The sequence below is a fragment of the Streptomyces sp. NPDC058274 genome (assembly GCF_042881375.1).
Classification (GTDB): domain Bacteria; phylum Actinomycetota; class Actinomycetes; order Streptomycetales; family Streptomycetaceae; genus Streptomyces.
The window spans coordinates 12,844-69,479 of sequence record NZ_JBHVXW010000023.1 but is presented as its reverse complement, the minus strand read 5'-3'; the positions used below and the strand labels follow the sequence as shown (position 1 = coordinate 69,479).

Here is a 56,636-nt window from a genome sequence, read left to right as displayed (position 1 = left end):
AGCGGAGCGCCACGGAGCCGTCGCGATCCTGCTCGGCCACACCCGCGACGACCAGGCGGAGACCGTCCTGCTCGGCCTCGCCCGCGGCTCCGGCATCCGCTCCCTGTCCGGGATGGCGGCTGTTTCCGGTGGCCCGGGGGCCGCCCGCCGCTACCGGCGCCCGTTCCTGCACCTGGACCGGCAGACCGCCCGCAAGGCGTGCATGGCCCAGTCGCTGCCCGTCTGGGACGACCCGCACAACGCCGACCCGGCCTACACCCGCTCCCGGCTGCGCCACGAGGGCCTGCCCGCGCTGGAGAAGGCGCTCGGCAAGGGCGTCGTCGAGGCCCTCGCCCGTACGGCCCAGCTCTCCCGCGACGACGCCGACGCCCTCGACGCCTGGGCCCGGCAGGCCGAGGCCTCCGTACGAGACGCGTCGGGCCTCCTGGAGTGCGCCAAGCTCTACGCCCTGCCGCCCGCCGTGCGCCGCCGCATCCTGCGCCGCGCCGCCATCGAGGCAGGCGCCCCGGCCGGTTCGCTGTTCGCCCGTCACATCGAGGAGATCGACCGGCTGATCACCGGCTGGCGCGGCCAGGGAGCCATCAATCTCCCGGGCAAGGTCGTCGCTCAGCGGCAGGGTGGCAGACTGGTGATTCGGCAAGGCTGAATCCCACCCCCCTCCGGGGAGGGGTCGGGCAGCCGGTGGGACGACCGAAAGTGATGCGGGTGGACGCGAAAGACATGGGCACCGACCTTCAGTCGGTGCTCATCACCAAGGAAGAGATCGACGCGAAGCTGGGCGAGCTGGCCGCGAAGATCGACGCGGAGTACGCGGGCAAGGATCTGCTGATCGTCGGAGTCCTCAAGGGCGCGGTGATGGTCATGGCGGACCTGGCGCGGGCCCTGTCCACCCCCGTCACCATGGACTGGATGGCCGTGTCCTCGTACGGCGCGGGTACGCAGTCCTCCGGTGTGGTGCGGATCCTCAAGGACCTCGACACCGACATCAAGGGCAAGCACGTTCTCATCGTCGAGGACATCATCGACTCGGGACTGACCCTGTCCTGGCTGATCTCCAACCTCGGCTCCCGCGAGCCGGCCTCCCTCAAGGTGTGCACGCTGCTGCGCAAGCCTGAGGCGGCCAAGGTCGCGATCGACGTGGAGTGGGTCGGCTTCGACATCCCGAACGAGTTCGTGATCGGCTACGGCCTCGACTACGCCGAGAAGTACCGCAATCTCCCGTTCGTGGGTACGCTCGCGCCCCACGTCTACGGCGGCTGAACCGCAGGGCCCCGGTCCTCGTAAGAAGATCGGGAACCCCAGCGGCGTTCGCGCCGTTGGAGCATGCGTAGACGGGTTGTCGGCCGTCCCCTGCGGCTTCGGGTGACAATGCTGGGGTACCGTCCGAAGAACAGCCTTTATAAGTCTTTATCAAACTCACTATGGCAGGAGGGACGGGGCGGCTCCGCTCCGTATGGATGGACGTGAAGCGATACTTCCGTGGGCCGGTCATGTGGATCGTGCTGGCCGTCCTTGCCGTGGTCGTGTTGATGCAGGTCGTCGGCTCGTCCGGCGGCTACAAGACAGTGGACACCGGCCAGGTCGTCCAGGCGATCAATGAGAACAAGGTCGAGTCGGCCAAGATCACCACTGGCGACGAGCAGATCATCAAGGCCTCTCTCAAGGATGGCGAGAAGGTCCAAGGCAGCTCGAAGATCCAGGCGAGCTACATCGGTGACCAGGGTGTGAATCTCGCCAGCACCCTGCAGAACAAGTTCGAGAGCAAGCAGATCCCCGACGGCTACACCGTCTCGCCGTCCAAGCAGAACCCGTTCGTCGGGATCCTGCTGTCTCTGCTGCCCTTCGTCCTCATCGTCGTCGTTTTCCTGTTCCTGATGAACCAGATGCAGGGCGGCGGCTCCCGGGTCATGAACTTCGGGAAGTCCAAGGCGAAGCTCATCACCAAGGACACCCCGAAGACGACGTTCGCGGACGTCGCGGGTTCGGACGAGGCGGTCGAGGAGCTCCACGAGATCAAGGAGTTCCTCCAGGAGCCCGCGAAGTTCCAGGCCGTCGGGGCGAAGATCCCCAAGGGCGTGCTTCTGTACGGGCCTCCTGGAACCGGTAAGACGCTGCTCGCGCGAGCTGTCGCGGGCGAGGCGGGCGTCCCCTTCTACTCGATCTCCGGTTCCGACTTCGTCGAGATGTTCGTCGGTGTCGGTGCCTCCCGAGTGCGTGACCTCTTCGAGCAGGCCAAGGCGAACGCCCCGGCGATCGTCTTCGTCGACGAGATCGACGCGGTCGGCCGCCATCGCGGCGCCGGCCTCGGCGGCGGTCACGACGAGCGCGAGCAGACGCTGAACCAGCTGCTCGTCGAGATGGACGGCTTCGACGTGAAGGGCGGCGTCATCCTGATCGCCGCCACGAACCGGCCCGACATCCTCGACCCGGCCCTCCTGCGCCCCGGCCGCTTCGACCGCCAGATCGCGGTCGACCGCCCGGACATGCAGGGCCGTCTGGAGATCCTCAAGGTCCACCAGAAGGGCAAGCCGGTCGCCCCCGGCGTCGACCTCGGTGCGGTCGCCCGGCGTACCCCGGGCTTCACCGGCGCGGACCTGTCGAACGTGCTGAACGAAGCTGCGCTGCTCACCGCGCGCAACAACGGGAAGCTCATCGACAACGACATGCTCGACGAGGCGATCGACCGTGTGGTCGCGGGCCCGCAGAAGCGGACCCGGATCATGTCGGACAAGGAGAAGAAGATCACCGCGTATCACGAGGGCGGCCACGCCCTGGTCGCGGCGGCATCTCCGAACTCCGACCCGGTCCACAAGATCACGATCCTGTCGCGTGGCCGTGCCCTCGGCTACACGATGGTCCTGCCGGACGAGGACAGGTACTCCACGACCCGCAACGAGATGCTCGACCAGCTGGCATACATGCTGGGCGGGCGCGCGGCCGAGGAGCTCGTCTTCCACGACCCGACCACCGGTGCTGCGAACGACATCGAGAAGGCCACCGCAACGGCCCGCGCGATGGTCACGCAGTACGGCATGACCGAGCGTCTCGGCGCGATCAAGTTCGGCGGCGACAACACCGAGCCCTTCCTGGGCCGGGAGATGTCGCACCCGCGCGACTACTCGGAAGAGGTCGCCGCGCTCGTCGACGAAGAGGTCAAGAAGCTCATCGAGAACGCGCACAACGAGGCCTGGGAAATCCTGGTCGAGAACCGCGACGTCCTCGACGCACTGGTGCTCCAGCTGCTGGAGAAGGAGACGCTGAGCAAGGAGCAGATCGCCGAGGTCTTCGCTCCCATCGTCAAGCGCCCGGCCCGCCCCGCGTGGACCGGTTCCTCCCGTCGCGCCCCATCCACCCGTCCGCCGGTGCTCTCCCCCAAGGAGCTCTCACTGACGAACGGGGCGAACGGCGCGGCGCCGGCCATCGCCACCGCGACGGAGTCCGTCCCGGCGACGGAGCCGGCCCCGGAGGACCGCACCGAGAGCTGATCGGCTCCCGGTGCCTTCACCAGGCCCGGAATGGATGCCGCGCCCCTCAGGTTCTAGCCTGGGGGGCGCGGCGTTTTTGTATGTCCGCATGTTCGACGCGCTGACCCCTAGGCGCGAGAGGCACAGGAACGAGGATCAGATGACCGACCGCGTGACGCTGGACAGCGAGGGCACGATCGGCGAGTTCGACGAGAAGCGAGCCGAGGACGCCATTCGCGAGCTGCTCATCGCAGTCGGCGAGGACCCGGAGCGCGAGGGCCTGCGGGAGACGCCGGGGCGGGTGGCGCGGGCGTACAAGGAGCTGTTCGCGGGCCTGCGGCAACAGCCTGAGGACGTCCTGACGACGACGTTCGACCTGGGGCACGACGAGATGGTCCTGGTGAAGGACATCGAAATTGTGTCTTTGTGCGAACATCATCTTCTGCCGTTCCATGGCGTGGCGCATGTCGGGTACATCCCGGCCGAGAGCGGCAAGATCACGGGGCTTTCGAAGCTGGCTCGTCTTGTCGAGGTCTTCGCCCGGCGGCCCCAGGTGCAGGAACGGCTGACCACGCAGGTCGCCGACTCGCTGATGCGGATTCTTGAGGCGCGTGGCGCCATTGTCGTCATTGAGGCCGAGCACATGTGCATGTCGGTGCGAGGCATCCGCAAGCCTGGTGCGAAGACCACGACATCGGCGGTGCGCGGGCAGCTTCGGGACGCCACGACCCGCGCTGAGGCAATGAGCCTGATAATGGCGCGCTGACCGGATTACCGGTGGCCCAGCACGTGCGGCAGCGCACCGTCAAGGGCAAGCCGCTCACCCTCGGCAGCTACCGCCTCGACCCCCACCCCGGGCTTCCTGGTGAACGGTCACCTCGCCCGGCAGGCCTGGTAACCCCTGTCCCTATACGGCCGAGGCCGTGCCGCTGTTCTCGTCGTCGTCCTCCGGGAGCTTGCAGACGCGCTCCAGGAAGAAGGCGGCCGCTATGACAGCGATGCCGGCCACGACCGAGAAACCGGCGTAGATCGCCTGGTCGCGGCGGGACGGGATCTCCAGCGATTCGAGCAGGAAGGCGCCCGTGCCGCCGTACATACCGGCGACCAGGGCGGCGACCAGGGCGCTCGCCTGGCCGAAGACGACGGCGCGGGCCGCCATCAGCGGGTCGACGCCCTTGGCGCCTGGGCGGCGCTCGCGCTGGGCCTTGAGGCGAGCACGCAGCGAGAGCGCCGTGGCCAGCAGGACTACGGCGATCAGGGCCAGGACGATGGGGGCGGCCAGGGGGACCCGGGGGAGTGTGCCCACCGCGTTCCACAGGCGGGCGCCCGCCCAGGACAGGACGCCGGCCACGACGAACACGGCGGCCAGCATCCTGATGCGCAGCTCTTTCACATTGCCCCTTCGGTAAGCCGGCCTCTGGTCGTCTTGACCTTAACGACTACTCGGGCAGCCGGAGTTCCAGATCGGCGCGGGGCGCGACACCGTCCTGGGTGACGGAGCCGAGAAGCTGGGCCACCGGGCCGCGGCCGGGCAGCTGCGCCTCGGGGTCCACGTCGTGCCAGGGGGCGAGGACGAAGGCCCGCTCGTGGGCGCGCGGGTGAGGGAGCGTCAGCACCGGGTCGTCCGAGACGACATCGGCGTACGTCACGATGTCCACATCGATCGTGCGCGGGCCCCAGCGCTCGTCGCGTACGCGGTTGAAGGCCTCCTCGACCGCGTGCGCGCGCTCCAGGAGCGAGGAGGGAGGCAGGGTGGTCTTGAGGACGACGACCGCGTTGTAGTAGGTCGGCTGGCTGTTCGGTTCCACTCCCCAGGGCTCGGTCTCGTAGACGGGGGAGACCGCTTTGACGCGGACGCCCGGGGTGTCCTCCAGGGCGTCGATGGCGCCCTGGAGGGTCTCCAGGCGATTGCCCAGGTTCGAGCCGAGGGAGATCACCGCTCGCTTGGGGTTGTGCAGGGTCGTGTCGGCGGCGTCCACCCGCTCGACCACGGACGAGGGCACCGGCTGTACGGTCGGGTCGCTCTGACCCCCGGTGAAGAAGGCGGTCATACTCGGCTCCGGGTGATGGTGACGGTCACGTCGTCGAAGGGGACCGTGATCGGCGCGTCCGGTTTGTGGACGCAGACCTCGACCTCCTGGACGCCTTCGTGCTTCAGGCATGCCTGGGCGATGCGCTCGGCGAGCGTCTCGATGAGATCGACGGGCTCGCCCTGGACCACGGCCACGACCTCCTCGGCCACGATGCCGTAGTGCACGGTCTTCGTCAGGTCGTCGTCGGCCGCGGCCGGTCGGGTGTCCAGGCCCAGCGTCAGGTCCACGATGAAGGTCTGGCCCTCTTCGCGCTCCCTGGGGAAGACGCCGTGGTTCCCACGGGCCTTGAGGCCGCGCAGCGCGACACGATCCACGCGAATCACTCCTGCAATCGTCGGTAGCGGCGGGTGGTCACCGAGTGCGGTCGGCGCACCAGCCTCGAACGAATCTACCTGCGAGCACTGACAGTGCCGGGCCGCGGGGGCAGCCGCCCGCACGAGGGCGGCAGGCTTCATCGGGCGTTTCCCTTGGGGAACACGAGGGCTCACGGGTTGGTAGCCGCCCCTACCCAGGGGTCCGTGATTCCAACCACTCCCCGGCGCCGGCCCACTCAACCGGGTGTGTCGTCCCCGTCGTCGTCACCGGACTCGGCGAGGACGGGTGAGGCGTGGTGCGACCAGAGCTTCCAGCCGTCGGGTGTGCGATGGAACACATTCGTGGCGACGACCAGCTGGCCGACGAGCGGACCGAGTTCGTCGCTGTCGTCCGGCGGGGGGCCGCCGCTGAGGATGTTCTCGGTACAGGTCACCAGGGCCGTGTCGCCGGTGACGGAGACGTGCACGTCGGTGAGGAAGAACTGGATGTACTCGGTGTTCGCCATGATCAGCGCGTACGACCTGAGGACCTCGCCGCGGCCGAAGAGTACGGGCCAGCCGGGGTGGACGCAGGAGATCACGGCGGCGTCCGCCGGGTCGTGGACGTCCTCGTCGTGGCCGAGGTCGGCCGGCGTGAGCCAGAGCGACGACAGGGCGTCGAAGTCGCCCCGCTCCAGCGCTTCGTAGAAAGCGGTGTTGGCGAGTTCCACCTGCTCGACGTCGGTATGGGGAGCGCTCACCGGTCTCCTTCTCCGCCCCGCTCGTGCGGGCCGGCGGGCTGGGCGCTGAGGCCGGTGCCCGCGTCGGCGGCTCCGGTCGCCGCCGCGCGCGCCCGTGCGTCCGTTGCCGGGGCTCCGGTGCCCTCGGCCCGGGCTCCTTCGACCGCGCGGGCCACCCGGACCGCGTCGGCCGTGGCCCGCACTTCGTGGACGCGGACGGCCCACGCGCCCTGCTGGGCGGCGAGCGCGGAGACGGCGGCGGTGGCGGCGTCGCGCTCACGGGCGGGCGGCGGGGCGCCCTCGGGGCCCGCCAGCACCCGGCCGAGAAAACGCTTGCGGGAGGCTGCGACGAGCAGCGGGTGGCCCAGCGCGCGCAGGCGGTCGAGGTGGGCCAGCAGGGTCAGGTCGTGGCCGGCCTCCTTGGAGAAGCCGAGACCGGGGTCGACGACGATCCGGTCGGGGGCGATGCCGCCCGCCAGAACGGCCTCCACGCGTGCGTGCAGTTCGTCGACGACTTCGGAGACGACGTCCTCGTACGTCCCCCGGACGTTGCCGCCCGACAGGAAGCCGCGCCAGTGCATGACCACGAAGGGGGCGCCGGCGGCCGCCACGACCGGGATCATCGCGGGGTCGGCGAGGCCGCCGCTGACGTCGTTCACCAGGGCGGCTCCGGCGGCGAGTGCCCGCTCGGCGACGGAGGCCCGCATGGTGTCCACGGAGACGGTGACGCCTTCGGAGGCGAGTCCGCGGACCACGGGGATGACGCGCCGCAGCTCCTCCGCCTCGTCGACGCGGGTCGCGCCGGGGCGGGTCGACTCACCGCCGACGTCGACGAGGTCCGCGCCTTCGGTGACCAGGTCGAGGCCGTGCTTGACGGCGGCCGTCGTGTCGAACCAGTGGCCGCCGTCCGAGAAGGAATCGGGCGTCACATTGACGACTCCCATGACCGCGCAGCGGTCCCATGTCGGCAGCCCCGCCACTTGGCCGCGCCCGCTCTTCGTGCTCATACGCCCAGCCTAGGCCTCTGGTGGGTGCGGCCGGTCGCCCAGACCGTACGGGTGTGCGCCCCGGGGCGCCGGCAGCCCTTTCCGCGCGCGGTTCGAGCGGCGCCCGGCGGGCTCCTTCCGTGTGCGGCCTGAGCGATGCCCGGCGGGCTCCTTCCCCGCGCGGCCTGAGTGACGCCCACGGGGTCCTTCCCCGTGCGGCCTGAGCGAGACCCCCGGGGCTGGGGCGGGGAGTTCTCGCTCAGGCCTGTTCACGGGGGCTAGGCCGCTCTGACGCCCCGTTCCGCCGTCGCGTGCGTGCACGGGCGGGGTGCCGGGGGCCGGCGGCGCAGCAGCCGGGGCAGGGCGAGGTTCACGAACCCCTCGGCCTGCATGGCGGCCAGACCGATGCGCGGCAGGTCGCGGGAGGAGCGGTAGACGACGAAACGGGGCTCCCACCGGGGGCGGAACTTCGCGTTGAACTTGTACAGGGACTCGATCTGGAACCAGCGGGAGAGGAAGACCAGCAGCCCGCGCCAGGCACGCAGCACCGGGCCCGCACCGATCTTCTCGCCGCGGGCCAGGGCCGAGCGGAACATCGCGAAGTTGAGGGACACCTGGGCCACGCCCAGCCGGGGCGCCGCCTGGAGGGCGGCCACGATGAGGAGTTCGTTCATCCCGGGATCCGCCGCACGGTCGCGCCGCATGAGGTCGAGGGAGACCCCGTCGGTACCCCACGGGACGAAGTGGAGGACGGCCTTCAAATCGCCGTACGGGCCGGGCTCGGCGTCCGCCTTGTGGGCGGTGGCGATCAGGCAGTCGCCGTCCGAGGGGTCGCCGATGCGGCCGAGCGCCATGGAGAAGCCGCGTTCGGTGTCCGTGCCCCGCCAGTCCTCCGCTGCCCGCCGTATCCGGTCGAGCTCGCCCTCGCCCAGGTCACGGATGCGCCGTACCCGGGTCTCGTAACCAGCCCTCTCGATGCGTTTCACCATCTGGCGCACGTTCCGCATCGCGCGCCCGGCCAGGGAGAAATCCGCGACGTCCACCACCGCCTCGTCGCCCAGTTCGAGGGCGTCGAGGCCGGTCTCACGGGTCCACACCTCGCCGCCCGTCTCGGAGCAGCCCATGACGGCGGGCGTCCAGGAGTGCGCCTTGGCCTCGTCCATGAAGCGCTCGATGGCTCCGGGCCAGGCCTCGACATCGCCGATGGGGTCGCCGCTGGCGAGCATCACACCGGAGACGACGCGGTAGGTGACGGCCGCCTTGCCGCTGGGGGAGAAGACGACGGCCTTGTCGCGGCGGAGCGCGAAGTGGCCGAGCGAGTCGCGGCCGCCGTGCTTGTCCAGCAGGGCGCGCAGCCGGGCCTCGTCGTCCTGGGTGAGGCGCGCGGCCGGATGTTCGGGCCGGAACGCCAGGTAGATCGTGGTGACGGCGGTCAGCAGGCCGAGCGCGCCGAGCGAGCAGGCGACCGTCCAGGAGGTGGGTCCGGCGTAGTCGACGGGGCCCTCGAAGCCGCACAGGCCGTACAGGACGTGCTCGATGCGGTCGGACAGGCTCGGGTCGCCGAGCATCCGGTCCGAGTGGACGCTGACGATGACCAGCCCGAGGATCAGGGAACCCGCCCCCATGAGGACGAAGTTGGTCAGCGCGCGCCAGCGGCTGCGCGGGTCGGGCAGCGCCTCGAACTCGTGCCGGTGCCGCAGCAGGGGCGCGAGCAGAGCCAGCGAGATGACCACGCCGATGAGCGAATGGCGGTACGCGAACTGGGCCACGGCGCCGGCCGGCAGGAGGACGACGGCCGCGCGCCACGCCCGGCGCTTGTGACGGCGCAATCCGTGCGCGAGGAGGAGCAGCAGCACACCGGTGCTGAGTGACAGCGCGGCGGCGAACGGGCCGAGCGCGCCGGGCAGTACCTCGGCGAGGGTGTGCATACGGCTGTGCCGGAAACGCGGGAAGACGCCCGCGGCGATGTCCAGGAGACCTACGAGCGTGCAGGCCCTGGCGACCAGGGCGGGGACGGCCTCGGGGCGCGGGCCACGGAGTATGCGCCGTGGCCGGGTTGATCGACTCGGAACCTCGCCCGACATTTCCCCATCTATCCTGACAGACATCGCATCCCGTAGTTCTGCGAGAGACCTTGAATCCGGTGCCAATCCGGCATCCGGCGACATTGCGCCCTCTAGGACGGTGTCTCGGGGAGACAGGTTCACTCCCTTCGGGAAAGCCGTTTCAAAAGGCAAGGAAAGTCCGGGGCAAGCATTCGCGAAGGAGCGGCGCAAGCCCAGGTCGGAAAGCGCAGGCAGGAAGAGCCCATGGGTCTCACGAGCAACAAGGTGCTGGTGCTGGCGGTGTTGTCCGCCGTGCTGCTGTTCGTCGGCACGGTGTGGTGGTGGCCCCGGCTGGCAGGGCGCACCTGGCGGGCGGTCGGCGGCCGGGTCGGAGTGCTGCTGGCCACCCAGGTGGCGGTCTTCGCCTCGATCGGGCTCTCCGCCAACCAGGCCTTCGGGTTCTACGCCAGCTGGGCGGATCTGTTCGGCCAGGAGAGCGGTCAGGGCGTGGTCGTCGACCACAACACCGGTGGCGCGGGCGGCGGTCCGCTCCAGGTGGTCGACACCCAGCAGGTGAACGTGTCGGGGGGCGCCCGCCCGCAGATCGGCGGCCAGGTCCAGAAGGTCGACATCGTCGGCCGTACGACACACATCGCCACGCCCGCGTACGTGTATCTGCCCCCGGAGTACTTCCAGCCGCAGTACCGCACCCGTACGTTCCCGGCCGCCGCGGTTCTCACCGGCTATCCGGGCACCGCGGAGGCGCTCATCAAGGGCCTGCACTATCCGCAGACGGCGCACGAGATGGCCAAGAACGGCAAGATGCAGCCGATGATCCTGGTCATGCTGCGGCCGACCGTGGCGCCGCCGCGGGACACCGAGTGCGTGAACGTCCCGGGCGGCCCGCAGGCCGAGTCGTTCTTCGCCAAGGACCTCCCCGACGCCGTATCGGCCCACTACAGGGTGGGCAGAAAACCGGGGAGCTGGGGGATCATCGGGGACTCGACGGGCGGTTACTGCGCGCTGAAGCTCGCCGTCCACCACCCGGAGACGTACGCCGCGGGAGCGGGTCTCTCGCCGTACTACAAGGCGCCGATCGACCCCACGACGGGCGATCTCTTCCGCGGGGACAAGGCACTGCAGAACAGCGCCGACCTGTGGTGGTACCTCAAGAACCGGCCCGCGCCCGACACCTCACTGCTCGTCACCAGCAGCAAGGCGGGCGAGGCCAACTACCACGACACCCTGAAGTTCATAGAGCTGGTGAAGTCGAAGAAGCCGACCCGGATCTCGTCGATCATCCTGGACAGCGGCGGGCACAACTTCAACACCTGGCGGCGCGAGATCCCGGCGACGCTGCAGTGGATCAGCGGACGGCTGAGCGACCGCTGAACGCGGGTGGCCCGGGGGCCCGGAGGGCTCGTCAGCGGCCGCCGGCCACCTTGTCCACGGTCTCCAGTTCGACGTCCGCGCGGGCGATGTCCTGGGCGTCCGCGGCCGTCGAGCGGCGCAGCGCCTCGTGCAGCCGGGCCGGCGTGAGGACGCCCAGGAAGCGGCCTTCGCTGTTCTCGTCGATGACGGCGATCCAGCCCGCGTCGTGCTGGAGCATCGTCGCGAACGCCTGCTTCAGGGACGCGCCCACCGGCAGCCACGCCTCCATGCGGCGGACGTGCTCGCGGACCGTACCGGTGCGCACGCGCGCGTGGTCCGCGGAGATCCAGCCGTGCAGATCGTCGTTGGCGTCCAGGACGACCGCCCAGGGCGCGTCGAGCTTCGTGGGCAGCGGGTCCTCGAGGCGCACCACGGGAGGCTGTTCGAGGTCGCTCTCCTCGATCGGTGTCACGGACAGCCGTTTCAGGCCACGGTCCGCGCCGACGAAGTCGGCCACGTAGCCGGTCGCGGGAGTGCCGAGGACGGCCGACGGGGTGTCGAACTGCTCGATGCGGCCGGCGCCGTAGACGGCGATGCGGTCCCCGAGGCGGACGGCCTCCTCGATGTCGTGCGTGACGAACAGCACGGTCTTGCGCATCGACTGCTGAAGCCTGAGGAACTCGTTCTGCAGGTGCTCGCGCACCACCGGGTCGACCGCGCCGAACGGCTCGTCCATGAGGAGCACGGGCGGGTCGGCGGCCAGGGCGCGGGCCACGCCGACGCGCTGGCGCTGACCGCCGGAGAGCTGCTCGGGGTAGCGGTCGCCGTAGACCGAGGGGTCGAGGCCGACCAGGTCGAGGAGTTCGGCGGCGCGCTCGCGGGCCTTCGCGCGCTTGACGCCGAGGAGGTGCGGGACGGTCGCGGTGTTGTCGAGGACCGTCTTGTGCGGGAAGAGGCCGACCTGCTGGATGACGTAGCCGATACGACGGCGCAACTCCACCGGGTCGATGGCCGATATGTCGTCTCCGTCCACGAATATCCGGCCGCTCGACGGTTCGATGAGCCGGTTCACCATCTTCATCGTGGTCGTCTTGCCACAGCCCGAGGGGCCGACCAGCGTGACCAGCTCACCGTCGGCGACCTCGAAGGACAGGTCGTCCACGGCGGTGGTGCCGTCCGCGTAGCGCTTGGTGACGTTCTCGAACCGGATCATGGCTCCCCATTGTGGCCGTAAGCAGCGGTGTGTTGTGTGAAGGCAATGTTTCGGTCGTACGGCGACTATCGGCCATTGTCAGTGGCGGGCGTTAGGGTCGCCAGCAAGTCAAAACCATGTGCGTCTGTGCGGTCCACTGACATACGTTCGGGGATCTCGGGGGAGGTGGGGCGGGGTGAGCGAGCAGAACTGCCTGGTGGCCAACGACTGGATCTGCGGGGAGTACGTCCGTTCCCGCAGCCAGGAGCTGATCGACGCGACGGTGCAGCACGTGTGGCTCACGGCGGCCTCGGTGCTGATCGGCGTGCTCGTGGCCTTCCCGCTCGCACTGCTCGCGCGGCGATACGGCGCCTTCGCGGGCCCGATCCTCGGCCTGACCACCATCCTCTACTCGATCCCGTCCCTCGCGATGTTCTCGCTGCTGCTGCCCGTGTTCGGCCTCTCGGCCTCCCTGGTGGTCACAGGCCTCGTCCTGTACTCCCTGACGATCCTCGTGCGGAACATCCTGGCCGGCCTGCAAGCCGTCCCGGAGGAGGCCCGCGAGGCCGCCCGCGGGCTGGGATACGGCTCCGCGCGGCTGCTGTGGGAGATCGAACTGCCCCTGGCGCTCCCCTCGGTGCTCGCCGGGGTGCGCATCGCCACGGTCTCGACCGTCGCCCTGACGACCGTCGGATACATCGTCGACTACGGCGGCCTCGGCACGCTGATCATCAGCGGGCTGCGCAGCGACTTCAAGGCGCAGGTGCTCACCGCGTCCATCATCTGCGTGCTGCTCGCCCTCGTCGCCGACCTGCTGCTGCTCGGGCTCCAGCGCCTGCTCACGCCGTGGACCCGAGCGACCAGGGTTTCCCGGATACGGCGGCGGCGCCCGGCTTCCCCGAAGGTGGCTGAAGCGGCATGAACGCGATATCGGGTGCGTACGACTGGCTAGCCAGCGGCGGCAACTGGCAGGGGGAGAAGGGGATCTGGCACCGCCTCTCCGAGCATCTGTACTTCAGCGGGGTGGCCCTTGCCGTCTCCTGTCTGATCGCCCTGCCGCTCGCCCTGTGGCTCGGGCACATCGGCAAGGGGGGCGCGCTCGCCGTCAACCTCTCGAACGTGGGGCGGGCGGTGCCCACGCTGGCCGTGCTGGTGCTGCTCACGCTGACTCCGCTCGGCCGGCACGGGGACCTGCCGACGCTCATCGCGCTGGTGCTCTTCGCGGTCCCGCCGCTGCTGACGAACGCCTACATCGGGATGAGCGAGGTGGACCGGTCCGTCGTGGAGGCGGCGCGGGGGATGGGCATGAGCGGCGGGCAGGTGTTCCGCCAGGTCGAACTGCCGCTCGCGTACCCGCTGATCATGACCGGCGTCCGCTCCGCCACGGTGCAGATCATCGCCACGGCGACGCTCGCCGCGGCGGCGGGCGAAGGAGGGCTCGGCCGGATCATCACGGCCGGGTTCAGCCTGCAGAACACCCCTCAGGTGGTCGCGGGCGCCCTGTTGGTTGCAGTACTCGCACTGCTGGTGGAGGGCTTGCTGGTGGTGGCGGGACGGGTCTTCGACCCGATGCGTGGGCGCTCAGGCGCGGCGCGATGACGTACGAATTCTTGATAGGGGTAGCGATGAACAGCAGAACGCGTCGGATTGCGCTCGCGACGGTGGCCGTCAGCGCGCTGACCGTGGGCCTGGCCGCCTGCGGCGGGGACAGCCTGGAGGGCGGCGGCTCGGACAAGGCGTCGGGCGGGGGCAAGGGCAAGATCGTCGTGGGCGCCGCCGGGTTCACCGAGGCGAAGGTCCTGGGCGAGCTCTACAAGCAGGTGTTGAGCAATGCCGGATACAGCACGTCGATCCAGACCGTCGAGAACCGCGAGATCTATGAACCCCAGCTGGAGAAGGGGGCCATCGACGTCGTCCCGGAATACGCGGCGACCCTCGCGGAATTCCTCAATGTGAAGGAGAACGGCGCCAAGGCGAAGGCGGTCGCCTCCAGCGATGTCGACGCCACGGTCGCCGCGCTGGAGAAGCTCGCCGAGCCGAAGGGTCTCAAGGTGCTGCCGGCCGGCGACGCGGTCGACCAGAACGCGTTCGCGGTGAGCTCCGAATTCGCGAAGAAGCACAACCTCAAGACCCTTTCGGACTTGGGGAAGTCGGGCCTGAAGGTCAAGATCGCGGCCGGTGACGAATGCGAGACGCGGCCCTTCTGCGCGCCGGGTCTGAAGAAGACGTACGGCATCGACGTCGCGGGCATCGACCCCAAGGGTGTCGGCACGACCCAGGCCAAGCAGGCGGTCAAGAACGGCACGGACCAGCTGGTGCTGACGACCACCACGGACGCGACGCTCAAGAACTTCGACCTGGTCCTCCTGGACGACGACAAGAAGCTCCAGAACGCGGACAACGTGCTTCCGGTGGTGAACGCGAAGGACGCCGGCGATCAGCAGATAGCCGATGCCCTCGGCAAGCTGACCGACACCCTCACCACCGACGACCTTGTGGAACTCAACCGCAAGGTCGACGAGGAGCGCCAGAAGGAGGCCGATGTGGCCAAGGCGTATCTGGAATCGAAGGGTTTGATCAAGAAGTAGGCGCCCGGCTTCGTGCCTGGGGCGTGTGAAGGCTGCGGGGTGGCTGTGTTTTTACCGCGCGGGGCACCAAGATTCGCCTACGCGCGGTAAGTTTCTGGCCATGCCACGTGGACGTCATCGCCATTCCCCGCCTCTGCACAGGCTGCTGCCTCCTTCGGCGATCGCGGGCGTCTCGCTCGTCTGCGCCGCGGGGCCCTGGCTGTTCACGGAGCAGCTGGTGCTCCGTGTGCTGGCCGCGGCCGCGGCACTGACGACGATCGTGGGCTCCGTCGTCATGCGCCGCTGGGACCTGGCGGCGGGCAAGCGCGTCGCGGACCTCACGCGCGCGCGGGCGAGCGACGAGTGGCGCTACGAGGAGCGGGTCGCCGAGCTGGAGACCGACCTCGAGGAGTCGCGCGAGCTGCGCACCAAGCTTGAGCAGCGGCTGCGTGCCAAGCGGGCGGAACTGGCCGGCCTGCGCAACGAACACGCGGCGCTGCTGCGGCGGTACGCGACCGCGGAGACCGAGCGGGCCAGCGCCCTGGAGGGCCGTCGGCTGCTCGCGATAGAGGCGGCTCCGGCCAGGGAGCTGCCGCCGACCCCGACGGATCCGGACACGTCGTCCGATGTGGCCGGGGCCGGGGCCGGGGCCGGTTCCGGGGCCGAGAGCGTGGCCGAATCTCCGGTGTCGTCGGCTTCCGAGGTCGCCGAGGTCGCCGAGACGGCCGAGGAGTCGGAGGCCGGTCCGGAGTCGGAGGCCGGTCCGGAGTCGGAGGCTGGTGCGGTGGCCGAATCCGCCGTGGGGGACGGTGAGTCCGGCCCGGCGGGTGCCGAATCGGCGCCGGAGTCTCCCGATGTCTTCTCCCCTGCGGGGTCTTCGCTCTTCCTGCGTGCCAACTCGGCGCTGGACCACATCGTGAGGGGCCGGTCCGTGGCGGCCGAGTCCGCGACGACGGAGTCGGCGACGGGTGAGCACGGGGCGGTTGAGCACGGGGCGGTTGAGCACGGGGCGGCTGAGTCCGGGGCGGCTGAGTCCGGGGTCACCGGGGCGGTGCCGGATGGGGCCGTTGAGGTTGGCGCCGATGCCGATGCCGATGCCGATGCCGACGCGGGTGGCGTTGCGGATGCCGAGGCCGACGTCGAGGTCGACTCCGATGCCGAGGTCGCCGTGGACGAGTCCGTGGTCGGCGGTTCCGTCGGCGGTTCGGCCGACGGCTCGGCGAAGCGGCCGGCCAGGGGCTCGAAGGGCTCGGCCAAGGGACGGTCCGCGAAATCCGTACCGGCGCAGGGTGGTTCCGGCGCCGAGGTCACCGTCGCGGAAGGTTCTGCGACGCCGGGACCCGTGCCCGCAGGCTCAGGCTCCGCGGAGGCCGGTTCCGGCCAAGAACGTGCGCGGGAGGACGAGGCGCAGGGGAAGTCCGGGGCGGTCGACGAGCACGAGCACGAGCGCGTGGCCGCCGCGCCCGCGCTCGAAGCGGCGACCGCCACGCGAACCGCGCCCGCGCGACCGGCGCCCGAGTCTTCCGCGCCGGCGCAACCGGCGCCCGCGCGCTCCGCGTCCACGCCCCTTACTCCGGCGCGTGCCGGAGCTCCGCGCCCCCCACGCGCTTGTCACGCCGCCGGTGACACCGGGCGCGGACCGTCCACCACGGCGGCTGTTCCCACGCATGCTGTCCCCACGTCGGCCGTTCCCACGCCGGCCAAGCCGGCATCGAACGCGCCGGTACCGGACGCGCCGCTCCCGGACCCCTCCGGTGCCGCACTCGACGTACCCACACCCACACTCACGCCGGACGCCCTCGCGCCCGAGGTTTCCGCGCCCGAGGGTTCCAGCGCCACCGCCGCTCCCGCGCAGGCGGAGCACCCCGCGAAGCCCATCAAGCCGGTGAAGTCGGTGCGGCCCTCCGGACACTTCACCGTGCCGACCGCGGTGGCCGTCGTACCGGCGACGCCCCGGCGGCGGCCGATGGTCGAGGGCGGGTTCGACTTCTTCGGGACGCAGAAAGGGACCTCCCCGGCCGCGTTGGAGGCCATGCAGAACGAGGACCTCGCGGACGTGGTCGGCCAGGAGGCGCTCGCGCTGCACAAGGCCGAGGCCGAGTCGGAATTCAAGCCGGCGGACGAGGTCTCGCGCGGAGTCGGCCAGGTCATCGACCTGACCGCGCACGACGAGACGGAGCACATCGACGTGGCGGAACTGCGCAGCGCGGTTTCCTGAGTCGGCGGCCTTGAAGGAGGGCAGGCGTTCACCGCCACTGCCCTCCTTCGTGTTGTACGGAACTCTGTGCCGGAACTCTGTGCCGGAGCTTCGGGCCGCAGCTTCGGGCCGGAGCTGTGTGCCGTACGGGGTTCTTGCGCACGTAACTTCACGTCGTACGGAGCCGCACGGGGTACCAACCCCTCCCGCGGCGCCCGCCCGCCTGCGCCCGCGCCCGCACCCGCACCGTCACCTTCACGCCATCCACCGGTCCGGCCGCGCCTCCCGGCGACCGGTGCGGGAGCGGTCCGCCTGGGACTGGAGAAGTTCCGCCGCGTCCCCGGCATCCCGCAGCCGCGCCGTCACCGTCTTGTTGGCGCCGGTGTCGACATGGACGTCCGCGAGGCCCTTGAAGCGGGCCCAGGGCCCCTGTTCCAGCCGTACGCTCTGCACCTTCGCGTGCGGGACCAGTGAGAGGCTGCGGCGGAGCAGCCCATGGCGCGCCGCGAAGACCGTGTCGGTGACGGCGATGCCGTAGCCCCGCCACCAGAAGGGCACGCACCAGCCGGCCCGCCGCGGTGGCCGTGACAGCGCGCGCGGCACCGCAACCCCCGGCAGTACGCCCGCGATCACCGCTTCGGCGACCTCGCGCGGAGCGACGGGTACGAGCACGGAGTTGGACGAGCCCGCCACGTCCAGCTCCACGCGCACCCACCCGCGCCGCCGCCACAGCAGCGGTTCGACGATCCGTACCGTCTGCACCCGCCCGGGCGGCACCGTCTCGTGCGTCCGGTCGAGCAGGCCGTGGTCGATCCGCAGGCCATCCGGGGACTCGCCCACCGTCCAGTCGTACTCGCCCACGAAGCGCCCCACGCTGCTCGCGCCCGCCGCGCCGAGCAGGGGCACGGCCGTCGCGAGCACCGTCCACACGCTGTGGGTGGCCAGCCAGAGCAGCGGCGGTACGACGAGTGCGGCGGCCAGCGATCCCCAGGTCGCGCCGGTGAGCACCAGGGAGACGGCCAGGACACCGGCCGGCACGTGCAGCAGCCTGCGCACCGGCGCCTCGCCGACCTCACGTGCCGTCTCGGGAGCGAAACCGGCGGCGCGGGCGAGGAGTTCGGCGCGCAGGTGGCGGGCTTCCTCCTCGCCGAGGTAGGCGAGTTCGTCCTTCTTGTCGGTGCCGATGACGTCGAGTTTCAGCTTGGCGACGCCCGCGACCCGGGCCACCAGCGGCTGGGTGACGTCGACGGCCTGCAGCCGGTCGAGCCGGATGTGCGCGGTGCGGCGGAACAACAGGCCGGTACGGATGCGCAGTTCGGTGTCGGTCACCGCGAAGTGGGTGAACCACCAGGTCAGGAAGCCGTAAAGGGCGCCGCCCGTGACGAACACGGCCAGCCCGAGGAGAAGGGTGGTCGTGGTGAGCCTGGCCAGCTGTTCCTGGGCCTGGTTGGGGTCGTGCACCGCCCATCCGGTGAGCACGGCGACGGGGGCCCAGGCGCGCCGCAGCGGCGTCACCGGATGCAGCCGCGACTCGACCAGCGGCTCGGCCTCCAGCACCTCCTGACCGGCGCCCGCGACCAACACCTTCTCGCCCTCCGGCGAAGACGCCGTGTCCCTGGGGGATGAGGGCGTACGTTCCGGCGACAAGGCCGCGCCCCTGGGCGAAGAGGCCGTATCTTCCGGCGACGGCGACGGCGACGGCGACGGCGACGGCGGCGACGACGACGACGGCCACGGCGACGGGTCCCCGGGGGATGTGCCCGTACGTTCCGGCGACGGCGGCGTGTCCCCGGGCGAAGCGGCCGTACCTTCCGGCGACGGCGGCGTACCCCCCGACGGCCGAGGCGTCGTCACAGCCCCGCCGATCGGGCCTCGCCGAGTTCCGTGAGCCGGTCGCGCAGCCGTTCCGCCTCGGCCGGATCGAGGCCGGGGATGCACGCGTCCGTCGCGGCCGCCGCCGTGTGCAGCTGCACGCTCGCCAGTCCGAAGTGCCGTTCCACGGGCCCGGAGGTCACCTCGACCAGCTGCATGCGCCCGTACGGCACGACGGTCTCCTCGCGCCACAGAACACCCCGGCTGATCAGCAGGTCGTCCGCCCGCTCGGCGTACCGCCAGGACCGCCAGTTGCGGCCGAGCATCCGCCAGCCCCACGGCATCAGGGCGAGCGGCAGCAGTGCGAAGAGGGCCCAGACCGGCTCGGCGAGCAGGCCGAGAAGCAGCCCCACGCCGAGGGCCAGCAGCCCCAGCCACACCACCAGCAACAGCCGTCGCATCCGCAGCAGGCCCGGCGGCAGGCCGGTCCAGACCGGCTCGTCCCGCGTCTCATGTGAGGTCCCCGTCTCCATGCCGCAAGCGTACGTACGAGAGACTGTCCCCATGACTCCTACGACGGAGACCATGGTCGGCATCGGCGGCGCCGCGGAGAGCACCGACATGGTGCTCAACATCGGGCCCCAGCACCCGTCCACCCATGGCGTGCTGCGGCTGCGGCTCGTGCTCGACGGCGAGCGGATCCAGCACGCGGAGCCGGTGATCGGCTATATGCACCGCGGCGCGGAGAAACTCTTCGAGGCGCGCGACTACCGCCAGATCGTCATGCTCGCCAACCGCCACGACTGGCTCTCCGCGTTCTCGAACGAGCTGGGCGTGGTCCTCGCCGTGGAGCGGATGCTCGGCATGGAGGTCCCGGAGCGCGCGGTGTGGATGCGCACCCTGCTCGCCGAGCTGAACCGGGTCCTCAACCACCTGATGTTCCTGGGGTCGTACCCCCTCGAACTGGGCGGTATCACCCCGGTTTTCTATGCCTTCCGGGAGCGCGAAGAGCTCCAGAACGTCATGGAGGAGATCTCCGGCGGCCGGATGCACTACATGTTCAACCGCGTCGGCGGCCTCAAGGAGGACCTCCCGGCCGGCTGGGCGGTACGCGCGCGTGCGGCCGTCGCCTCGGTGCGCTCCCGGATGAGCGTGTACGACGACCTGGTGCTCGGCAACGAGATCTTCCGGGGCCGTACGCGACAGGTGGGCGTGCTCTCCCCCGAGGCGGTGCACGCCTACGGAGTGAGCGGTCCGATCGCGCGCGCCTCCGGGGTGGACTTCGATCTGCGCCGGGACGAGCCGTATCTCGCGTACCCGGAGCTCCAGGACACGCTGAAGGTGGTCACGCGCCAGGAAGGGGACTGCCTCGCCCGTTTCGAGTGCCTCCTTGAGCAGACGCACGTCGCCCTGGCGCTGGCGGACGCCTGCCTCGACCGGCTCGCGGAGCTGGCCCCGGGGCCCATCAACCAGCGCCTCCCCAAGGTCCTCAAGGCGCCCGAGGGACACACGTACGCCTGGACCGAGAACCCCCTCGGGATCAACGGCTACTACCTCGTCAGCAAGGGCGAGAAGACCCCGTACCGGCTGAAGCTGCGCTCGGCCTCCTACAACAACATCCAGGCGCTCGCCGTGCTGCTGCCCGGCACGCTGGTCGCGGACATGGTGGCGATCCTGGGGTCACTGTTCTTCGTGGTCGGGGACATCGACAAGTAGTCGGCCGAGGGGTGCGTTCGGATTCCCGACGGGCTGGAGCAGTCGGCCGAGGGGTGCGTTCGGAATCCCAACTGGCTGGAGCAGCCAGCCGAAGTCGCCCAGTCCGCCGGGCGCGGTGAGCTCGGCCGCCGCGCCGGCGCCCGCGAGGGCGCGCACATACGCGGCGGGGTCGCTCGTGGCCAGCGACAGGGGCGGGCGCGCGCCGTGCACGCCCAGCGCGCGCAGCGCTTCCCGCTGGGTCAGCACGCGCCCCCCGGGCAGCGCGCACGCGTCGAGCGCCACGTGCGCCGTGATGTCGCACGACCCGTCGGGCACGGGCACCGTCTCCCTGCCCTCCCGGAAGCCGGTGAGCGTCCCGAAGGGCGGGCGGGCGCCGGTGACGTGCGCGTAGTCCGCCGCGACGGCGAGACCGCGGTCGAGGCACGCGACGGCACCGGCCCAGGCGGTGTCCCTGGGGAGGCCGATTTCGGCCCGTGAGCCCTCGGCGCCGGGCGGCCACCACCGCGCGAGCCACTCCGCGTCCGCCCCCTCGGCGGGCGGTCCGAGCCGCTCGGTCCCGTCCGGCCGCACGAGGATCAGCCGCGGCACGCCTTCCGCGTCCGTCTCGGCCACCTCCAGGGGGACGTTGTCGAGCCACTCGTTGGCGAACAGCAGCCCGGTGATCCCCTTCGGGGGCGCGGGCAGCCACTCGATCCGGTGATCAAGATCCGCGGGGCGGCCGGCCCGCTCGACGGCGTACCCACGGGTGCGGGAGGCGATTTCCCCGGGCAGGGCCGCGAGGACGCCCCCGACGAGCTCGCCCCGGCCCGCCGCCATGTCGACGAAGTCCAGCTCCGCCGGGTGCCCCAGCGCCTCGTCGACGCGGCACAGAAGCCGGGCCACGGCCTGCGCGAAGAGCGGGGAGGCATGCACCGACGTGCGGAAATGCCCCGCGGGTCCCTCGGGACGCCGATAGAACCCGGCAGGTCCGTACAGCGCCTCCTCGGCCGCCTCCCGCCACCCGCGCCAGCCGTCCGCAGCCTCATCTGTCACCGGGCCAGGCTAGGCCTCCGCGGCCCCCGCTCCGAGTCGGGCGGCAGTGGCCGATGAGCGGCCGAGGAGTGGGCGCCCTCCACCTTGCGGAGTACGAGCGCGGGTTCCGGATCGAACCTCCGGTTGACCCCTGCACACACCACGCTTCCCTACGCTGGGTTACGTGCAGCGCCTCTATGACTTTCTCCGCAGATACCCGACGTGGGTCGACAGCTTCTGGGCCGTCGTCCTGCTCGGGCTGACCAGCGTGAGTCTCAGCAGTTTCAACGGGGCGCCGGACCACCGGGGGCCGCTCGCCCTCGCGTTCCCGCTCGCCCTTCTCCTGTGCCTGGTCGTCGCCCTGCGCCGCCGTATGCCCGAGAAGATGCTGGTGCTCGCGGCCGTCGTCGGCGTCCTGCAGCTGGCCCTCGACGTCGGGGTGTCGCCCGCGAACTTCTCGATGCTGGTGATCATCTACACCGTCGCGGCGGACGGCGCCCGCTGGGCGTCGCGCTTCGCCCTGATCGGCGGCCTGTGCGCGGCGATGCTCTCCCAGCTGCGCTGGCCCCAGCAGGAGACCAGCACCGCGGGTGTCGTTCTGATAACGGTCTTCCAGACGGTGCCCTTCGCCCTCGCCTGGGTGCTCGGGGACTCGATCCGCACCCGCCGCGCCTATCTGGCCCAGCTGGAGGAGCGCGCGGCCCGTCTGGAGAAGGAGCGCGAGGCCCAGTCCAAGGTCGCGGTCGCCGCCGAGCGCGCCCGGATCGCCCGTGAACTGCACGACGTCGTCGCGCACAACGTGTCGGTGATGGTCGTCCAGGCCGACGGCGCCGCCTACGTCCTCGACACCGCCCCCGAACAGGCCAAGAAGGCCCTGGAGACCATCTCGGGCACCGGCCGCCAGGCCCTCGCCGAGATGCGCCGCCTGCTCGGCGTGCTGCGCACCGGCGAGCACCAGGAAGGCGGTGAGTACGTGCCGCAGCCCGATGTCGAGCAGCTCGACGATCTCATCGAGCAGGTGCGCACCGCGGGCCTCCCCGTCGATTTCAAGGTCGAGGGCACTCCGCGCCCGCTGCCCAGCGGCGTCGAGCTCACCGCGTACCGCATCGTGCAGGAGGCCCTCACCAACACCCGCAAGCACGGGGGCGCGAACGCCGGGGCGAGCGTGCGCCTGGTGTACTTCGACGACGGCCTCGGACTGCTGGTCGAGGACGACGGCAAGGGCGCCCCGCACGAGCTGTACGAGGAGGGCGGCGCCGACGGCCGGGGGCACGGGCTGATCGGTATGCGCGAGCGCGTCGGTATGGTCGGCGGCACCCTGGACGCGGGACCGCGCCCGGGCGGCGGCTTCCGCATCAGCGCACTGCTCCCGCTGAAGCCCGCGCACTGACACCTGTACGCACACTTGTACGTATGCAGGTGTGCGTCCGTGACCCGTGTACGTGTACGTCCGTGACCCGTGTACGTGTACGTCCGTGACCCCTGTACGTGTACGTCCGTGACCTGCTGATACCCGCTGTACGTCTGTGAAAGGGACCCCGATGGCGATCCGCGTGATGCTCGTCGACGACCAGGTGCTGCTGCGCACCGGCTTCCGGATGGTGCTCGACGCCCAGCCGGACATGGAGGTCGTGGCGGAGGCGGGCGACGGTGTCGAGGCCCTCCAGGTGCTGCGCGCGACGGCGGTCGACGTGGTGCTGATGGACGTCCGCATGCCGAAGCTGGACGGCGTCGAGACGACCCGCCGCATCTGCTCGGAGCCCGAACCGCCGAAGGTGCTGATCCTGACCACCTTCGACCTGGACGAGTACGCGTTCTCCGGGCTGAAGGCGGGCGCCTCCGGCTTCATGCTCAAGGACGTGCCGCCCGGCGAACTGCTGACCGCCATCCGCTCCGTGCACAGCGGTGACGCCGTGGTCGCGCCGTCCACCACCCGGCGCCTGCTCGACCGCTTCGCGCCGATGCTGCCCAACGCCGGCAAGGAGCCCCAGCACAAGGGGCTGGAGCGGCTCACCGACCGCGAGCGGGAGGTCATGGTGCTGGTCGCGCAGGGATTGTCGAACGGCGAGATCGCTGCCCGGCTGGTCCTGTCGGAGGCGACCGTCAAGACACATGTGGGGCGCATCCTCACCAAGCTGGGGCTGCGCGACCGGGTCCAGGTCGTCGTCCTCGCGTACGAGACGGGGCTGGTGCGGGCGGGCGGGCACGGCTGACCCGGGGCCGTGGCCGGCGGCTGACGGCCGGCCACTAGGGTCTGCGCATGCTCCTGTGGATCAACGGCCCCTTCGGGGGCGGCAAGACACAGACCGCACACGAGATCCGGCGCCGCCTGGCCGGCTCCGTCGTCTGCGACCCGGAACACGCAGGCTTCGGTCTGCGCCGGATGCTGCCGCCCGAACTGCGCGGCGACTTCCAGGACTTGGCGTCCTGGAGGGCGGGAGTGGTCGAGGTGCTCGACCTCGCCCTCACCCGGCACGACGGCGTGGTCATCGCCCCCATGACGGTCACGGACCCCGGCTACTTCGCGGAGACCGTCGGGCGGCTGCGTGAACTCGGCCACGACGTACGCCACTTCGCGCTGCTGGCCGAGCGCGAGACCGTACTGCGGCGGCTGCGCGAGCGCGGCCTCGGGCACGCGCTGCGGTTCGCGGCGGGCAAGGACGCCCCGCTGCGCAGGGAGAGCTGGGCCGTCCAGCAGCTCGACCACTGTCTGGAGCGGCTGCGCGAGCCGGAGTTCGCCGAACATCTGTGGACCGACCACACGACCGTCGCCAGGACGGCCGACCGGATCGCCGTACTGGCCGGACTGACGCTCGCCCCGAACCGGGACGGGGCGATGCGGGGGCGGCTGCGGCGGGCGTGGACGGGGGCGCGGCACATCCGGTTCGACTGAGACGGACGGGCTCGGGGGTCACTCGCCGGCTCCGGTACGCCCGCGGGGCTTCCCCCTGTCGGCCCGTGCCGGTGTCAGCGCAACGCGTTGGTGGGCCCGTGCCGGTATCAGCGCAGCGCCTTGGCGGGCGCGGGCAGGCCTCAGCGCAGCGCCTTGGTGACCTCGGCGAGCCCCGGCCCGCCTCAGCGCAGGATGCCCTCCAGGAAGTCGCTGCCCAGCCGGGCCACCACCGTGACGTCCAGCTGGTGGAGCACGTACCGTCCGCGGCGGCGGGTGGTGATCAGGCCCGCCTTCTTCAGGACGCCCAGGTGCCGGGATATCTCCGGGGCCGTCATGCCGTGCACCTGCGCGAGCTCGCCCGTCGTGTAGGCGCTGCGGGCGAGATGGCGGCAGATCCGCATCCGGACGGGGTGGGACAGCGCGGTCATGCGCAGGGTCAGCTGCTCGACGGAGGGCGGGGCCGCGAGCTCGGGGGAGCCCACGGGGTAGTGCAGCACCGGCTGCCAGCGGAATCGGTGCAGCACCATCAGATGGGGCCAGCCGAGGCTGGTGGGCACGAGCAGGAGGCCGCCGTCCGCCGTGGCCGTGCGTCCGTCGGCCAGCTTGTCGACGGTGATCCGGCCGGCCGGCTCGTCCAGGGACAGCGCGGGGGAGACCGAGGCCAGCGCCTCGGCCAGGCCCTTGCGGCGCAGCAGATCGGTCTTGTGCCGGACGTCCGCCGCGAGCTGGTGGCGCAGCCGGTTCCAGACCTCCGCGAAGAAGGCCTCGTCGCAGTCCTCAAGGAACTGCCTCAGCCAGGCCCGCACACACGGCGGGTCGTCCAGCAGCCGCCGGGTGAACCGCACCTGCTGCGGCCCGCGCGAGGCGGCCAGATCCAGGGCACGCGCGCGCACCTGCGGATGGGCGAGCGCGCCGGGACCCTCCGTGTCGTACGTGATCGCGCCGGTGAACTCCAGCGCAGCGTCCACGAACTGCTCGTCCGTCAGCTTGTCCAGCAGGTCCAGCTCCTCGGCGAGTGTCGCCGCCGGGAGCGTGGATCCGCCCGGGATGCCCGCGGAGGGCAGGAACAGGTCCGAGAACGTCGTACGCCACAGGAAGTCGGCCTCGCACATCCGGTCGGCGAGATGCGGGTCGAGGCCGGCGGTCACCGTGGTCGCCCAGCCCTGGAGCCCCGGGTGGTGTCCCGGCTCGGACAGCGCGTGCAACGCCATCCCGAGCTCGGCCAGCGGTGACGGCACGACGGCGACCCGCTCCCGCCGCAGCCTGGTGATGTCGATCTGCACGCTCATGACCTCATGGTGCACCCCGCCACTGACAACGCCTCCGTCGATTGACGAGGGCCGTCAATCGAGGCGACATGCGCCGTGACCAGGCGCAGTCTGAGATGACCGGGGCACCGCGGGCCCACCGGATCCCACCGTTCACCCGTCCCGAAGAGGCGATCCGTCATGAGCGTCACCCAGCAGTACCTGTTCGACACCTACCGGGCCCAGCGCCACGGCGAGCCGGCCCCGCCCGCGCCCGGCACCCACGACTGGCAGGTCGTCCGCGAGCTGCGGGACTACCGGAGGTTCCGCGCCGTCGTGGCCGGCCGCCCGGCCCGTGGGCGGCTGCGGGAGGCCCTGGGCCGGTGGCTGACCGGACGGCCCCGCGCGAGCTGCTGACCCGGCCGGCGGGGCACCTCCTCACGGCCCGTCGGGCAGCCGCTCCACGAAGCCCCGGACGGCTGCCCTGACGTCGTCGGCCGTCCACGCCAGGCCCGCGGATCCCACGGAGACCTCGGTGAACGACAGGGCGGGCCCGCCGCGGTCCCAGGCGTTGGTGAACAGGTACGTCCCCGTCTCCTCGGCCTGCCGGGTCGCCGCGTCCTCCAGCACCTCGGAGTCGTACGGCAGCCAGACCTGGAACTCGTGGGTGTGCGGCTGCTCCGGGTGGACGCGCGACCAGGGCAGCCCGGCCGCCGTGAGACCCTCGCGCAGCGCCTCGGCGACCACGCGCGCGTGGGCCACGTATGCGGGCAGCCGCGGCAGTTCCCGGTCCAGGCCGATGAGGGCGGAGAGCACCGTCGGGAACTGGTGGGCGACCTGGCCGCCGTAGCGGTGGCGCCAGGTCCTCGCCTCGTCGATCAGGGTCCGCGGGCCGGCGAGCACCGCGCCGCTGTAGCCGTCGAGGGACTTGTAGAACGACACGTAGACGCTGTCCGCGAGGTCCGCGATCTCGTCCAGGGGGCGGCCGAAGTGCGGGGTGCACTCCCACAGCCGGGCCCCGTCGAAGTGGACCACCGCGTCGCGTTCCCGGGCGGCCTCGACGGTCGCGGAGAGCTCCTCCCAGGTGGGCAGGACGTATCCGGCGTCCCGGAGGGGCAGTTCGAGCATCAGCGTCCCGAACGGCTCCTCGAAGTCCCGTATCTCGTCGGCGGTCGGCAGCCGGGGCTCACCCGTCACGCGGACCGGGCGCAGGCCGCTGACCGTGCTGAGGGCATGCCGTTCGTGCACTTCGGGGTGGCTCATCGCGTGCAGGGCGACGGTCGCGTTGCCGGTGCGGCCCGCCCAGCAGCGCAGGGCCACCTGCTGGGCCATCGTGCCGGTGGGGAAGAAGGCGGCAGCCTCCTTGCCCAGCAGTCCGGCGACCCGCTCCTCCAGGGCACCGACGATCCGGTTCCCGTAGACGTCCACGGTCTCGTCGAGGTCGTAGACCTGCGCCGCCTCGTCCAGGAGGGCCAGCCGTTCGCGGAGCGTGGCCCGGTGCCCGGAACGCGCCAGGACGTGCCGAGCACCCCGGTACGCGGCCATCCGGCGCTCACGCCGCCGCTCGTCCGGCGACGCCTCGTCCGGCCCTGCCTCCGGCCCCACGAGCGGCTCCGCGGACCGCCCCTCGCCGTCCTCGGCCGTCCGTTCGCCGCCGTGTTCCGCCGTATCGCTCATCCCCGGATCATGCCGTGGGTCCCTCCGCACCGGCACCTCATTTCCGGGGCCCCGGAGGCGTTCGGAAACCCACAGCCTGTGGACAACCGAACAGCCCTCGAACCAATCGCGTTAACATGACGAGAAATCGTCCGGTACCCCGAGCGGACTGGAACGGGAAGGCCGCCGTCGCGTGAGTACATTCCAACAGCCAGACCCCAAGGACCGCCCCGCGCGGCTCACCGTCGGCGTCGTCGGCGCCGGCCGGGTCGGACCGGCGCTCGCCGCGTCCCTCCAGCTGGCCGGACACCGCCCGGTGGCCGTGTCCGGGGTCTCCGACGCCTCTAGGAGGCGGGCCGCCTCGCTGCTGCCCGACGTCCCGCTGGTCACCCCGGCCCAGGTCCTGGAGCGCTCCGACCTGGTCCTGCTGACCGTCCCGGACGACGCGCTGCCCGGCCTGGTGGAGGGCCTCGCCGAGACCGGCGCCGTCCGGCCCGGCCAGCTGCTCGTGCACACCTCCGGGCGGTACGGCGCGCGGGTGCTCGACCCGGCGCTCCGGGCGGGCGCGCTGCCGCTCGCGCTGCACCCCGCGATGACCTTCACGGGCACACAGGTCGACGTCCAGCGGCTGGCCGGCTGCTCCTTCGGGGTCACCGCGCCCGACGAGCTGCGGCTGGCGGCCGAGGCACTGGTGATCGAGATGGGCGGCGAGCCCGAGTGGATCGCCGAGGAGAACCGCCCGCTCTACCACGCGGCACTGGCCCTCGGCGCGAACCACCTGGTGACCCTGGTCGCCCAGTCCATGGAGCTGCTGCGCACGGCGGGGGTGGACGCCCCCGACCGGATGCTCGGCCCGCTGCTCGGCGCCGCCCTCGACAACGCGCTCAGGTCGGGCGACGCGGCCCTCACCGGCCCCGTCGCGCGCGGGGACGCGGGCACGGTCGCCGTGCACGTCTCCGAGCTGCGCAGGCGCGCCCCCGGCACCGTCGCCGGATATCTGGCGATGGCCCGCGCGACCGCCGACCGCGCCCTCGCCCACGGACTGCTGAAGCCGGAGCTCGCCGAGGACCTGCTCGGGGTACTCGCCGACGGCGCGGCCCTGCCCGACGACGGGAGCGACCGATGACCACGCGCTTTCCGCGCACTGACGGGAGCGACCGATGACCACCCGGCTTTCCGCGCACCGACCGGAGCGACCGATGACCACGTCCTCGTCCTCTTCGCGCACCGACGGGAGCGACCGATGACCACCGCTGTGCTGCGCACCGCCGGCGAGCTGCACGCGCGCGTGTGCTCCGGCCGCCGTGTCGCCGTGATGACCATGGGCGCCCTGCACGAGGGCCACGCCACGCTGGTCCGCACCGCCCGCGCGATCGCCGGGACCGAGGGCGAAGTCGTCGTCACGGTCTTCGTGAACCCGCTCCAGTTCGGCAAGGGCGAGGACCTCGACCGCTACCCGCGCACCCTGGACGCGGACGTCAAGCTCGCCGAACAGGCGGGCGCGGACGTCGTGTTCGCCCCCTCCGTGGACGAGGTCTACCCCGGCGGCGAGCCCCAGGTCCGCATCGGCGCGGGCCCCATGGGCGAGCGGTGGGAGGGCTCCTCGCGCCCCGGGCACTTCGACGGGATGCTCACCGTCGTCGCCAAGCTGCTCCACCTCACCCGCCCCGACGTGGCGCTGTACGGGCAGAAGGACGCCCAGCAGCTCGCGCTGATCCGCCGCATGGTGCGCGATTTGAACTTCGGCGTGGAGATCGTCGGGGTCCCGACGGTGCGTGAGGAGGACGGGCTCGCCCTGTCCAGCCGCAACCGCTACCTGTCGTCCGACGAGCGCCGTACCGCACTGGCCCTCTCCCAGGCCCTGTTCGCCGGCCGCGACCGGCACGCGGCCCAGGAGGCGCTGCGCGCGCGGGCCCGCGAAGTGCCCGCCACGCGTGCGCGTGCCGAGGCCCTCAGCGCCATAGGCGAGTCCCGCGCCGCGGCCGACGCGCACGCGGTGGCGAAGGCGGCCCCGACCACCACCAGCGGTCCTGCGGCCGTGCGGGCCGCCGCCCGGCTCGTCCTGGACGACGCGGCCCGCCTCCAGCCGCCGCTGGTGCTCGACTACCTGGCCCTGGTCGATCCGTCGGACTTCACCGAGATCGCGGACGACTTCACCGGCGAGGCGGTCCTCGCCGTCGCCGCCCGGGTCGGCACGACCCGGCTGATCGACAACATCCCCCTGACCTTCGGAGCCGCCTCGTGACCGGCACAGGTACTGGCAGTACTGGCATACGGCTGCACGCGCCCGCCCCCGGCTGGTCCATCGCGGCCGATGTCGTGGTGGTCGGCTCCGGCGTCGCGGGACTCACCGCGGCCCTGCGCTGCGAGGCCGCGGGCCTGCGCACCGTCGTCGTCACCAAGGCCCGGCTGGACGACGGCTCCACGCGCTGGGCGCAGGGCGGCATCGCCGCGGCCCTCGGCGACGGCGACACCCCCGAACAGCACCTGGACGACACGCTGGTGGCCGGCGCGGGCCTGTGCGACGAGGACGCCGTACGCATCCTCGTCACCGAGGGCCCCGACGCCGTACGCCGGCTGATCGCGACCGGCGCGCACTTCGACGAGTCCTCCGAGGGCGCCCTGGAGCTCACCCGCGAGGGCGGCCACCACCGCCGCCGCATCGCGCACGCGGGCGGTGACGCGACCGGCGCCGAGATCTCCCGGGCGCTCGTCGAGGCGGTACGCGCGCGTGGACTTCGTACGGTCGAGAACGCCCTCGTCCTGGACCTCCTGACGGACGCCGACGGCCGCACCGCGGGCGTCACGCTGCACGTCATGGGTGAGGGCCAGCACGACGGCGTGGGCGCCGTGCACGCCCCCGCCGTGGTCCTCGCGACCGGCGGTATGGGCCAGGTCTTCTCGGCCACCACCAACCCGTCCGTGTCCACCGGAGACGGTGTCGCGCTCGCCCTGCGCGCGGGCGCCGAGGTCAGCGACCTCGAATTCGTGCAGTTCCACCCGACGGTGCTCTTCCTGGGCGCGGACGCCGAGGGCCAGCAGCCGCTGGTCTCCGAGGCGGTCCGCGGCGAGGGCGCCCACCTGGTCGACGCGGACGGCGTGCGCTTCATGCTCGGACAGCACGAGCTGGCCGAGCTCGCTCCCCGGGACATCGTCGCCAAGGGCATCATGCGCCGTATGCAGGAGCGGGACGCCGAGCACATGTTCCTCGACGCCCGGCACTTCGGCGCGGACATGTGGGAGCACCGTTTCCCGACCATCCTCGCCGCCTGCCGCGCCCACGGCATCGACCCGGTCACCGAGCCCATCCCCGTCGCCCCGGCCGCCCACTACGCCTCCGGAGGCGTGCGCACCGACCCCCGCGGCCGTACGACCGTCCCCGGGCTGTACGCGTGCGGCGAGGTCGCCTGCACCGGCGTCCACGGCGCCAACCGCCTCGCCTCCAACTCGCTGCTGGAGGGGCTGGTCTACGCCGAGCGCATCGCGGCCGACATCACCGCGAACCACGAGGAGAGCCACCTCCACGCGCGCGTGCCCGTCCCCGTCCCGCACCCCGAGAAGCCCGCGCACCCGCTGCTCGCCCCGGAGGCACGGTTCGCGATCCAGCGGATCATGACCGACGGCGCGGGCGTGCTGCGCTCGGCCGGGTCCCTGGCCGGCGCGGCCGACCGCCTCCAGCGGCTGCACGCCGACGCCAGGGAAGCCCTGGACGAGAACGGCAAGACGTCCGAGCCCGGCGTCGACACCTGGGAGGCCACCAACCTCCTGTGCGTGGCCCGCGTCCTGGTCGCCGCCGCCCTGCTGCGCGAGGAGACCCGCGGCTGCCACTGGCGCGAGGACCACGCCGACCGCGACGACGCGGACTGGCGCCGGCACATCGTCGTACGGCTGAATCCCGACCGGACCCTCGCCGTACGCACCACCGACACAGCAGACTTCCCCCCGACCCTCCCCCCGGCACTCGGCCGCACCCGAACAGGGGGGACTCCCACCCCCCGGCCGGCGCCCCGTCCCCAGGAGCAGTGACAGCAGTGAGCACCCCCGACCTTCCCCTCGCCCCGAGCGGCGGCTGCGGCGACGGCTGCGGCTGCGCCGCCGGCGCGGACGAGGAGTACCTGGAGTGCGGGCTCGACCCCGCGCTCGCGCAGCTCCTCGCCGACGCCGGGCTCGACCCCGTCGAGGTCGAGGACATCGCGCACCTGGCCATCGAGGAGGACCTCGATCACGGCGTGGACGTGACGACCGTCGCGACCATCCCCGAGGACGCCGTCTCCACCGCCGACTTCACCGCCCGCGACGCGGGTGTGGTGGCCGGCCTGCGGGTCGCGGAGGCCGTCATCTCGGTCGTCTGCACCGACGAGTTCGAGGTCGAGCGGCACGTCGACGACGGCGACCGCGTCGAGGCGGGCCAGCGGCTCCTCAGCATCACCACCCGCACGCGCGACATCCTGACCGCCGAGCGCAGCGCGCTGAACCTGCTGTGCCGGCTCTCCGGCATCGCGACCGCCACGCGCGCGTGGGCGGACGCCCTGGAGGGCACCAAGGCCCGGGTGCGGGACACCCGCAAGACGACACCGGGACTGCGCTCCCTGGAGAAGTTCGCCGTCCGCATGGGCGGTGGCGTGAACCACCGCATGTCGCTCTCGGACGCGGCCCTGGTGAAGGACAACCACGTGGTCGCCGCGGGCGGTGTGGCCCAGGCCTTCAAGGCCGTACGGGAGAGCTTCCCGGAGCTGCCCATCGAGGTCGAGGTCGACACCCTGCACCAGCTCCGCGAGGTCGTGGACGCCGGCGCCGACCTGATCCTCCTGGACAACTTCACGCCCGCCGAGTGCGAGGAGGCCGTGGCGGTCGTCCACGGCCGCGCGCTCCTGGAGGCCTCGGGCCGCCTCACCCTGGGCAACGCGGAGGTGTACGGGAAGACGGGCGTCGACTACCTCGCGGTGGGCGCGCTCACCCACTCCGCGCCGATCCTGGACATCGGCCTCGACCTGCGCGCGGCGTCGACGGACGAGGCGGAGTAGGACAGATGCTCCTCACGATCGACGTCGGCAACACGCACACCGTCCTCGGCCTCTTCGACGGCGAGGAGATCGTCGAGCACTGGCGGATCTCCACCGACGCCCGCCGCACCGCCGACGAACTCGCCGTGCTCCTCCAGGGCCTCATGGGCATGCACCCGCTGCTCGGCGAGGAACTGGGCGACGGCATCGACGGCATCGCCATCTGCGCCACCGTCCCGTCCGTCCTGCACGAGCTGCGCGAGGTGACCAGGCGGTACTACGGCGACGTCCCCGCCGTCCTCGTCGAGCCCGGCGTCAAGACGGGCGTGCCGATCCTCACGGACAACCCCAAGGAGGTCGGCGCGGACCGCATCATCAACTCGGTCGCCGCCGTCGAGCTCTACGGCGGTCCCGCGATCGTCGTCGACTTCGGTACGGCGACGACGTTCGACGCGGTCAGCGCGCGCGGGGAGTACGTGGGCGGTGTGATCGCCCCGGGCATCGAGATCTCGGTCGACGCGCTCGGCGTCAAGGGCGCCCAGCTCCGCAAGATCGAGGTCGCCCGCCCCCGCGCGGTCATCGGCAAGAACACCGTCGAGGCCATGCAGTCCGGGATCATCTACGGCTTCGCCGGCCAGGTCGACGGCGTCGTCAACCGCATGGCCCGTGAGCTCGCCGACGATCCGGACGACGTCACCGTCATCGCCACGGGCGGGCTCGCGCCCATGGTGCTCGGCGAGTCCTCCGTGATCGACGAGCACGAGCCCTGGCTCACGCTGATCGGGCTGCGCCTGGTGTACGAGCGGAACGTGTCCCGTACCTGACGGGTGCCCCCGCCGCCCCCGGGTCCGTCCCGGGGGCGGCGGAGGCGATGGGTGACGGACCGGGGCGGCAGCGTCGACACGGGGACCGGCTCCGGCGAGGACCGCGTCCGCGCGAGTGCTCCCACCACGCCGCACACCCCCGTTATGCGGATTTTGTCTGATTAGCGCGTATCGTCGCCGCATGCCCACGCCATACGGATCCCGCGGCGGCATGGCGTTCGGCGCGGAGGAGCTGCGTGTGCTCCGCCGTGCTCTCGCCCTCGCCCTCAAGCCCAGCCCCGTCCCGGCCGAGGACGTCCAGGACTGTCTGCGCCTCGCCGAGTCCCTCGACGAAGCGGCCCGTGAGGGAGCCAGGCTCCGGGCCTTCATGCTGGCCGACCTGGCCCGCTACCGGGCCGCGCTGCCCGGCACCGCGGCCGGCTACCTGGCCCTCCTGGAGGACGTGCTCGGCGCCGGTTACCGCCCGGACCCCGACGACCTCGCCGCGCTCCGCGCACTGCGCGGCAACCCCGTGGCGGCCGCGCTCCTGGACCGTTGCCGCACGCTCGCGGAGCAGGACGTCCGCGCCCGCCTCGCCGGCCGCCCCGTCAGGGCCACCCCCACCGTCCCGGCCTCCCGTACGCGCCTGCTGGCCCTGCCGGGCGGGCTTGCCGCCGAGGGCCCCACGGCCTTCACGCGCGCGCGTGGCGCCGCCGGGGACCCCGCCAAGAAGCCCGCGGGAAAGCCCGCCGAGCCGACGCCGCGGCCCGGGGAGAAGACGCCGCGCCCGGAGCGCCCCATCCCCACCCCGGGCGAGGTCTTCCCGCCGAAGCGCAAGCCCGGACCCGCGCCGGCGGACCCTCGTCAGCGACTTGCGGCGGGCTGACGGCTTTCGTCCGGACCCGGACTGATCCGGACGGCACCCCGTGGCTACTCTGGAGGGCATGGACTATGTCTCCGCGCTCGTGCCCCCGGTAGTGATGGCCGTGTTCTTCATCGGTCTGATCGTGACGATGGTGAAGTCCCAGGGCGGGGCCAACAAGGCCAAGGAGGACGCCGTGGTCGACGCCGCGCTGGCCCGCGCGGAGGCGACCCGGCAGCCCTCCCGGGACGCCGACGCCTGAGCCCGGCTCCGGGACGACGCGACAGCTGAACCACGCGCGGCGTGCGACGCCGCCCTCATCGGCGTGCGGCTCAGGAATTTTCCGAGCCGTACGCCCTTTTTGTTGCTGTTTGCCGCTGAAAGCGCACGTCCGGCACGCCATTGGCGGCTTCTCCCACTATTGTTCTGAGCTGTGCCTCGCCCATTGGGAGAACTCGAAGACTCGGTCATGACGCGGGTGTGGAAGTGGAACCGCCCGGTGACCGTTCGAGAAGTCCTGGAAGACCTTCAGCAGGAACGGTCCATCGCGTACACCACGGTGATGACCGTTTTGGACAATCTCCATCAGAAGGGCTGGGTGCGCCGCGAGGCGGAAGGCCGGGCCTATCGATATGAAGCCGTCTCCACCCGTGCCGCCTACGCGGCCGCGCTGATGAACGACGCCTGGTCCCAGAGCGACAACCCGGCCGCCGCTCTCGTCGCCTTCTTCGGCATGATGAGCCAGGAACAGCGCCAGGCGCTGCGGGACGCCGTACGCATCGCCCAAGGCCCGGAAACACCCGGACCTCCCGATGAAACCTCCGAAACCCCCGATCGTCCCGTCGAGAACCCCGCCGCGGCTCAGGACGACACCGGGCGATAGCGTCCGCCCATGCCAGCAGAGGATCCAGCAGAGCTTCCGGCAGAGCGTCGCGAAGACACCGCAAAAGCCATCACTGTCCGGCGGGCCAGGACGAGCGATGTCCCGGCCGTGCGCGAGCTCCTTGACTCCTACGTCCAGCGCCGCATCCTGCTCGACAAAGCGACGGTGACGCTTTACGAGGACATCCAGGAGTTCTGGGTCGCGGAACGCGATGACAACGCGCAGGTGGTCGGTTGCGGCGCGTTGCATGTGATGTGGGAAGACCTCGCGGAAGTCCGCACCATCGCCGTGAACCCCACGGTCAGGGGGGCGGGGGTGGGTCATCAGTTGCTGGAGAAGTTGCTGCAGACTGCACGCTGGCTCGGCGTTCGCCGGGTTTTCTGTCTCACCTTCGAAGTCGACTTCTTCGCGAAGCACGGCTTCACGGAGATCGGTGAGACACCCGTTGACACCGATGTCTACGCCGAGCTACTGCGTTCCTATGACGAGGGTGTGGCCGAGTTCCTCGGTCTCGAACGAGTGAAACCGAACACCTTGGGCAACAGCCGGATGCTACTGCATCTGTGATCGCCGGCGACTATTCCGGTGACCACCCTTGCCCGGGTGCCCTATGTCCGAAACGCGCACGTTTCCGGGCTTCCCGCGGCCAGTGAGTCTCTGCCAGGGGTTTGTGTTTTTCCAGCAAAAGCGGTTTGCTTTCCGACGTACTGCAGTACTGCATATAACAGGGGACGAAACAGTGGCGTACGCCGCGGACCCCCGTCCCTGAAGTTATCGATGAAAGGAAATCCGGTGGCACAGAAGGTTCAGGTCCTTCTTGTCGATGACCTCGACGGTGGCGAGGCGGACGAGACCGTGACGTTCGCGCTGGACGGCAAGACGTACGAGATCGATCTCACGACCGCCAATGCGGACAAGCTCCGTGGGCTTCTCGAGGCCTACGTGAAGGGTGGCCGTCGTACCGGGGGCCGTGCTTCGGGCGGACGCGGAAAGGCGCGCGCCACTTCCGGCGGCAGCCAGGACACCGCGCAGATCCGCGCGTGGGCCAAGGAGAACGGCTACGAGGTCAATGACCGCGGCCGTGTTCCCGCGTCCATTCGCGAAGAGTACGAGAAGGCCAACGGCTGAGCGCTCACGCGTCGCAGCCGGACACGGTGGCACTGCGTTGCCATCGTGTCCACGAGTCGTACGAGATCGGGGGCGCCCCCACCGCCTTCTCCGATCGCACGGCCGCCGAGCGCCGACAGAGTCGGCAATGACGGTTCCACCTCGCAGCGGGGCTCCGGGGGCCGCAGCCAGAACGCGGCCCCTTGCGAGCCGGCCAGGTCGCCCCGGCCCGAGGCGGCACTCCCGCCCGCCCGCGCCGTCGGCACGCCCCAGCCGGGCGGCACCGGCGCCTCGACGGATTCGCCCGCGCCGATCGCCGTGAGATCCAGCGCGAGAGCGCCCCACTCCAGCCAGTCGAGCAGACCCGGCAGTTCGTCCGCGCTCCCCTCGGCCACCAGCAGCCGCATCCGGTCCCCCTGCAGGGCCACCGGAGACGTCGGCCCCAGATGCCGGAGCGCCGCGAAACCCGCCTCCGCGGGTACCTCGAGGACGTCGAAGCGCAGCCCCGTGACCAGCCGCACCGGCGTCCCGGGCACGGTCGTCCAGCCCAGCTCGTTCTCGTACCAGTGCCGCACCGGATCGCCGGTGGCGGCAGCGCTGTCCGCGTCGAGCGGCCGACGGGGGAGAGGAACGGTGGGAGCCATGCCAGGAGCAACCGCCCGGAGACGCCCGGAGTTACGCTGGGTGTTTCGGCGAATGCGCAGAGTGCCGGTTCCGGGGGCGTGCGGAGACACTCAGTGGCGCGCGGTTGTTCGCCCATAGCGGAGGGAACCGGTGCGCGCCGCATGGAGTGTCAGTGCGTGCGGGTAAGACATCCCTAGTGGGAGGGGGCGACACGCAAGGAAGGGCGGTCTCACGTTCGCCATCGGCGTACTGATGGTGGGGGTAACTGCCTGGCCTGCGGGAACATCGTCTCGCACCATCGGGTTGGAGCATATGTCGGCGTTCGGGGTCAGGAGGCCAAGGACGGTGTCGGCAGTTGGAATGAGCGGTCCCCGCTTGCGGGACTAAGCTGCGGAAGGACAGGGAGGGGAGCGTCCCCTTACTGCCTGACCGCTCTGAGGAGCGATTAACGATGTTCGAGAGGTTCACCGACCGCGCGCGGCGGGTTGTCGTCCTGGCTCAGGAAGAAGCCCGGATGCTCAACCACAACTACATCGGCACCGAGCACATCCTCCTGGGCCTGATCCACGAGGGTGAGGGTGTCGCCGCTAAGGCCCTGGAGAGCCTCGGGATTTCGCTCGAGGCGGTCCGCCAGCAGGTGGAGGAGATCATCGGGCAGGGTCAGCAGGCCCCGTCCGGGCACATCCCCTTCACCCCCCGTGCCAAGAAGGTCCTGGAGCTGTCGCTCCGCGAGGCCCTTCAGCTGGGCCACAACTACATCGGCACGGAGCACATCCTGCTCGGCCTGATCCGTGAGGGCGAGGGCGTCGCCGCCCAGGTCCTGGTCAAGCTGGGCGCCGATCTCAACCGGGTGCGGCAGCAGGTCATCCAGCTGCTCTCCGGCTACCAGGGCAAGGAGACCGCCGGCGCCAGTGGTGGTCCTGCCGAGGGCACGCCCTCCACGTCCCTGGTCCTCGACCAGTTCGGCCGGAATCTCACCCAGGCCGCTCGTGAGTCCAAGCTCGACCCGGTCATCGGGCGCGAGAAGGAGATCGAGCGGGTCATGCAGGTGCTGTCCCGTCGTACGAAGAACAACCCGGTCCTCATCGGCGAGCCCGGCGTCGGCAAGACCGCCGTCGTCGAAGGCCTGGCGCAGGCCATCGTCAAGGGCGAGGTGCCCGAGACCCTCAAGGACAAGCACCTCTACACCCTGGACCTCGGCGCGCTGGTCGCCGGCTCCCGCTACCGCGGTGACTTCGAGGAGCGCCTGAAGAAGGTCCTCAAGGAGATCCGCACCCGCGGCGACATCATCCTGTTCATCGACGAGCTCCACACGCTGGTCGGTGCGGGTGCCGCCGAGGGCGCCATCGACGCGGCCTCGATCCTGAAGCCGATGCTGGCCCGCGGTGAGCTGCAGACCATCGGTGCCACGACTCTGGACGAGTACCGCAAGCACCTCGAGAAGGACGCGGCCCTTGAGCGCCGCTTCCAGCCGATCCAGGTGGCGGAGCCTTCCCTCCCGCACACGATCGAGATCCTCAAGGGCCTGCGCGACCGTTACGAGGCGCACCACCGCGTCTCCATCACGGACGAGGCTCTGGTCCAGGCCGCGACGCTCGCGGACCGCTACATCTCGGACCGCTTCCTGCCCGACAAGGCGATCGACCTGATCGACGAGGCGGGCTCCCGGATGCGCATCCGCCGGATGACGGCGCCGCCGGACCTCCGCGAGTTCGACGAGAAGATCGCCGGCGTGCGCCGCGACAAGGAGTCCGCGATCGACTCGCAGGACTTCGAGAAGGCCGCCTCCCTCCGCGACAAGGAGAAGCAGCTCCTGGCCGCCAAGGCCAAGCGGGAGAAGGAGTGGAAGGCCGGCGACATGGACGTCGTCGCCGAGGTCGACGGCGAGCTGATCGCCGAGGTCCTCGCGACCGCCACCGGCATCCCGGTCTTCAAGCTGACCGAGGAGGAGTCCTCGCGTCTGCTGCGCATGGAGGACGAGCTCCACAAGCGGGTCATCGGCCAGAAGGACGCCGTCAAGGCGCTCTCGAAGGCGATCCGTCGTACGCGTGCGGGCCTCAAGGACCCGAAGCGTCCGGGTGGTTCGTTCATCTTCGCCGGTCCGTCCGGTGTCGGTAAGACCGAGCTGTCCAAGGCGCTCGCCGAGTTCCTCTTCGGTGACGAGGACGCGCTGATCTCCCTCGACATGTCGGAGTTCAGCGAGAAGCACACGGTCTCGCGGCTCTTCGGTTCGCCCCCCGGCTACGTGGGCTACGAAGAGGGCGGTCAGCTGACCGAGAAGGTCCGCCGCAAGCCGTTCTCCGTCGTCCTGTTCGACGAGGTCGAGAAGGCCCACCCGGACATCTTCAACTCGCTGCTGCAGATCCTGGAGGACGGTCGGCTGACCGACTCCCAGGGCCGGGTCGTGGACTTCAAGAACACGGTCATCATCATGACGACCAACCTCGGCACGCGGGACATCTCGAAGGGCTTCAACCTGGGCTTCGCGGCGCAGGGTGACACGAAGTCCAACTACGAGCGCATGAAGAACAAGGTCGCGGACGAGCTCAAGCAGCACTTCCGCCCCGAGTTCCTCAACCGTGTGGACGACGTCGTCGTCTTCCCGCAGCTCACGCAGTCCGACATCCTGGAGATCGTCGACCTGATGATCACCAAGGTCGACGAGCGCCTCAAGGACCGGGACATGGGCATCGAGCTCGCCCAGTCCGCGAAGGAGCTCCTCGCCAAGAAGGGCTACGACCCGGTGCTCGGCGCGCGTCCGCTGCGTCGCACGATCCAGCGCGAGGTCGAGGACACGCTGTCGGAGAAGATCCTCTTCGGCGAGCTGCGTCCGGGCCACATCGTGGTCGTGGACACCGAGGGCGAGGGCGAGGCGCAGACCTTCACCTTCCGGGGTGAGGAGAAGTCGGCTCTGCCCGACGTCCCGCCGATCGAGCAGGCGGCCGGCGGTGCCGGTCCCAACCTGAGCAAGGAGGCGTAGCCTCCGGCTTCGCTTCGCACAGGGGCTGCCCCAGGACTCCGGTCCTGGGGCAGCCCCTTTTTGCGCCCTCGGACCGAGGCGGCCGGTGACATGACGCACAGGCGATTTGTCCGTTACTAGGCGGAATAGTGGAAACGATGGGAGGGACAAAAAGGACCTTTGGCCTGGAACCTCGAAGGGCGAAGGGGCGTCGGGGGCCGAAGGGCCCGGCAGGCCGGTTCGCCGGTGGTGGCGAGGCCCCGATGTGGGGCTAAACCTCGTTTTCAGGTGGATATGAGGTAGATCCTCTGGGAGCCGGGCGCTCTGTCAAGGAGTCGAAAGTTTTGAGATGAAGTACGAACCTTCGTCGTAGATCACCGTTTTGGGAGTCTCCGGGGGTGCGGGTTACCAAGGGATGGTCCATCCGACAGGTGCCTGTGCGTCGGGTGGGTTTCTTTGCCCTCGTCCCCGTCCCGAAGAGGTCTCCATGTCGAAGCGCGTCACGTCCCGTTCCTCCCGCACGTCCCGTCTCCGCACGAGGGCGGCCGTCCTGGCCGTCGGCCTGGGAGCCTCGGTCGCGCTGGGCACCGGGGTCGCGGCCGCCGCCGGCACCACCCTCGACAGCTCCGCCGCCGGTACGACGGCCGGCGCGCTGCAGACCCAGGCCGCCGCTCAGGCCAAGGCCGCCGCCGACGCCAAGAAGGCCGCCGCGACGACGAAGCAGACGGCGGCCAAGAAGGCCGCCTCCTGGATCGACCCGGTGAAGAAGTACACGCTCTCCGCGAGCTTCGCCCAGGCCGGCAACATGTGGTCGTCCACCCACAGCGGGCAGGACTTCGCGGTGTCCACCGGTACGCAGGTCATGGCCGCGCACGGCGGCACCGTCGTCAAGGCCGGCGGCAACGGCGCCGGCGACGGTCCCGCGTACGGCAACGCCGTCGTCATCAAGCACGGCAACGGCACGTACTCGCAGTACGCCCACCTGTCGCGGATCGATGTGAAGGTCGGCCAGGTCGTCTCCACCGGTCAGCACATCGCGCTGTCCGGCAGCACCGGGAACTCCAGCGGCCCGCACCTGCACTTCGAGATCCGTACGACCCCAAACTACGGCTCGGCCGTCGACCCCGTCGCCTTCCTGCGCGACAAGGGCGTCACCGTCTGACCGTGCCCGGGGACTCAGGCGCCGCGGTGCGCCTGGGTCACCAGGTCGATCGCGACCTCCAGGACCGCCTTGCGCTTGTCCTCGGGGTCGCCTTCGACGTCGTTGAGGACGAACATCCCGGCGTGCATCGTGAACAGTGCGCTGATGCAGCGGACCTGGTCGGTCAGCGGCGCCTCCGGCTCCCGGAGTATGTCGCGCATGGCCAGCATGCGGTCCTTGAAGGTCTCGCCGATGCTCAGCTCTCGTACCGTCGCCTGGTTCTCCTGCATGAAGCGGAAGAGCGGGGAGGCGCCCTGGAGGGCCTCGCTGTAGCGGCGCAGGACCTCCTGCTTGGTCTCCAGGGAGCGCGGCTCGGCGCTTCCCCACTCGATCAGCTCGTCCAGGGGCCTCGTGAGGTCCTCGAAGAGGCTGATGAGGATCTCTTCCTTGGTCTTGAAGTGGTAGTAGAGCGCTGCCTTCGTGACGTCGAGGTGCTCGGCGATCTCGCGCAGAGATGTCTTCTCGTAGCCCTGCTCGGAGAAGAGTTCGAGGGCCACGTCCTGGATGCGCTGGCGGGTGTCGCCGCGGCGCTGTCGCTTGGTGCCGTCCATGGTGCCGCCCATCCTCGTACTCCTTGCGCTCCCTGAAAACTTACTTGACGCCCGGCTAGTCAAGCCCAGCTAAACTTACTTGACGCCCGGCTAGTTACGGGTCTACCTTCCCTGAGTGTAGCCAGCTTGCCGGTCGGCAAGTAAGTAGCCAGGTGGGGCATCCGACCGGGCGGTACTCAGGGGAGTGGGACGATGGCGGACTTCACGGAAACGGCGGTCGCACCGCCCGGAAAGCAGCCGGAACAACAGGTCGAGGACGCGACCGGACAGCAGCCGCGCAGCGTGCGGGTGGTTCTGACCGCGCTGCTCATCGCGATGATGCTCGCGATGCTCGACAACATGATCGTCGGCACGGCGATGCCCACGATCGTCGGCGAGCTGGGCGGCCTCGAACATCTGTCATGGGTGGTCACCGCGTACACGCTCGCGACCGCCGCCTCCACCCCGATCTGGGGCAAGCTCGGCGACATGTACGGGCGCAAGGGCGTCTTCATGACGTCGATCGTGCTCTTCCTGATCGGATCCGCGCTCAGCGGCATGGCCCAGGACATGGGCCAGCTGATCGGCTTCCGCGCCATTCAGGGCCTCGGCGCCGGTGGTCTGATGGTCGGCGTCATGGCGATCATCGGTGACCTGATCCCCCCGCGGGAGCGCGGCAAGTACCAGGGCATGATCGCCGGCGTGATGGCGCTCGCCATGATCGCCGGACCGCTGGTCGGCGGCACCATCACCGACCACTGGGGCTGGCGCTGGTCCTTCTACATCAACCTGCCGCTCGGTGTCGTCGCGCTGATCGCCATCAGTGCCGTCCTGCATCTGCCGAAGAAGCGGGTAGAGGGGCGCATCGACTATCTGGGCGCCGGGTTGCTGACCGTGGGCATCACCTCCATCGTGCTCGTCACCACCTGGGGCGGCAGCGAGTACGCCTGGGGCTCGGCCCGCATCATGGAGCTCATCAGCATCGGTGTCGCCGCGCTCGTCGGCTTCCTGTTCGTCCAGACCAGGGCCGCCGCGCCGATCGTGCCGCTGCACATCTTCCGCAGCCTCAACTTCACGCTGATGTCGGTCATCGGCTTCATCACCGGCTTCGTGATGTTCGGCGCCGTCCTCTTCCTGCCGCTGTACCAGCAGTCGGTCCAGGGCGCGTCCGCGACCAACTCCGGTCTGCTGCTCCTGCCGATGCTCGGCGCGATGCTCGTGGTCTCGATGATCGCCGGGCGGGTCACCACCAACAGCGGCAAGTACAAGGTCTTCCCGGTCGTCGGCAGCATCCTGATGACGGTGGGGCTGTTCCTGCTCGCCCAGATGGACACCGACACGACCCGGCTGACGTCCGGGCTGTACATGGCCGTCCTCGGTGCGGGCATGGGCTGCCTGATGCAGATCACCATGCTGGTCGCGCAGAACAGCGTCGAGATGAAGGACATGGGCGTCGCCTCCTCGTCGACCACCCTGTTCCGTACGCTCGGCTCGTCCTTCGGCGTCGCGATCATGGGGGCCCTGTTCAACCACCGGGTCCAGGACGTCATGGCCGAGCGGGCGGGTGCGCTCGGCTCCAAGATGACCGAGCAGTCCGCGCAGCTGGACGCGGCCAGCCTCGCCAAGCTGCCGGCCGTGGCGCGTGAGGCGTACCAGCACGCCGTCTCCAGCGGTACGCACTCGGCGTTCCAGCTCGGAGCCATCGTGGCGATCGTCGCCGTGGTCGCCTCGGTCTTCGTGAAGGAGGTCCCCCTCAAGGGAGCGGGACCCGGAAAGCCGGCCGAGGCCGTGGATGGGGATGCCGCGGGAGCGTAGTCAGCGGTTGCAGAGGCCGTCCGACACCTCCTTCACCTCGGCCCGAAGGCCCCCGGCGCTGTCCGCCCCGGGGGCCTTCGCCTGTCTCGGGCCCGGCCCCGGCACCCCCCGCCGACCGCCCGGGAAGCGGCCCGCCGGGGGGAGGGGCTCAGCTTCCCGACGCCGGCAGCATCGGATAGCTGCCCGTGTTCGTCGGCGCGTGCTCCGGTAGCCACAGCACTGCCACGGCGCCCTCGGCGGGTACGTCGTCCGGGGCGCCGGCCGGGCGGACGTTGCGGAAGGTGAGCCGGGCGCCGAGGACCCGGGCCTGGCCGGCCGCGATCGTGAGGCCCAGCCCGTGTCCGTGGCCCGCGCGGTCGGTGCTGCCCGTACGGAAGCGGCTCGGGCCCTCGTGGAGCAGCTTCTCCGGGAAACCGGGCCCGTGGTCGCGTACGCGGATGACACGGCCCTCGACGGACACCTCGATCGGCGGCTTGCCGTGCCGTGCCGCGTTGGCGAGCAGGTTGAACAGCACCCGCTCCAGCCGCCGGGGATCGGTGGTGACCTCCGACTCATGCACCACGAGCACCTGGATGTCCGCGTCCTTCGCGGCCACCCGCCGGGACACGAACTCACCCAGCATGATGTCCTGCAGCTCGGCCCGCTCGGACGCCCCGTCGAGCCGGGCGACCTCCAGGACATCCTCGACGAGGGTGCGCATGGCCTGCGCCCGGTCCCGTACGAGCTCCGTCGGGCGGCCGGGGGGCAGCAGTTCGGCGGCCGTCAGCAGTCCGGTCACCGGGGTGCGCAGTTCGTGCGCGATGTCGGCGGTCACCCGGCGCTCGGCCTCGATGCGCTGCTGGAGCGCGTCCGCCATGGCGTCCACCGCCCGCGCGAGGTCGTCGGTCTCGTCCCGTACGACACCGCCGATCGCGTCCCGTACGCGGACGTCCGTGTCGCCCTTGGCGACCTGGTTCGCGGCGGACGCGGCCTTGCGCAGCCGGCGCGACAGCTGGCCGCCGATGAGCACACCGAGCGCGCAACCGCCGAAGACCACCGCGATGGAGCCGATGAGCAGCGCCTGGTCGAGGTCCTTCATCACCGTCGCGCTGCGGTCCGTGAACGCCGAGTGCAGGGACAGCACCCGGCCGTCCTTGAGCGGCACCGCGGCCCAGATGTCCGGCACGCCGTGCGGCCCGTCGGACACATAGGTGGCGCGCCGCCCCTGGGCGACCTTCGCCAACAGGTCCGGCGGGATGGCCGGGTCGTCGACCTTGACCCCGAAGGACTGGGTCCGCCCGGACTCGTAGATGCGCTGGGCGACCTGGATGCGCTCGTCCGCCAGGTCGCGCGCGTTGTCGAGCATCGACACCCGCGCCGCGTTGTGCACGACCAGGCTCAGTGCGAGCGCCACCAGCGCCCCGACCAGCGCGATCGCCGCGCTCAGCTTCCATCTGATGCCGGTGCGGATGCCCCCGCCGCGCCCGCCCGCCTCCGCACCCGTTCCGCCCGTGACCAGGCGCCGAAATATCCCCCGCATACCCCTGCTCAGGCCTTCAACTTGTAGCCGAAACCACGGACCGTCTCGATCCGGTCCTGGCCGATCTTCGTACGCAGCCGCTGTACATGGACGTCGACGACCCGCGTGTCACCGCCCCAGCCGTAGTCCCACACGCGCTCCAGGAGCTTGTCGCGCGACAGCACCGTGCCGGGCGCGGACGAGAACTCCAGGAGCAGCCGCATCTCGGTGGGCGTGAGCCCCACCGGCCGGCCGTCCCGCCGTACCTCCATGCCCTCCGTGTCGATCTCCAGATCGCCGAAGGACAGCACTCCGCCGTCGGTCCCGGCCGGGTCGTCGCCGCCGGGGCTCGCGGGACCGCTCGCGTGCCCGAAGCGCCGCAGCACCGCCCGGATGCGCGCGACGAGCACCGCCCCGTCGAAGGGCTTGGTCACATAGTCGTCGGCGCCCGCCTCCAGGCCCAGCACGACGTCGATCGAGTCGGCACGCGCGGACAGCATGATCACCGGGACCGTGGACTCGTCGCGGATACGGCGGCACAGGCTGACCCCGTCGAGTCCCGGCACCATGACGTCCAGGAGCGCGATGTCGGGCCGGTTCGCGCGGAACGCCTCCAGGCCGGACAGCCCGTCGGGCATGGCGGTCACCACGAAGCCGTCGCGCTCCAGGGCGAGCTGCGTGGCCTCGCGGATGACGTCGTCGTCCTCGACGAACAGGACGTGGGTCTGCTCTGCCATCCGTGTGCTGCTCTCAGTTCGCGTCGGGGGAGGGGGAGTCGGCGCCACCCACCACGTTGCTGTAGTCGTTGTGGATCCGGGACTCCACGGCGAAGTGGCTCGCGGACCAGTTGTAGGTGATCACTTCTTCGCTGGAGGGATACGACACCGGGTCGCCCTTGTCGTACAACTGCTGGGTGATCACCAGGTCGCCCCGGTCGATCTCCGCGTAGACCGGCGGCTCCTCGGCCTTGAAGACATTGTGGTACTCACTGCCCTCGGCGCGATACACGTACGAACCGATCCCGACGGCATCGCCGCAGGTCATCACGTTGACCACGATGTCGTCGGCGGAGCCCCCGGTCAGCTTTCCGTACGAGACGTCGACCGGGTACTCGTCGGCGACGCACGGCTTCAGATCGCGTTTGACCGACGCGCTGACCGCCGGGTCGTCCTTGACGAGCTTGACCGCGTCCACCCGTTGGGAGGCCTTGGTCGGCGAGGCGGACGGGGAGGGGGTCTTGGCGCCCGCGACCGTGTCGGAGCCGGCCGGGCCCTCGTCCCGGGCGCCGGTGCCGCCGGTGGCGCACGCCGAGACGAAAAGGCCGAGGGCGGCGAGCACGGCCAACGCCGTGATCACCGCCTTGAGGGCCCCGCCGGGCCGGATGGCCGTAGTGCCTAGGCCGCGCAACGCTCCTGCTCCCTCTTCGCTTCGAGCGCGCGGGCGCCGCGCTCCTCGAGGTCCCGGCTCTCCAGCTCCTCGCGGAGCCGGGCCAGCGCCCGGTGCAGCGTGCTCTTGACCGTACCGGCCGACATGCCGAGGGCGGCGGCCGTCTCCTCCGTGGACATCTGCTCCCAGTGTCGCAGCACCACGACACTGCGCTGCTTCGGAGCCAGCACCTTCATGATGTCCATCAGCAGCGCACGGTCCGCGTGCTGCTCGGTCGCGTCGTCCACGCTCGCGTCCGGCAGCTGCTCGGTGGGCACCTCTTCGAGCTTGCGGGCCCGCCACCACTCGGTACGGGTGTTGATCATGACGCGGCGCAGATAGGCGTCCGCCAGCCGCTTGTCCGCGATGCCGTCCCAGCGGCCGTACGTCCGCACGAGCGCGGTCTGCAGCAGGTCCTGGGCGTCGACCGGGTCGGGGACGAGCCGGCGGGCGCTGCGCAGCAACGCGTCCTGCCGGGTGCGGACGTACTCCTCGAATTCGAGCACCTCGCCGTGCGCCATGATCAACCGCCTCCATCCCCGTTTCCGGCCTGCCCGCTGCCGGTTGCCCGTTGCCTGCGTCCCGCTGTCCCTGCGGTACGGGAATGAAGCTACGGAGGGGTTGTCACGGGGTTGTCCGGGCCGGCCTGCGGCCAGCGCTCGGCTGTCCGTCGGTTGTGTAACGGATGTAGGGCGGGGGTAAGGAGAGGTGCCGACTTGTCGGAGTTGCAGGCGATTTGGGCTGCTGGGAGGGCGTCCGGAGGGCGGCCGGGCCCTGTTACTCAGCTGAGTCGGACCCTGTTACTCAGCTGAGTCGGACCCTGTTACTCAGCTGAGCCGGACCCTGTTATTCAGCTGAGCCGGACGTTGTCACTCAGCTGAGAGGGAGCCGGTAGAGGCCGCCCGGCAGGGGTTCGACCAGACCGTCGGCGACGAGACCGTCCAGGGCGCGGGCGCGCTGCACCGGTTCGTCCCACACGCGGTCGAGCGCCGCCTGCGGAACCGCCGTGACGGCCTCCCGCAGCACGGCCAGCAGCCGGCCGCGGACCTGGCGGTCGGTGCCGGCGTACGTCTGGCCGCGGCGCGGGGGGCCCTGGTGCTCGGGCTTCCCGGCCAGCTGCCAGGCGCACAGCGCGGCGATCGGGCACCGGTGGCACGACTCGTTCTTCGCCGTGCACACCAGCGCGCCGAGCTCCATCGAGGCGGCGGCCCAGCGCGACGCCGTGTTCTCGTCCGCGGGGAGCAGGGCGCGGGCCAGCTTGCGCTCGGCGGCCGTGGTGGCGTTCGGCGGGTACTGCACGCCGGTGACCGCCCGCGCGAAGACCCGCCGCACGTTCGTGTCGAGGACGGCGTGCCGCTGCCCGTACGCGAACGACGCCACGGCCGCCGCGGTGTACTCGCCGATTCCGGGCAGCGCGAGCAGCTGGGCGTGCTCGGCCGGTACGTCGCCGCCGTGCCGTTCCGTTATGGCGACCGCGGCGCCGTGCAGCCGCAGGGCCCGCCGGGGGTAGCCGAGCCGGCCCCAGGCGCGGACGGCCTCGCCGGGCGCCTCCTTCGCGAGGTCGGCGGGGCGCGGCCACCGGGCCAGCCACTGCTCGTACACCGGCAGCACCCGGCTCACCGGTGTCTGCTGCAGCATGAACTCGCTGACCATCACGCCCCAGGGGCCGGCATCGGGGCGTCGCCACGGCAGATCGCGGGCGTGGTCCTCGAACCAGGAGATGACCGGCTCGTGCAGGAGCTCGCCGGAGGCGTTGGACGGGGAGCTGGGGGTGGGGAGTGTGGGTGCAGTCATGACGGGGTCGATCCTGCCATGGGGGAGTGCTCTGATGCGGGCGGCGGCCGGGCGGGTCGGAAGACCTGACGATCGGCAGGACGCCGAAGGACGGACGTGCGGCCCGGGTCCCCGGCGCGGCGAGGTGGTGACGCCGCACGTGAGGGTCATGGGCGGAGCCGGTGATGCCGTGTCAGGGAGCGGACGTATGCGAGAAGTCCGCGGTTACGGACAGTGCGCGGAAGATGGTTCGTCGTCACGGCCCGCGACCGTCACGTTCTCGCCGTGGCGAAAGTCGGGGGTGGGACGGGCCCGACCGGAATGATGATCGGGAAAAGTTGAGAACGGAGGCGGCGGGTGGGGCAGGGGAAGCCTCGGATCTCTCGTACAGTTTGCGCCGTGGGATCTATGCGCAATCCGGTCGGGCCGCTTCCCTCCTCCATCTACTGGCGACGGAGGGCTGTTCTGCTGTCCGTGGTCGGTCTGTTGGCGCTGCTCATCGTGTGGGTGGTCGGCTCCGGCGGCGGAGGCGGGAACAACAACGGGGACGGGTCCAACGGGAAGAATCCCGCGCCCTCCATCACTCCGGGACCCTCCAGCTCCGGGCCGGCGATCAGCCAACACCCGGGCGGGCGCGACGAGTCGAGCGGTGGCGAGTCCAGCGGCTCCGGGTCGGGGTCGGACGCGGGAGCCGGCGACGGGTCGGGGGCCGATTCGGGTGGCTCAAGTGGCGCCGGGAGTGGGGCCGGTGGGGTTGCCGGCGGCGCGTCGACGGGCGACGGCGGGGCGGCCGATCAGGTGCCAGCCGGGTCCAGCCTTCCCAACTGCACCGCCGGCGCTGTCACGTTGACGCTGCGCAGCGTCCACAACACCTACGCCCCCGGCAAGAAGCCGACCTTCGAGCTGACCGTCAAGAACACCTCCGGCAGCGACTGCAAGGTCGATCTCGGCCCGAAGAACACCGTTCTGACGATCACTCAGGCCGGCAGCGACGACGACATCTGGTCGTCGGACGACTGCCCCAAGGGCTCCGGCAGCGCGCTCTTCCGCATCCCGGCCAACGACCGGGTGACGTACAAGGTCGAGTGGGACCGCAAGGCGAGCGCCCCCGAGTGCGCCACCCCTCCGGCGGGCTCGGCGCCCGCCGGCACGTACCTGGTGGAGGCCAAGGCGGCGGGCCTGACGAAGGCCCAGACGTCGTTCGTCCTGTCGAAGGACTGACGGGAGCGCCGCGGCTGACGTGCACGCTGCGGTCGACGTGCACGCTGCGGCTGACGTGCACGCCGCGGCTGACGTGCACGCCGCGGCTGACGTGCACGCTGCGGTCGACGGGAGCGCCGCGGTCGACGCGCACGCCGCGGCTGACGCGCACGCCGCGGTCGACGCACACCGCGGTCGACGGGGGCCGGCGTACGTGGTCGGGCCGCGGCCGGTCGGAGCTCGTTGGCCGGGCCGCGGCTGGGCCGGAGTTGGTTGGCCGGGCGGGGGCCGGGCCGGAGTTCCTGGGCCGGGGCCGGGCCGGAGCTCGTCGGCCGGGTGTCGGGTCGGGGGGCGTCACACTTCCCAAGGTCGGCCTGGGACCGTTGGGTTCGCGACAGGCGCCCTGGCCGCACGGACCGTTGGGTTCGCCCCAGGTACCCTCCGGCCGCAGGAAACCGTCGGGTACGTCCCGGCGTCCCGGCCGCAGGAACCGTCGGGTTCGTGCCGGCGTCCCGGCCGCAGGAAACCGTCGGGTTCGTGCCGGCGTGCCGGCGTCCCCGCGTCCCGGCCGCAGGATCGCTGGGTTCGTCCCGGGCGCCCCGCGCCTACAGGGACCGCGGGGATCGTCGCAGGCGGCGACCCCCGGCCCCTCAAGAACCGCCGAGGCTAGACGTACCGCTCCAGGATCGACGACTCCGCCAGCCGGGACAGGCCCTCGCGCACGCTGCGGGCGCGGGCCTCACCGACGCCGTCGACCGTCTGCAGGTCGTCCACGCTCGCGGCGAGCAGCTTCTGCAGGCCGCCGAAGTGCTCCACCAGGCGGTCGATGATCGCGCCGGGGAGCCGGGGGACCTTGGCGAGGAGGCGGAAACCTCGGGGGGAGACCGCCGAGTCCAGCGCCTCGGGGGAGCCGGTGTAGCCCAACGCCCTTGCCACGGTCGGGAGTTCCAGCAGCTCCGAGTGGGCCAGCGCGTTGAGCTCGAAGAGCGCCTCGTCGACCGTGCGGGAACGCTTGGCGGTCGGCTCGGGCACATAGTCCCGTACGACGAGCTCACGCTCGGGTTCGACGCCGGCGATCAACTCGTCGAGCTGGAGGGCGAGAAGGCGCCCGTCGGTGCCCAGCTCCACCACGTACTCGGCGATCTCGGTGGCGATGCGGCGCACCATCTCCAGACGCTGGGCCACCGCCGACACGTCCCGGACGGTGACCAGGTCCTCGATCTCCAGGGCGGAGAGCGTGCCCGCGACCTCGTCGAGGCGGAGCTTGTAGCGCTCCAGGGTCGCGAGGGCCTGATTGGCGCGGGAGAGGATCGCCGCGGAGTCCTCGAGGACGCGGCGCTGGCCGTCCACGTAGAGGGCGATGAGGCGCATCGACTGGGAGACCGAGACGATCGGATAGCCGACCTGCTTGCTCACCCGGTCCGCGGTGCGGTGACGGGTGCCGGTCTCCTCGGTGGGAATCGTCGGGTCGGGCACCAGCTGCACGCCGGCCCGCAGGATCTTGGTGATGTCCTTGTCGATCACGATGCCGCCGTCGAGCTTGCACAGCTCGCGCAGCCGGGTCGCGGTGAACTCGACATCCAGGACAAAACCGCCGGTACACATCGACTCGACTGTCTTGTCCCAGCCGAGCACGATGAGTCCGCCGGTGTTGCCGCGGAGAATTCTCTCGAGCCCGTCGCGCAGGGCCGTGCCGGGTGCCACGGCGCTCAGTGAGGCGCGCATCAGGCCATCGGCACCGGAGCTCCCACCGGATTTTCCGGGAGCTGCTGCCCGGTCGTTGGCTGCCACTGCACTCCTCCGGTCGCAGGTTCTGGGCGCCCTCGGTTCGTACGGACGGGCGAGACCTGGGCAAAGTCTACCGGCGCTCTTCGTCCTTCCGTGGGGCCTCTCGACCACGCGAGCGCGGAAGGACGCGCAGGGCCTCGCCCATGTCGGCCACTTCCAGGACCTTCATACCGGCCGGGACCTTGCCGGGATCGCTCGGAACGAGGGCGTGGGTGAAGCCCAGACGGTGGGCTTCGGCCAGCCGGCGCTGGACGCCCGTGACCCGTCTGACCTCGCCCGCGAGCCCCACTTCGCCGATCGCGACGAGGTTCTTGGGGAGCGGGGTGTCGCTGGCCGCGGAGGCCAGCGCGAGGGCGATCGCGAGGTCCGCCGCGGGCTCGGAGAGCTTCACGCCGCCGACCGTCGCGGAGTAGATGTCCCGCTTTCCGAGGGCGCTGATCCGGCCGCGCTGCTCCAGGACGGCGAGCATCATCGAGACGCGGGACGTCTCCAGACCGGATGTCGTACGGCGCGGGGAGGGGATCTGGGAGTCGACCGTGAGGGCCTGGACCTCGGCCACCAGCGGGCGGCGGCCCTCCAGCGTGACGGTCAGACAGGTGCCGGGGACCGGCTCGGCGCGGCGGGTGAGGAAGAGACCGGAGGGGTCGGCGAGGCCGGTGATGCCCTCGTCGTGCAGCTCGAAGCAGCCGACCTCGTCCGTCGTGCCGTACCGGTTCTTGACGCCTCGGACCAGGCGGAGGCGGGCGTGCCGGTCGCCCTCGAAGCTCAGGACGACGTCCACCAGGTGTTCGAGCAGACGGGGGCCCGCGATCGCGCCGTCCTTGGTGACATGGCCCACCAGGAGGGTGGACATCCCGCGCTCCTTGGACACCCGGATCAGCGCGCCGGCCACCTCGCGGACCTGGGACATGCCACCGGGAGCGCCGTCGATCTCCGGGGACGCCACGGTCTGGACCGAGTCGAGGATGAGGAGGGACGGCTTGACCGCGTCCAAGTGGCCGAGGACGGCGGCCAGATCGGTCTCCGCGGCGAGATACAGGTGGTCGTCGATCGCCTTGATGCGGTCGGCGCGCAGGCGGACCTGACTGGCCGACTCCTCGCCCGTCACATAGAGCGTGCGGTGCTCGTCACTGGCCGATTTCGCCGCCACGTCCAGCAGCAGGGTGGACTTGCCGACGCCGGGCTCGCCCGCGACGAGGACGACCGCGCCCGGCACGAGACCGCCGCCGAGGACGCGGTCCAGCTCGGGCACGCCCGTGCTGCGCGCGGTGGCCTGGCGGCCGTCGACCTGCCCGATGGGGACCGCGGACGTCGTGACACGGCCCGGTGACGTCGTACGGACCGCGGGTGCGCCGTACTCCTCGACCGTCCCCCACGCCTGGCACTCGGGGCAGCGGCCGAGCCACTTGGCCGTCTGCCAGCCGCATTCGGTGCAGCGGTAGGACGGACGGTCCTTCGCGGATTTCGTACGGGCAGCCATGCACGGAACCGTAGCCGAGGCCACTGACAGCGAACGCCTCGCGGGCGGCGGCCGCTTCGGCGGGGGTGCGGTTGAGCCCGCGGCGCGGCCCCTCGCGGACGCCCGGCACGGTCCTTCGTGGGTGGCGGTATCGGGCCGTGAGGGGCGTCGGTCATCGCCGCCCGTGAAGGCGTGGGCCACGGAATCGGGGGTTCCTGTCCCCTTATGAGGGATCGTTTCACCCGTACGGATTAAATGTACTCAAGGGGCAGGAAGGGGCCGCCGCTCGGCGCCTACGGTCGCACGGGTGATGAGCAGCAGTCCGGAGACCTCCACGCACACCACCGGCGCACACCGGGCGCGCGGAGACGCGCGCACGCGGGTGACAGCGCCCCGTGGCGCATCGCCCCGCACCCTGGCCCAGCGCCCGCCCGCGCGCTACGAGCCCTATCTGGACGGCCTGTTCACCTACTGCCTGTCGGTGCTGTGCGATCACGACGCGGCGACCGCGGCACTGGGAGACGCCCTCGCGCTGGCCGAGCGCCGGGGCGCACGCGCCCCGGAGGCCGCGGACGACCGCAGGGCCTGGCTGTACGCCCTCGCGCGCTGGTCCTGTCTGCGCAAGCTCACCGAGGCCCGCCGCCGACGGCAGGCGACGCACGCCGCCGGCCGGCGCTCGGCCCAGAGGGACAGCGCCCCCACGGACGACGCCTCCAAGGGGGGCGCCCGCAGGGGAGGCGCCCACAAGGGGGGCGCGGGGAACGCGGGGAACGCCCACAAGGACGCGGCCGACCGGCGCGCGGCCGAGGCACTGAGCGCCTCCGCCTCCGCCGCCGCCGCTTCCGACGAGGTCCAGCAGCAGCGCCGCCGCGAACTCGCCCTGCTGGCCTGGCCGGAGGCCGCCGGCACCACCCCCGAGCAGCGCGAGGCGCTCGAACTCGCCGTACGCCACCAGCTCGCCGCCCACGAGGTCGCCGCCGTCCTGGGCATGGACCTGGCCTCGGCGCGCGAACTGCTGGCCTCCGGCGCCTGCGAGGTGGAACGCACCCGTGCCGCCCTCGCCGTGGTGGAGACCGGCGCCTGCCCGGGCGTCGCCCGCCTCACCGGCGACAACCAGCTGGTGCTCAGCACCGCCCTGCGCAGCGAACTCGTACGGCACGTCGACGACTGCCCGCGCTGCCGTCGTACGGCCGAGCGTGCGGTCCCCGGCGCCTGGCCCGGGACCAGCGTGACGCCCGCCGCGCTCCCCGTCCTGGAGGCCCCGCGCGCGGGCCTGCACGTGGCGATGACGCATCCCCCGCGCGCGCGGGCCGGTGCGCCGCGCTTCGACCGCCGCGGCTTCCCCATGGACCCCAAGGACCACGCCGCGCGCCGGGACCGCCTTCGCGCGCGTGCCGTCACGACGACCGTGGTCGCCACCGTCGTCGCGGCGCCCGTCCTCGCGCTCTGGGCCGCCTATCGCGGTGCCCCGCTCACCGGGGAGGGCGCGGACGGCCGCCCGCTCACCGCGAGCGAGGCACACGGCCCCGACGGCCTCGGCAGCGACGAGGGCGGCTACGAGAACGCGGGCAACGCCAGCACGAAGCCCGGGGACCGCTTCTCCAAGGGCGACCGGTCGCCCGACGTCTCCGTGGAGGTCATCAGCGCGCGGACCGGCGGCAAGAAGGGCGCGGGTCATCTCGCCGTCACGGCCGGCAACAGCGGCGACACGACCCTCATCACGCTGAGCGCGTCCGGGAGTTCACCGGTTGCCTGGTCCGCGTCCACCGGAGCATCCTGGCTCTATCTGAGCCAGTCCTCGGGAACGCTCCGGCCGGGCGAGTCGTTGACGATCAAGGTGTACGTGAACCATCTGCGTGAGCCGGTCGGGCCCTGGAGCGCGCGGGTGGCGATCGCCCCGGCGGGCGCGATCGTCACGATCGACGGATACGGCAACGCGGGCCCGTCCGAGCCGCACCCGACGCCCAGCCATCCCACGCCCTCCGACCCGAGCCCGACACCGAGCGACCCGGGCCCGTCCGACCCCGATCCCACCCCCAGCGACCCGGGCAGCCCGGATCCGAGCCCAACGCCCACCGACTCGACGCCCTCGGACCCGGACAGCTCGTCACCGCCGCCGAGCGACAGCGGCGACCCGAGCCCGTCCGCGTAGCGGCCCGCCCGGCGCGTGGGGGACCGGAGTCAGCCGGTGGGATCGGCGGGGTGCGGGGCGACCAGGGGGAGCTGCGAGGCGAGCCGCTGCTCGCAGAGCTCGACCAGGCGGTCGTACCCCGCCTTGCCCATCATCTCGACGAGCTCCGGGCGGTACGAGACGTACACCGGGTCGCCCGCGCCGTGCGCCGAGGTCGCCGACGTGCACCACCAGTGCAGGTCGTGGCCGCCGGGCCCCCAGCCGCGGCGGTCGTACTCGCCGATGGAGACCTGGAGCACACGGGTGTCGTCGGGCCGGTCGATCCACTCGTACGTCCGGCGCACGGGCAGCTGCCAGCAGACGTCCGGCTTGGTCTCCAGCGGCTCGCGGCCCTCCTTGAGCGCCAGGATGTGCAGCGAGCAGCCCATGCCGCCGGCGAAACCGGGCCGGTTCTGGAAGATGCACGACCCGTTGTACGGCCGGGTCTGGCGCTCGCCGTCCTCGTCCTCCGAGACCCAGCCGGACGCGGTGCCCACGTCGTGGTGCTGCCAGATGTCCGGCGTGAGCCTCGCCACGTATCCGGCCACGCGCTTCTCGTCGTCCTCGTCGGAGAAGTGCGCGCCCAGGGTGCAGCAGCCGTCGTCGGCGCGGCCCGCCTGGATGCCCTGGCAGCCGCTTCCGAAGATGCAGTTCCAGCGAGAGGTCAGCCATGTCAGATCACAGCGGAAGACCTGCTCGTCGTCGGCGGGATCCGGAAACTCCACCCAGGCACGGGCGAAGTCGATCCCCTTCTCGTCAGACACGGGGGACTGCTTCGGGACCTTCTTGGGCTTGGGCGCCTTCGCCTGCGAGGAACCCGTGGCGGATTTGTCGGGCTTCGCCTTTTTCGTCTTTGGCACGAGTCCAGGGTAAGTCGCCGGAGGCGGCTCCGGGGACGGCCGGCGCCGCCGCGGGCAGTAGCGTTCCGTATATGAGACTCGGTGTCCTCGACGTGGGTTCGAACACGGTGCATCTGCTGGTGGTGGATGCGCACCCGGGCGCGCGCCCGCTGCCCGCGCATTCGCACAAGGTGGAGTTGCGCCTCGCCCAACTCCTCGACGAGGACGGCGCGATCGGCCCGGACGGCGTCGACCGGCTGATAGCCGTGGTCCGGGAGTCCCTGGAGGCCGCCGAGGACAAGGGCGTCGAGGAGCTCGTGCCCTTCGCCACGTCCGCGGTCCGGGAGGCCAGCAACGCGGACGACGTCCTCGCGCGCGTGCAGGCCGAGACCGGCGTCGAGCTGCAGGTTCTCACCGGCGCCGAGGAGGCCCGTCTCACCTTCCTCGCCGTCCGCCGCTGGTTCGGCTGGTCGGCCGGGAAGCTGCTCGTGCTGGACATCGGCGGCGGATCCCTGGAGATCGCCTACGGGATCGACGAGCAGCCCGACGCGGCGGTGTCGCTGCCGCTGGGGGCGGGGCGGCTCACCGCCGGCTGGCTGCCCGGGGATCCCCCGGATCCGGCCGACATCAAGGCGCTACGGCGCCATGTCCGGGCCCAGATCGCTCGTACGGTGGGTGAGTTCGCGCGCTTCGGGGCGCCCGACCATGTGGTCGCCACCTCCAAGACCTTCAAGCAGCTGGCCCGGCTGGCCGGGGCCGCCCGCTCCGCGGAGGGGCTCTATGTCCAGCGGGAGCTGAAGCGGGAGTCCCTGGAGGGCTGGGTGCCGCGGCTCGCCGGGATGACCGCCGACGAGCGGGCCGAGCTGCCCGGGGTCTCCGAGGGACGTGCGGGGCAGCTGGTCGCGGGCGCGATGGTCGCCGAAGGAGCGATGGATCTCTTCGGCGTCGAAACCGTGGAAATCTGCCCCTGGGCCCTCCGCGAGGGCGTAATCCTCCGCCACCTCGACCACATGCCCCAGCCGTAACCCCCACCCCCTCGGCCCGGCACCGGGGCATCGCCGGAGCCCGGCGCTACGGAGTGCCGCCCGGGTGGGCCCGGTCCCGTAGCTCCCTTGGCACCCTTCGCTGGTGCCGGCGCGGGGGTGTGCCGGGGAGCCCGGCGTTCCCAGGGTGCCGCCCGGGTGGGCAATGTCCCCTACCTCCGTTGGCACCCTGCGTGGGTGCTGGCGTGGGGTGGGTCGGCGAGCCCGGCGCCGCGGGGTTGCCGCTGCGCCCACCCGTGCCGCCCCTAGCGGCACGCATGCCCGCAGTTATAGCGGCTTCGCCGCCCCCCGGGGTGCCCGCTGCCCGCAGCCATGCGGCTTCGCCGCCACCGCGTGCCCGCCGCCGCAGCCGTGCGGCTTCGCCGCCACCA

The 56,636-nt window shown here is 71.3% G+C and carries 51 protein-coding genes and 1 pseudogene (1 of these 52 running past the window's edge); 30 read left to right on the top strand and 22 right to left on the bottom strand.

Features of this window, described 5'->3' with window-relative positions:
* The 4 genes from tilS to folE form a co-directional block, all read left to right on the top strand.
* Nucleotides 1–646, top strand: the 3' portion of a protein-coding gene (gene tilS, locus ACFVYF_RS32785) for a tRNA lysidine(34) synthetase TilS (protein ID WP_389461287.1). 587 nt of this gene lie to the left of the window's left edge; 646 of the gene's 1,233 nt are visible here — the last part of the coding sequence; its start codon lies beyond the left edge, outside the window; the stop codon is at nt 644–646.
* Nucleotides 647–699: 53 nt separating this feature from the next.
* Nucleotides 700–1,260 (top strand): hypoxanthine phosphoribosyltransferase, encoded by a 561-nt coding sequence (hpt, locus tag ACFVYF_RS32780; RefSeq protein ID WP_383289770.1) that lies wholly within the window; start codon nt 700–702, stop codon nt 1,258–1,260.
* Nucleotides 1,261–1,457: 197 nt separating this feature from the next.
* Entirely contained in the window at nt 1,458–3,485 is a 2,028-nt protein-coding gene (gene ftsH / locus ACFVYF_RS32775) for an ATP-dependent zinc metalloprotease FtsH (RefSeq protein ID WP_389461285.1), read from the top strand.
* A 139-nt stretch (nt 3,486–3,624) separates the two neighbouring features.
* Entirely contained in the window at nt 3,625–4,230 is a 606-nt protein-coding gene (folE, locus tag ACFVYF_RS32770; RefSeq protein WP_389461413.1) for a GTP cyclohydrolase I FolE, read from the top strand.
* 141 nt (nt 4,231–4,371) lie between these two features.
* Here the strand turns inward: folE and ACFVYF_RS32765 are convergent, their stop codons facing one another.
* The 6 genes from ACFVYF_RS32765 to ACFVYF_RS32740 form a co-directional block, all read right to left on the bottom strand.
* The gene (locus ACFVYF_RS32765) at nt 4,372–4,857 is read right to left on the bottom strand and encodes a DUF3180 domain-containing protein (protein ID WP_389461283.1); all 486 of its coding nucleotides are present in this window, start codon (nt 4,855–4,857) and stop codon (nt 4,372–4,374) included.
* A gap of 46 nt (nt 4,858–4,903) precedes the next feature.
* Nucleotides 4,904–5,515 (bottom strand): 2-amino-4-hydroxy-6-hydroxymethyldihydropteridine diphosphokinase, encoded by a 612-nt coding sequence (folK, locus tag ACFVYF_RS32760; protein ID WP_389461281.1) that lies wholly within the window; start codon nt 5,513–5,515, stop codon nt 4,904–4,906.
* Complete coding sequence (gene folB / locus ACFVYF_RS32755; RefSeq protein WP_389461280.1) at nt 5,512–5,871, bottom strand: dihydroneopterin aldolase; 360 nt, start codon at nt 5,869–5,871, stop codon at nt 5,512–5,514. Before folB ends, folK begins: the two co-directional genes overlap by 4 nt.
* Nucleotides 5,872–6,107: 236 nt before the next feature.
* The gene (locus ACFVYF_RS32750; RefSeq protein WP_389461278.1) at nt 6,108–6,611 is read right to left on the bottom strand and encodes a nuclear transport factor 2 family protein; all 504 of its coding nucleotides are present in this window, start codon (nt 6,609–6,611) and stop codon (nt 6,108–6,110) included.
* On the bottom strand, nt 6,608–7,597 hold the full coding sequence (gene folP / locus ACFVYF_RS32745) for a dihydropteroate synthase (protein ID WP_389461276.1): 990 nt from the start codon (nt 7,595–7,597) through the stop codon (nt 6,608–6,610). The genes ACFVYF_RS32750 and folP overlap by 4 nt, the downstream gene beginning before the upstream one ends.
* Nucleotides 7,598–7,854: 257 nt before the next feature.
* Entirely contained in the window at nt 7,855–9,660 is a 1,806-nt protein-coding gene (locus ACFVYF_RS32740; RefSeq protein ID WP_389461273.1) for a phosphatidylglycerol lysyltransferase domain-containing protein, read from the bottom strand.
* A gap of 225 nt (nt 9,661–9,885) precedes the next feature.
* Here ACFVYF_RS32740 and ACFVYF_RS32735 point away from each other — a divergent pair, with 225 nt between their 5' ends.
* Nucleotides 9,886–11,013, top strand: coding sequence for an alpha/beta hydrolase (locus ACFVYF_RS32735; protein ID WP_389461270.1), 1,128 nt, complete (start codon nt 9,886–9,888; stop codon nt 11,011–11,013).
* 31 nt (nt 11,014–11,044) lie between these two features.
* Here the strand turns inward: ACFVYF_RS32735 and ACFVYF_RS32730 are convergent, their stop codons facing one another.
* Nucleotides 11,045–12,205, bottom strand: a complete 1,161-nt coding sequence (locus tag ACFVYF_RS32730; RefSeq protein WP_389461268.1) for an ABC transporter ATP-binding protein — start codon at nt 12,203–12,205, stop codon at nt 11,045–11,047.
* A gap of 175 nt (nt 12,206–12,380) precedes the next feature.
* On the opposite strand from ACFVYF_RS32730, the gene ACFVYF_RS32725 reads away from it, so the two are divergent.
* The 4 genes and pseudogenes from ACFVYF_RS32725 to ACFVYF_RS32710 form a co-directional block, all read left to right on the top strand.
* On the top strand, nt 12,381–13,106 hold the full coding sequence (locus ACFVYF_RS32725; protein WP_389461266.1) for an ABC transporter permease: 726 nt from the start codon (nt 12,381–12,383) through the stop codon (nt 13,104–13,106).
* Nucleotides 13,103–13,783 carry an ABC transporter permease gene (locus ACFVYF_RS32720; protein ID WP_389461264.1) on the top strand — a complete coding sequence of 227 codons (681 nt, stop codon included), beginning with the start codon at nt 13,103–13,105 and terminating at the stop codon, nt 13,781–13,783. Before ACFVYF_RS32725 ends, ACFVYF_RS32720 begins: the two co-directional genes overlap by 4 nt.
* A 26-nt stretch (nt 13,784–13,809) precedes the next feature.
* The gene (locus ACFVYF_RS32715) at nt 13,810–14,772 is read left to right on the top strand and encodes an ABC transporter substrate-binding protein (protein WP_389461262.1); all 963 of its coding nucleotides are present in this window, start codon (nt 13,810–13,812) and stop codon (nt 14,770–14,772) included.
* Between the two features lie 100 nt (nt 14,773–14,872).
* Nucleotides 14,873–15,346: pseudogene (locus ACFVYF_RS32710) on the top strand (hypothetical protein); the annotation flags it as partial.
* A 1,857-nt stretch (nt 15,347–17,203) separates the two neighbouring features.
* On the opposite strand, the gene ACFVYF_RS32705 reads toward ACFVYF_RS32710, so the two are convergent.
* A complete protein-coding gene (locus ACFVYF_RS32705) occupies nt 17,204–18,532 on the bottom strand; it encodes a PH domain-containing protein (protein WP_389461260.1) in 1,329 nt (442 codons plus the stop codon).
* 266 nt (nt 18,533–18,798) lie between these two features.
* The gene (locus ACFVYF_RS32700; protein WP_389461257.1) at nt 18,799–19,293 is read right to left on the bottom strand and encodes a PH domain-containing protein; all 495 of its coding nucleotides are present in this window, start codon (nt 19,291–19,293) and stop codon (nt 18,799–18,801) included.
* Nucleotides 19,294–19,324: 31 nt separating this feature from the next.
* On the opposite strand from ACFVYF_RS32700, the gene ACFVYF_RS32695 reads away from it, so the two are divergent.
* On the top strand, nt 19,325–20,476 hold the full coding sequence (locus tag ACFVYF_RS32695; RefSeq protein WP_389461255.1) for an NADH-quinone oxidoreductase subunit D: 1,152 nt from the start codon (nt 19,325–19,327) through the stop codon (nt 20,474–20,476).
* Here ACFVYF_RS32695 and ACFVYF_RS32690 read toward each other — a convergent pair.
* On the bottom strand, nt 20,441–21,508 hold the full coding sequence (locus tag ACFVYF_RS32690; protein ID WP_389461253.1) for an SAM-dependent methyltransferase: 1,068 nt from the start codon (nt 21,506–21,508) through the stop codon (nt 20,441–20,443). The two genes, ACFVYF_RS32695 and ACFVYF_RS32690, sit on opposite strands and share 36 nt — an antisense overlap.
* A 163-nt stretch (nt 21,509–21,671) precedes the next feature.
* Between ACFVYF_RS32690 and ACFVYF_RS32685 the strand changes: the two genes are divergently transcribed.
* The 3 genes from ACFVYF_RS32685 (at nt 21,672) to ACFVYF_RS32675 (ending at nt 24,380) form a co-directional block, all read left to right on the top strand.
* Nucleotides 21,672–22,877 carry a sensor histidine kinase gene (locus ACFVYF_RS32685; RefSeq protein ID WP_389461251.1) on the top strand — a complete coding sequence of 402 codons (1,206 nt, stop codon included), beginning with the start codon at nt 21,672–21,674 and terminating at the stop codon, nt 22,875–22,877.
* Between the two features lie 151 nt (nt 22,878–23,028).
* Nucleotides 23,029–23,700 carry a response regulator gene (locus tag ACFVYF_RS32680; RefSeq protein ID WP_389461249.1) on the top strand — a complete coding sequence of 224 codons (672 nt, stop codon included), beginning with the start codon at nt 23,029–23,031 and terminating at the stop codon, nt 23,698–23,700.
* A 47-nt stretch (nt 23,701–23,747) separates the two neighbouring features.
* On the top strand, nt 23,748–24,380 hold the full coding sequence (locus tag ACFVYF_RS32675) for an AAA family ATPase (RefSeq protein ID WP_389461247.1): 633 nt from the start codon (nt 23,748–23,750) through the stop codon (nt 24,378–24,380).
* 182 nt (nt 24,381–24,562) lie between these two features.
* Here the strand turns inward: ACFVYF_RS32675 and ACFVYF_RS32670 are convergent, their stop codons facing one another.
* A complete protein-coding gene (locus ACFVYF_RS32670) occupies nt 24,563–25,669 on the bottom strand; it encodes a DUF5937 family protein (protein WP_389461245.1) in 1,107 nt (368 codons plus the stop codon).
* Between the two features lie 159 nt (nt 25,670–25,828).
* On the opposite strand from ACFVYF_RS32670, the gene ACFVYF_RS32665 reads away from it, so the two are divergent.
* Nucleotides 25,829–26,044: a hypothetical protein gene (locus ACFVYF_RS32665; protein ID WP_389461243.1), complete on the top strand. Its 216-nt coding sequence runs from the start codon at nt 25,829–25,831 to the stop codon at nt 26,042–26,044.
* A 21-nt stretch (nt 26,045–26,065) separates the two neighbouring features.
* Here the strand turns inward: ACFVYF_RS32665 and ACFVYF_RS32660 are convergent, their stop codons facing one another.
* Nucleotides 26,066–27,304 (bottom strand): threonine aldolase family protein, encoded by a 1,239-nt coding sequence (locus ACFVYF_RS32660; RefSeq protein WP_389461241.1) that lies wholly within the window; start codon nt 27,302–27,304, stop codon nt 26,066–26,068.
* 172 nt (nt 27,305–27,476) lie between these two features.
* Between ACFVYF_RS32660 and ACFVYF_RS32655 the strand changes: the two genes are divergently transcribed.
* The 10 genes from ACFVYF_RS32655 (at nt 27,477) to ACFVYF_RS32610 (ending at nt 35,962) form a co-directional block, all read left to right on the top strand.
* Complete coding sequence (locus ACFVYF_RS32655) at nt 27,477–28,409, top strand: Rossmann-like and DUF2520 domain-containing protein (protein ID WP_389461240.1); 933 nt, start codon at nt 27,477–27,479, stop codon at nt 28,407–28,409.
* A 117-nt stretch (nt 28,410–28,526) separates the two neighbouring features.
* Nucleotides 28,527–29,528, top strand: a complete 1,002-nt coding sequence (gene panC, locus ACFVYF_RS32650) for a pantoate--beta-alanine ligase (RefSeq protein WP_389461238.1) — start codon at nt 28,527–28,529, stop codon at nt 29,526–29,528.
* Nucleotides 29,525–31,309 carry an L-aspartate oxidase gene (locus ACFVYF_RS32645; RefSeq protein ID WP_389461237.1) on the top strand — a complete coding sequence of 595 codons (1,785 nt, stop codon included), beginning with the start codon at nt 29,525–29,527 and terminating at the stop codon, nt 31,307–31,309. Before panC ends, ACFVYF_RS32645 begins: the two co-directional genes overlap by 4 nt.
* Nucleotides 31,310–31,314: 5 nt before the next feature.
* Nucleotides 31,315–32,307, top strand: a complete 993-nt coding sequence (nadC, locus tag ACFVYF_RS32640; protein WP_389461235.1) for a carboxylating nicotinate-nucleotide diphosphorylase — start codon at nt 31,315–31,317, stop codon at nt 32,305–32,307.
* A 5-nt stretch (nt 32,308–32,312) separates the two neighbouring features.
* The gene (locus tag ACFVYF_RS32635) at nt 32,313–33,110 is read left to right on the top strand and encodes a type III pantothenate kinase (protein ID WP_383291202.1); all 798 of its coding nucleotides are present in this window, start codon (nt 32,313–32,315) and stop codon (nt 33,108–33,110) included.
* A 211-nt stretch (nt 33,111–33,321) separates the two neighbouring features.
* Nucleotides 33,322–33,975, top strand: coding sequence for a hypothetical protein (locus tag ACFVYF_RS32630; RefSeq protein ID WP_389461412.1), 654 nt, complete (start codon nt 33,322–33,324; stop codon nt 33,973–33,975).
* 58 nt (nt 33,976–34,033) lie between these two features.
* Entirely contained in the window at nt 34,034–34,213 is a 180-nt protein-coding gene (locus ACFVYF_RS32625; protein WP_389461233.1) for a hypothetical protein, read from the top strand.
* A 183-nt stretch (nt 34,214–34,396) separates the two neighbouring features.
* Nucleotides 34,397–34,834 carry a BlaI/MecI/CopY family transcriptional regulator gene (locus tag ACFVYF_RS32620; RefSeq protein WP_389461231.1) on the top strand — a complete coding sequence of 146 codons (438 nt, stop codon included), beginning with the start codon at nt 34,397–34,399 and terminating at the stop codon, nt 34,832–34,834.
* A 9-nt stretch (nt 34,835–34,843) separates the two neighbouring features.
* Nucleotides 34,844–35,401 (top strand): amino-acid N-acetyltransferase, encoded by a 558-nt coding sequence (locus ACFVYF_RS32615; protein WP_389461229.1) that lies wholly within the window; start codon nt 34,844–34,846, stop codon nt 35,399–35,401.
* Between the two features lie 225 nt (nt 35,402–35,626).
* Nucleotides 35,627–35,962: an Lsr2 family protein gene (locus ACFVYF_RS32610; protein ID WP_389461227.1), complete on the top strand. Its 336-nt coding sequence runs from the start codon at nt 35,627–35,629 to the stop codon at nt 35,960–35,962.
* Here the strand turns inward: ACFVYF_RS32610 and ACFVYF_RS32605 are convergent.
* Nucleotides 35,893–36,585 carry an SCO3374 family protein gene (locus tag ACFVYF_RS32605; protein ID WP_389461225.1) on the bottom strand — a complete coding sequence of 231 codons (693 nt, stop codon included), beginning with the start codon at nt 36,583–36,585 and terminating at the stop codon, nt 35,893–35,895. The genes ACFVYF_RS32610 and ACFVYF_RS32605 overlap by 70 nt on opposite strands.
* 431 nt (nt 36,586–37,016) lie before the next feature.
* On the opposite strand from ACFVYF_RS32605, the gene ACFVYF_RS32600 reads away from it, so the two are divergent.
* On the top strand, nt 37,017–39,545 hold the full coding sequence (locus ACFVYF_RS32600) for an ATP-dependent Clp protease ATP-binding subunit (protein WP_389461223.1): 2,529 nt from the start codon (nt 37,017–37,019) through the stop codon (nt 39,543–39,545).
* 466 nt (nt 39,546–40,011) lie between these two features.
* The gene (locus ACFVYF_RS32595) at nt 40,012–40,686 is read left to right on the top strand and encodes a M23 family metallopeptidase (protein ID WP_389461221.1); all 675 of its coding nucleotides are present in this window, start codon (nt 40,012–40,014) and stop codon (nt 40,684–40,686) included.
* A 14-nt stretch (nt 40,687–40,700) separates the two neighbouring features.
* Here the strand turns inward: ACFVYF_RS32595 and ACFVYF_RS32590 are convergent, their stop codons facing one another.
* Nucleotides 40,701–41,288, bottom strand: a complete 588-nt coding sequence (locus tag ACFVYF_RS32590; protein WP_389461219.1) for a TetR/AcrR family transcriptional regulator — start codon at nt 41,286–41,288, stop codon at nt 40,701–40,703.
* A 180-nt stretch (nt 41,289–41,468) separates the two neighbouring features.
* Here ACFVYF_RS32590 and ACFVYF_RS32585 point away from each other — a divergent pair, with 180 nt between their 5' ends.
* Nucleotides 41,469–43,070, top strand: a complete 1,602-nt coding sequence (locus tag ACFVYF_RS32585) for an MDR family MFS transporter (RefSeq protein ID WP_389461217.1) — start codon at nt 41,469–41,471, stop codon at nt 43,068–43,070.
* A 148-nt stretch (nt 43,071–43,218) separates the two neighbouring features.
* On the opposite strand, the gene cseC is transcribed toward ACFVYF_RS32585, so the two are convergent.
* The 5 genes from cseC to ACFVYF_RS32560 all read right to left on the bottom strand — a co-directional run bounded on the left by cseC (nt 43,219) and on the right by ACFVYF_RS32560 (nt 47,787).
* The gene (gene cseC / locus ACFVYF_RS32580; protein WP_389461216.1) at nt 43,219–44,589 is read right to left on the bottom strand and encodes a two-component system sensor histidine kinase CseC; all 1,371 of its coding nucleotides are present in this window, start codon (nt 44,587–44,589) and stop codon (nt 43,219–43,221) included.
* Between the two features lie 8 nt (nt 44,590–44,597).
* The gene (gene cseB / locus ACFVYF_RS32575) at nt 44,598–45,305 is read right to left on the bottom strand and encodes a two-component system response regulator CseB (RefSeq protein WP_389461214.1); all 708 of its coding nucleotides are present in this window, start codon (nt 45,303–45,305) and stop codon (nt 44,598–44,600) included.
* A 13-nt stretch (nt 45,306–45,318) separates the two neighbouring features.
* Nucleotides 45,319–45,975, bottom strand: a complete 657-nt coding sequence (locus ACFVYF_RS32570; RefSeq protein ID WP_389461212.1) for a hypothetical protein — start codon at nt 45,973–45,975, stop codon at nt 45,319–45,321.
* The gene (locus ACFVYF_RS32565) at nt 45,963–46,514 is read right to left on the bottom strand and encodes a SigE family RNA polymerase sigma factor (RefSeq protein ID WP_389461210.1); all 552 of its coding nucleotides are present in this window, start codon (nt 46,512–46,514) and stop codon (nt 45,963–45,965) included. Before ACFVYF_RS32565 ends, ACFVYF_RS32570 begins: the two co-directional genes overlap by 13 nt.
* 352 nt (nt 46,515–46,866) lie before the next feature.
* Nucleotides 46,867–47,787 (bottom strand): A/G-specific adenine glycosylase, encoded by a 921-nt coding sequence (locus ACFVYF_RS32560; RefSeq protein WP_389461208.1) that lies wholly within the window; start codon nt 47,785–47,787, stop codon nt 46,867–46,869.
* A 378-nt stretch (nt 47,788–48,165) separates the two neighbouring features.
* Here ACFVYF_RS32560 and ACFVYF_RS32555 point away from each other — a divergent pair, with 378 nt between their 5' ends.
* Nucleotides 48,166–48,987: a hypothetical protein gene (locus tag ACFVYF_RS32555; protein ID WP_389461206.1), complete on the top strand. Its 822-nt coding sequence runs from the start codon at nt 48,166–48,168 to the stop codon at nt 48,985–48,987.
* Between the two features lie 645 nt (nt 48,988–49,632).
* Here the strand turns inward: ACFVYF_RS32555 and disA are convergent.
* Together disA and radA are read right to left on the bottom strand one after the other, a co-directional pair.
* Complete coding sequence (gene disA, locus ACFVYF_RS32550) at nt 49,633–50,757, bottom strand: DNA integrity scanning diadenylate cyclase DisA (protein ID WP_389461205.1); 1,125 nt, start codon at nt 50,755–50,757, stop codon at nt 49,633–49,635.
* A 67-nt stretch (nt 50,758–50,824) separates the two neighbouring features.
* Entirely contained in the window at nt 50,825–52,234 is a 1,410-nt protein-coding gene (gene radA, locus ACFVYF_RS32545; protein ID WP_389461203.1) for a DNA repair protein RadA, read from the bottom strand.
* Between the two features lie 286 nt (nt 52,235–52,520).
* Here radA and ACFVYF_RS32540 point away from each other — a divergent pair, with 286 nt between their 5' ends.
* The gene (locus ACFVYF_RS32540) at nt 52,521–54,365 is read left to right on the top strand and encodes a hypothetical protein (protein WP_389461201.1); all 1,845 of its coding nucleotides are present in this window, start codon (nt 52,521–52,523) and stop codon (nt 54,363–54,365) included.
* 29 nt (nt 54,366–54,394) lie between these two features.
* On the opposite strand, the gene ACFVYF_RS32535 is transcribed toward ACFVYF_RS32540, so the two are convergent.
* Nucleotides 54,395–55,243, bottom strand: a complete 849-nt coding sequence (locus ACFVYF_RS32535) for a hypothetical protein (RefSeq protein ID WP_389461199.1) — start codon at nt 55,241–55,243, stop codon at nt 54,395–54,397.
* 71 nt (nt 55,244–55,314) lie between these two features.
* On the opposite strand from ACFVYF_RS32535, the gene ACFVYF_RS32530 reads away from it, so the two are divergent.
* Nucleotides 55,315–56,247: a Ppx/GppA family phosphatase gene (locus ACFVYF_RS32530; RefSeq protein ID WP_389461198.1), complete on the top strand. Its 933-nt coding sequence runs from the start codon at nt 55,315–55,317 to the stop codon at nt 56,245–56,247.
* The last annotated feature ends 389 nt before the right edge of the window (nt 56,248–56,636 follow it).

Coding starts and splice junctions, on each gene's coding strand:
- hpt (WP_383289770.1), top strand. CDS start 700: ATGCGGGTGGACGCGAAAGACATGGGCACCGACCTTCAGTCGGTGCTC.
- ftsH (WP_389461285.1), top strand. CDS start 1,458: ATGGACGTGAAGCGATACTTCCGTGGGCCGGTCATGTGGATCGTGCTG.
- folE (WP_389461413.1), top strand. CDS start 3,625: ATGACCGACCGCGTGACGCTGGACAGCGAGGGCACGATCGGCGAGTTC.
- folK (WP_389461281.1), bottom strand. CDS start 5,515: ATGACCGCCTTCTTCACCGGGGGTCAGAGCGACCCGACCGTACAGCCG.
- folP (WP_389461276.1), bottom strand. CDS start 7,597: ATGAGCACGAAGAGCGGGCGCGGCCAAGTGGCGGGGCTGCCGACATGG.
- ACFVYF_RS32740 (WP_389461273.1), bottom strand. CDS start 9,660: ATGTCGGGCGAGGTTCCGAGTCGATCAACCCGGCCACGGCGCATACTC.
- ACFVYF_RS32735 (WP_389461270.1), top strand. CDS start 9,886: ATGGGTCTCACGAGCAACAAGGTGCTGGTGCTGGCGGTGTTGTCCGCC.
- ACFVYF_RS32730 (WP_389461268.1), bottom strand. CDS start 12,205: ATGATCCGGTTCGAGAACGTCACCAAGCGCTACGCGGACGGCACCACC.
- ACFVYF_RS32720 (WP_389461264.1), top strand. CDS start 13,103: ATGAACGCGATATCGGGTGCGTACGACTGGCTAGCCAGCGGCGGCAAC.
- ACFVYF_RS32715 (WP_389461262.1), top strand. CDS start 13,810: ATGAACAGCAGAACGCGTCGGATTGCGCTCGCGACGGTGGCCGTCAGC.
- ACFVYF_RS32700 (WP_389461257.1), bottom strand. CDS start 19,293: ATGGAGACGGGGACCTCACATGAGACGCGGGACGAGCCGGTCTGGACC.
- ACFVYF_RS32695 (WP_389461255.1), top strand. CDS start 19,325: ATGACTCCTACGACGGAGACCATGGTCGGCATCGGCGGCGCCGCGGAG.
- ACFVYF_RS32680 (WP_389461249.1), top strand. CDS start 23,029: ATGGCGATCCGCGTGATGCTCGTCGACGACCAGGTGCTGCTGCGCACC.
- ACFVYF_RS32675 (WP_389461247.1), top strand. CDS start 23,748: ATGCTCCTGTGGATCAACGGCCCCTTCGGGGGCGGCAAGACACAGACC.
- ACFVYF_RS32670 (WP_389461245.1), bottom strand. CDS start 25,669: ATGAGCGTGCAGATCGACATCACCAGGCTGCGGCGGGAGCGGGTCGCC.
- ACFVYF_RS32665 (WP_389461243.1), top strand. CDS start 25,829: ATGAGCGTCACCCAGCAGTACCTGTTCGACACCTACCGGGCCCAGCGC.
- ACFVYF_RS32660 (WP_389461241.1), bottom strand. CDS start 27,304: ATGAGCGATACGGCGGAACACGGCGGCGAACGGACGGCCGAGGACGGC.
- panC (WP_389461238.1), top strand. CDS start 28,527: ATGACCACCGCTGTGCTGCGCACCGCCGGCGAGCTGCACGCGCGCGTG.
- ACFVYF_RS32635 (WP_383291202.1), top strand. CDS start 32,313: ATGCTCCTCACGATCGACGTCGGCAACACGCACACCGTCCTCGGCCTC.
- ACFVYF_RS32630 (WP_389461412.1), top strand. CDS start 33,322: ATGGCGTTCGGCGCGGAGGAGCTGCGTGTGCTCCGCCGTGCTCTCGCC.
- ACFVYF_RS32625 (WP_389461233.1), top strand. CDS start 34,034: ATGGACTATGTCTCCGCGCTCGTGCCCCCGGTAGTGATGGCCGTGTTC.
- ACFVYF_RS32615 (WP_389461229.1), top strand. CDS start 34,844: ATGCCAGCAGAGGATCCAGCAGAGCTTCCGGCAGAGCGTCGCGAAGAC.
- ACFVYF_RS32605 (WP_389461225.1), bottom strand. CDS start 36,585: ATGGCTCCCACCGTTCCTCTCCCCCGTCGGCCGCTCGACGCGGACAGC.
- ACFVYF_RS32600 (WP_389461223.1), top strand. CDS start 37,017: ATGTTCGAGAGGTTCACCGACCGCGCGCGGCGGGTTGTCGTCCTGGCT.
- ACFVYF_RS32595 (WP_389461221.1), top strand. CDS start 40,012: ATGTCGAAGCGCGTCACGTCCCGTTCCTCCCGCACGTCCCGTCTCCGC.
- ACFVYF_RS32590 (WP_389461219.1), bottom strand. CDS start 41,288: ATGGGCGGCACCATGGACGGCACCAAGCGACAGCGCCGCGGCGACACC.
- ACFVYF_RS32585 (WP_389461217.1), top strand. CDS start 41,469: ATGGCGGACTTCACGGAAACGGCGGTCGCACCGCCCGGAAAGCAGCCG.
- cseC (WP_389461216.1), bottom strand. CDS start 44,589: ATGCGGGGGATATTTCGGCGCCTGGTCACGGGCGGAACGGGTGCGGAG.
- cseB (WP_389461214.1), bottom strand. CDS start 45,305: ATGGCAGAGCAGACCCACGTCCTGTTCGTCGAGGACGACGACGTCATC.
- ACFVYF_RS32565 (WP_389461210.1), bottom strand. CDS start 46,514: ATGGCGCACGGCGAGGTGCTCGAATTCGAGGAGTACGTCCGCACCCGG.
- ACFVYF_RS32560 (WP_389461208.1), bottom strand. CDS start 47,787: ATGACTGCACCCACACTCCCCACCCCCAGCTCCCCGTCCAACGCCTCC.
- radA (WP_389461203.1), bottom strand. CDS start 52,234: ATGGCTGCCCGTACGAAATCCGCGAAGGACCGTCCGTCCTACCGCTGC.
- ACFVYF_RS32530 (WP_389461198.1), top strand. CDS start 55,315: ATGAGACTCGGTGTCCTCGACGTGGGTTCGAACACGGTGCATCTGCTG.